This window comes from Stenotrophomonas sp. 05N37 (assembly GCF_056397365.1).
Window position 1 is genome coordinate 111,985 of the sequence record NZ_JBFTNG010000002.1, and the last position, 53,085, is coordinate 165,069.

A 53,085-nucleotide genomic window follows, 5' to 3' on the forward strand; every position below is an offset into this window, starting at 1 on the left:
AAGGTCAACGGCAAGATCTCGCCGATCACCCAGACCCCGCTGACGCCGCAGCAGAGCCGCGACATGGTGCTCAACGTGATGACGCCGGCGCAGCGCGAAGAGTTCGAAAAGACCCACGAGTGCAACTTCGCGATCGGTCTGTCCGGCGTTGGTCGTTTCCGCGTGAGCTGCTTCTACCAGCGCAACCAGGTCGGCATGGTGCTGCGCCGGATCGAGACGCGCATCCCCACCGTGGAAGAGCTGAACCTGCCGCCGATCATCAAGACGCTGGCGATGACCAAGCGCGGCATCATCCTGTTCGTGGGTGCCACCGGCACCGGTAAATCCACCTCGCTGGCGGCGATGATCGGCTACCGCAACCACAACTCGACCGGGCACATCATCACCATCGAAGACCCGATCGAATTCGTGCACAAGCACGAGGGCTGCATCATCACCCAGCGTGAAGTGGGCATCGACACCGACAGCTGGGAGGCGGCGCTGAAGAACACCCTGCGCCAGGCGCCGGACGTGATCATGATCGGCGAAGTGCGCACCCGCGAAGGCATGGACCACGCCATCGCATTTGCCGAAACCGGCCACCTGGTGCTGTGCACGCTGCACGCCAACAACGCCAACCAGGCGATGGACCGCATCATCAACTTCTTCCCCGAAGACCGTCGCAACCAGTTGTTGATGGATCTGTCGCTCAACCTCAAGGGCGTGGTCGCCCAGCAGCTGGTGCCCTCGCCGGACGGCAAGTCGCGCAAGGTCGCCATGGAGATCATGCTCGGCACGCCGCTGGTGCAGGATTACATCCGCGACGGCGAAATCCACAAGCTCAAGGAAGTGATGAAGGAGTCGGTGCAGCTGGGCATGCGCACCTTCGACCAGAGCCTGTTCGAGCTGTACCAGGCCGGTGAGATCAGTTACGAAGACGCGCTGCGCTACGCCGACTCGCAGAACGAAGTGCGCCTGCGCATCAAGCTGTCCCAGGGCGGCGATGCACGCACCCTGTCGCAGGGCCTGGACGGGGTGGAAATCTCCGAGATCCGCTGAGGCCTCCACCGCGCCACGCGGCCACCGGCAGCCCCACGATCCTGCCCGTGGCCGGCGCATGCCACCCCGCTGGCGCACCGGATTCTTCTTTGGCATAGTCGCGCCGCGCCCCGATCGCGGGCGCGGTACCGGCCGCCGCCGGGCCACACCCTTCCAGGCAAGACCGCATATGGACATGCACAACCCCTACAAGCCGCCGGGCCAGGCGCTGCCCTCGTCGGGCCAGCCGATGTCCGCGCCCCTGCCGCCGGACCAGCGTGCCGCGCTGCTGCAGGCGACCGACAAGCCGATGTACTTCGCGCCCTCCACGTTCAAGCTTGCCGCGATGTCGCTGGTGACGTTCGGCCTTTACACCATGTACTGGTTCTGGCGGAACTGGCAGGCCATCCAGCGCGAAACGGGCGAATCCCTGTGGCCGTGGGCACGTGCACTGTTCTGCCCGCTGTGGTGCTTTTCCTGCTTTGCCCAGCTTGCCGACCTGGTACGCGGCCGCCGTCGTGAACTGGCCTTTCCAGTGGCGCTGCTGGGCATCGTGTTCCTCGTCCTCACCCTGGCCGGCCGGCTCGACAACGCCGCCTCCCTGCTTGCCTTCCTGAGCTTCGTCCCCTTGTTGCCGGTCAACGCGCTGCTGCGCCAGTACCATCGCGACGAACGCATCGACAGCACGCGACTGGACCGCCTGACGATCTGGCACGTCCTGATCCTCCTGGCAGGGGGCGGGTTGTTGCTGATGCTCCTGCTGGTGATCATCCTGGGCGAGGTGACGATCAACCTGCCTGAGGGCACGCTGAGCTGAATTGATGATCAGGGTTCATGACCGAGTGCGCCTGGACGCCTCCAATCCCGGCTAGGGCGGTCTGTATGGTGGCAGTCCATCCACCGCGCGCCTGCTGGGCGCAGGAGAGCTCCCATGCAATCACGAGAACTTGGCAACAGCGGCCTGCGCGTTTCCGCGCTCGGCCTGGGGTGCATGGGCCTGAGCTTCGGCTATGGCCCGGCCACCGAAACCCGCACGGCCACCGCGCTGCTGCACGCGGCAGTGGAGCAGGGCGTCACCTTCTTCGACACCGCCGAGGCCTATGGCCCGTTCCGCAATGAGGAACTGCTTGGCCAGGCGCTGGCGCCGTACCGCAACCAGTTGGTGATCGCCACCAAGTTCGGGTTCAAGGACGGGCATTCGGATGCCGGCCTGGACAGCCGCCCCGAACGCATCCGCGCGGTGGCGGAGGCCAGCCTGCAGCGGCTGAAGACCGACCGCATCGATCTGTTCTACCAGCACCGGGTGGACCCGAACGTGCCGATGGAAGACGTCGCCGGCACCGTCCGGGACCTGATTGCCGAGGGCAAGGTGAAGCACTTCGGTTTGTCCGAAGCCGGCGTGGACAACATCCGTCGCGCACATGCGGTGCAGCCGGTGGCGGCGCTGCAGAGCGAATATTCGCTGTGGTGGCGCGAGCCGGAGCAGGACGTACTGCCGGTGCTGGAGGAGCTGGGCATCGGCTTTGTGCCGTTCAGTCCGCTCGGCAAAGGCTTCCTGACCGGCGCGATCAACGTCGATACGCAGTTCGCCGCCGACGACTTCCGCAACAGCGTGCCACGCTTTGCCGCCGAGGCGCGCCAGGCCAACCAGGCCCTGGTCGAGCGCATCAGCGCGATCGCCACCGCCAAGGGCGCCACGCCGGCACAGGTTGCCCTGGCCTGGCTGCTGTCGCGCAAGCCGTGGATCGTGCCGATTCCCGGCACCACCAAGCTGCATCGACTGCAGGAGAACCTGGGCGCGGTGTCGCTGCAGCTCGATGCAGACGACCTGCAGCAGATCGGCGATGCGCTGGACAGCATCGCCATCGTCGGCGACCGCTATAACGCCGCGCGACAGAAGCTGGTGGCGCGCTGAGGCACGGCGCGCCCGCACCAACGTATCGACTTCCAGCGGACCGCCGGAAAGTTCAATCGACCCGCATTCAACAATGAGTTCGGCGTCGGTTTTCCGAGCGGTGCATTTCCCTAAGGTGTTCTGGCGGACTCGACCGCTGACGGGAGATGGATATGAATCGAATTGTTGCGGTGTTCTTGTTGTCCCCCCTGTGCTTGGCCACGACGTCATGTGACTCGCCCTCGACAGTAAGTACCAAGGCGGGATGTACGCTCAAAGCTGGCGGAGGCGGAGAGTGCAGTGTAAGTCTTGAGGCAAAGTGGGAGGGCGGGGAGCGGAAGGGCGGCGTGTTGGACGCGCTACTTGCTCGAAGCGCGCTTGCCCCGGATGCCAAGAGCTACGTTCTGGATATCAGCGGCTCCACCATTCCTTATCCGGCGACGGGGACGATGAACGTCGTGCTGAGCAATGGGGGCAATGGTCAGGTGGTTTCCTCGCGTTTGTTCGCCTGGACCCGTTCCGGCAACAGCATCCATGCACGGGATCCAGATCAGATCAATGAATGGGCCTATGCCAATGGCGCAGGGGCCGATTCCGTGCGCTACGAGATCATTCCTTTCCGATCGAACTTCGGATCGGGTACCCAGACTATTGCGGGCATTTCGTCCTACGAAGGGCGTGAGCTCAACCGGTTCTCCGTTGTCTTTGACGGAACGCCGGATTGCCCGGGGTATCCCACCGATACCGAGTGCAGGGAGTGAAACACACCAGGAGGCGCGCACGCGCGGGTCAGTGCGTCCTCCACGTCGCTCGAATTGCCGGCCGTACCTGCCAAGTATGCTTCGGCGCGCGCGGCATGATGCTCGTGGTTGCGTTGTCACTCGCGGGCTGTCGATCCTACTTTCCGGCCGAGGTGACGCGGCAGGTCTCCGAAGCAGGTGCGATAGGTCTTTCCTACGGCGGTACCCGGCGCGTGTCGTATCTCATCACCACGCAATTCATTCCTGGACGATCCCTCCCGTCCCGGGCGTCGCAGCAACGCGTCCAATGCGGAGAGGACGTACCCCGGATCCACGTGCGTTGGCGCGATCCGCGTATCGAGCCGGATCAGGCCGAAGCGCTTTGCCGTCGGATCGCAGCAGCGGCGAGCTTTGTGGCTGGCTACAGCCAGGGGCGCAACGTCAGCACGATCCACGTGGATATCGTCGGCGTAGGCGAGAAGCGGGATGCACGCTGGCTGAGCGTTGCCGCGCCGGGAAGGCTGTCCATGCGCCTGGCAGTGCGCTGGTTGGCCGACGAGGAGCATCGTGCTACCGAGGCCGTTTCCCAGGTGGCCCATGAATTGACCCACGTCGATGCGTATTTCCTCATGCCGGGTCATACCCGTGATACGGAGGAGCTGGCGTATCTTGCCGGCGCTTGCGCGCAGTGGCGTGTCGTTGGCGTATTGGCCACGCGGGATCTGATCGCCGGCCCCCTGCAGGGGGTGGAGGACGTCTTTCGGCGATCCTCCCAGGTCGCGCATCGGATCTGGAGCCTGCTGCATCATTTCGTTGCGGCAGCGCCACTGACCGGCAGTTCGCCACAGGCGGCGCAGTTCTCGGCGCTGTGTGAACGTCGTCTTCGGGCAGGATTCGCAGCGCTGCGCGAGCACTGAGCGATCACGGCAGCGGCGCGTCCGCGCCGCTGCCGCGGGGGCCGGTCAGCCCCGGATGAAGGCCAGCAAGTCGGCATTGATCACCTCGGCATGCGTGGTGCACATGCCATGCGGGTAGCCCTTGTAGACCTTCAATGTGCCGTGTTTCAGCAGTTTGATCGACAGTTCAGCGGAGTCGGCGATCGGCACGATCTGGTCGTCGTCGCCGTGCAGCACCAGCACCGGCACGTCGATTTTCTTCAGGTCCTCGGTGAAGTCGGTTTCCGAGAACGCCTTGATGCAGTCGTAGTGCGCGTTGATCGCGCCGGCCATGCCCTGCCGCCACCAGTTGTCGACCACGCCCTGCTGGACCGGCGCGCCGGCGCGGTTGAAGCCGTAGAAGGGAATCGGCACCTCGCGGTAGAAGTTGGCGCGGCCGGCCGCCAGTTGCTGGCGGAACCCATCGAAGACCTCCTTCGGCGTACCGCCCGGGTTGGCCGCGCTCTTGATCATGATAGGCGGCACCGCCCCGACCAGCACCGCCTTGGCCACGCGGCCGGGTTTGGCCTGGGCCACGTAATGGGCCACCTCGCCACCGCCGGTGGAGTGGCCGATATGGATCGCATCGCGCAGGTCCAGGTGGTCGGCCAACGCATTGACGTCGGCCACGTAGGTGTCCATGTCATGGCCCCCGCTGGTCTGCGAGGAACGGCCGTGGCCGCGGCGGTCGTGGGCGATCACGCGGTACCCCTGCAGCAGGAAGAACTGCAGCTGGGTGTCCCAGTCGTCGGCGCTGAGCGGCCAGCCATGGTGGAACACGATCGGCTGGCCGTTGCCCCAGTCCTTGTAGAAGATCTCGGTCTTGTCGGGGGTGGTGAGGTAGGGCATGTCGTGGACTCCGGGCGAGGGAAGGGAGGCGCGGGACGGGGTGCCGTTTCATGCTGCGCAGCAGCGCGTTCAGCCGGCATGAAAGGCAGATGTCGATTCCGCGCCTGTCACGGCGTCATAGGTGCAGGACCGGCCATTCCGGCGGGTCGTCCAGCGAGGCAGCCAGCATGAGCGATACCCCGACAGTGAAGGGCCCGGCGTCCTATTTCCCCTCCATCGAGAAGACCTACGGCCAGCCGGTCGGGCACTGGTTGGCACTGCTGGTGGCCCAGGGCGGCGCCCGGCACATGGAACTGGTGGCCTTCCTCAAGACCGAGCACGGGCTGGGCCACGGCCATGCCAATGCGCTGGTGGCACATCATCTGGCCGCTGCACGCGTGGGCTGAGTCGGGAGACAGGCCGTGCCGGGCGTGAAGCCCTGCGGCGATGGCATGCTGTGCGCCCTTGCCGCCGACAGGAGTCGACCCGCGATGTCGCGCCTCAACGAACTACGGGTGGATTCCAGTCCCGCGGTCAGCCGCCACGGGCGCGAGCCGGCGGGCCTGGCGTTCCGGGCCGACGCGTACCACGTCGCCGCGCTCTTCATGGCGGCCCTGGACCGCGATTACGTCCTCGATGGGGCAAGCCTGCTCACCCTGCAGTGCGGTCCGGCCGGCGACGAGCCGCGCTATGAGCGCTTCCCCGGTGCCAGCGTGGTCCGCGTGGACCCCTTCGATGTCGCCGCGCACGCCCGCGCCGATCCCGCCCAGCGTGAGCGCACCGTGCTGGCGCTGATCGAACAGCACGGCTTGGCCTTGATCGACCGCGTGGGGGCCGATCCGCAGCCGTGGCGGGCGGCGGCGGCCCGCGTCCGCGCCCAGGGCTTTCAGCTGGAGTCCGAGATGACGGGGCTGGGCCGGGCGCTGCCCGGCCGCGCCGGCCGGATCCGCGTTTATCGCTGCCTGGGGGCGGGCTTCGGCGAGCGCTGGGAGGCGCGCGTGCTCGACCGCAGCGGGACCGTGATCGCCTGCCACCCGATGCGCGCGCCCGCCGCGCTGGACCAGCGCGACTGGTTCAAGCGCTCGGCCTGGGAAGCGGGGGGCGTTCGTGGTGCGCCAGCGGCTGGGGCAGCGCGTGTTCTCGCTCGCGTTGCCGACTGACGAGGCGCCCGCGCACTGCTGGTCGGCCCTCTGAATCGATTTCACCTGCAACTGTCACGCTGATCGTGTCTAATACCGCTCCCCACGTACAGCCCCCACCCCCATGTCCCTTGATTCCCATGGCCCCGCGCCGTGCGACGACGCTGACGGCCACCTGGTCACCGCCGGTCCGCTGACCCCGCCGCCGGACAGTGCCGGTACCGTCGCCGACGACAAGGCCCTGCGCCATTCGGTCGCCGAGGACGTGCAAGGCATGATCCTGGCCACGCTGGTGGCCTCGCTGGGGCTGGCCATCTTCGCCAAGGGCGGGCTGATGATCGGCGGCATGGCCGGGCTGGCCTTCCTGGCGCACTACGCGTTCGGCTGGAATTTCGGGCTGGTGTTCGTGCTGGTCAACCTGCCGTTCTACTGGGTGGCGGTGCGCCGGATGGGCTGGGAATTCACCCTGAAGACCTTCGCGGCGGTCACCGCCTGCGGCGTGCTCACCGACCTGCTGCCACGCTGGGCCGACTTTGCCCACATCGCGCCGCTGTACTCGGCGCTGGTGGGCGGCGCGCTGGCCGGGCTGGGCATCCTGTTCTACATCCGCCACCGCGCCAGCCTGGGGGGCATCGGCATCCTGGCGGTGTACCTGCAGCGCACCCGCGGCTGGAGTGCCGGCAAGGTGCAGATGTCCTTCGATACCCTGCTGATGTGCGTGGCGTTCTTCGTGTTGTCCCCGTCGCAGGTGATGTACTCGGCGATCGGTGCGGTGGTGCTCAGCCTGGTGCTGATGTTCAACCACCGCCCGGGGCGCTACATGGGCGTCTGACCGGCCGGTTACCGGCCCGGGATGGCGCCCAGCGTCTGCAGGCGCGCATACACCGGGCAGTCCGGGCTGTGCGCGCCGGGCAGGTAACCCAGGCTCATCAGGAACTCGCCGGTGATCTCGCCGCCGGTGAAGCGGAACGTCTTCTTGAACAGTTTCACCCAGGCCGCCTTGTGCTGTGGGTGGTGTGCATCCAGCCACGCCGCGAAACTGCCATGGCTGGCCCGCAACTGCTGGATCACCTGCGCGTTGTGGACCGCCGCGTGCACCTTGAGCCGGTTGCGGATGATCCGCGCGTCGCCCAGCAGGCGTTCGATGTCGCGTTCGCCGTAGGCGGCGACCGCATCCACATCGAAGCCCGAGTAGGCCGCGCGGAAGCCCTCGCGCTTCTTCAGGATGGTTTCCCAGCTGAGCCCGGCCTGGTTGATCTCCAGCAGCAGTCGCTCGAACATTACGCGCTCCTCGCGCTGTGGAAAGCCGTATTCGTGCTCGTGGTAATGGCCGTGGACCGGATGGCCGGGGGCGATGAGGCAGTAACCACTCATGGGCGGGGTTCCTTGGGGACCGATTCGTTGAGGCTCTGTTGCGGGCCACCGTCGAGCGAGAGGCGGCCCCAGCGCGGCGGGCTCACCTCCAGCACGCCGTCCCGCACGCTCTGGTTGGCGCGCGCTGCGGTGTGCTTGCCCTGGACCGGGAACTCCACCTTGCCGGCATCGCTCCACGTCGCTCCCTGGCGTGCATGCACCTTGCAGCGCGGGCCCAGGTAGCTCTGCAGCTCGCACAGCAGCATCTCGTCGACGCCATCGGCGTCGAGGTCGCGGCGCAGTGCCGCGCACGCCGTGTCCAACCGCAGGCACCTGCCCACGTCCACCTGCCGCGCCAGCAGCGCGCGCCACCAGTCCGGATCGGGCGCGGGCGTGCCCTTGGCGAGCGTGATGTGCTGCTGCAACACCACCGGGTCGGTGATGGTGAGCCGCTGTTTGTAATCCTGGTCCCAGAAATAGCGCGACTGCTTGGCCAACGCGGCCGCGATGATGCTGCGGGCACGGGCGTCCTGGCTGAAGGCGGGGTCGTGCTGGAGCGCCTCCAACGCACGTGCGCCACGTCGGCCGAGGCCGAAGCGCAGGGTTTCCGCATCCATCACGTCGATGGCCGGCGCGCCTGCCTGGAGGCGTGCGACCTGGCTGTTCACGCTCAGCCGGATCGGGTCGAGCAGCGGTGAATTGGCCAGCAGGGCCACGCCCAGCACGCACAGGCACATCCAGCGGTTGACCGGCTCGATGCGCTGCAGCCAGTGGTCACGTGGGCGCAGCACGGCCAGCGCATAGCCCACTGCGTACCCGGTCACCAGCAGCGCCACCAGCAGGGCCCAGGTGCGGTCCAGCGTCCAGCCGTACTGGCCGATGCGCAGGCCCATCGCGTACAGCGCCAGGCCTGCGTAGACCGGCAGCGCGAGCAGGCTGGCACCGATGAAACGACGCAGCCAGGCCGGGTAGGGCGGGCTCGCGTTGTCGTGTTGGTAGACCGCGTTGACGAACACCACCAGCAGCAGCGACAGCGTCAGCAGCAGGCCGGCGGCCGAGCGGGTCCGCCACAGCGGCTCCAGGCCGGTGAACGGCAGGCTCAGTACGAAGGTCACCGCAATCAACGCCAGCAGCGGCAGCAAGCCGCGCCCGACCGCGAACACTACCGACCGGATCATCTGGATGGCGCGGTGCTGGGTGCGCCCGATCAGCACGCCGAAGCCCATCAGGCTGCCGGTGGCCAACGCGATGAATGCGTCCTCGCGGAACAGGGAGCGGAAGAAGTGGATCTCCACCAGCACGAACAGCTCCGCCCACAGCCACAGCAGCAGCCAGGTCAGGCAGGTGAAGGCCACGGCCAATGCCAGGGTCAGCCCGTTCTGCCACGCCCGTTCGAACAGGGCCGCGTACGGGGCGTGCCAGTGCCCTTCCTGCAGGCGGAACTGCCACCACGGCAGGCTGACGAACGCGGCGATGGCCATGCTGATCGAGAACGGCATCAACAGCCCGTCGTGGTCCAGGCCCGGCGCGTCGCCGCCGACGTTCCAGCCGATCCAGCTGGCCAGGCCCAGCACCAGTACCGAGGCCAGCGCGGCATGCAGCCACAGGCGGCGATCGCGCAGTTCCACCAGGGTCAGCGCGATGGCGGTGGGCACGGTCAGCACCCAGCTGTACCAGCGCACCCGGTTGCCGATATCGTCGAACGGCCAGCTGCCCGTCGCCGTGTCCGCGGCATACAGCATCAGGCCCTGCAGCAGGGCGATCAGCACGATCGCACTGCGCGTGGTGGTGGGGAGTGCCGGACTGGCATGCATGTGGGCGGATCCTTCCGGGAAAGCACGCATGCTAGCCGAGCGCTCACGCCCGTGTCCCGGGCGCAGCGGTTAGAATGGGACCCATGTCCGAGCTTTCCACCTCTCTCGCCCATCACCTGCTGGTCGCGTTGCCGTCGCTGACCGATCCGACGTTCGCGCGCAGCGTGGCGCTGATCTGCCAGCACGACGACAACGGTGCGATGGGCGTGCTGGTCAACCAGCCGTCCGAATACACGCTGGGTGACGTCCTCGCGCAGATGGAGATCGTCACCGACGACCCCGCGCTGCGCGGCCAGGTGGTGCTCAACGGCGGTCCGGTGCACCCCGAGCGCGGCTTTGTCATCCATGACGACGCGCGCGACTGGGATTCCAGCCTCGCGGTGGGCGAAGGCGTGTACCTGACCACCTCGCGCGACATCCTCGAGGCGATGGCCCGTGGCGAAGGCCCGCGCAATGCGCTGGTCACCCTGGGCTGTGCCGGTTGGAGCGAGGGCCAGCTGGAAAACGAGCTGGCCGAAAACAGCTGGCTGGCCGTGCCGGCCGATGCCGACCTGCTGTTCAGTACCCCGCTGGACCAGCGCTGGCAGGGGGCCGCGTCGCGGATCGGCGTGGACCTGTTCCGCCTCACCGACTACAGCGGCCATGTCTGAACCGGCCGCGCCAGCGCCCGCCGCAGGCACGCCCGCGACCATCCGCCGCGATGGCACGGTGCTCGGTTTCGATGTCGGTTCGCGCCGGATCGGCGTGGCGATCGGCAGTTCGTTCGGCACCCACGCACGCGCCATCGCCGTGGTGGACGTGCATGGCAACGGGCCGGACTGGCTCGCGGTCGAGCGCCTCATCAAAGAGTGGCGGCCCGACGGCCTGGTGGTCGGCGATCCGCTCACCCTGGATGGCCAGGACCAGCCCAACCGCAAGCGCGCGCAGGGGTTCGCCCGCCAGCTGCGGGAACGCTTCAAACTGCCGGTGGTGCTGGTCGACGAGCGTTCCAGCTCGGTCGAGGCGGCGCGCCGGTTCGCCGTCGAGCGCGCCGAAGGCCGCAAGCGTCGCCGCGATGCCGCCACCCTCGATGCCGTGGCCGCCGCGGTGATCATCGAGCGCTGGCTGTCCTGTCCCGACGACGCCACCCCCGTTTCCTGACTCCCCAGACCCTGCCCATGACCGCCTCGCAACTCGATTCCGATGGACGCCTGCGCCACCTGCTGACCCTGGAAGGCCTGCCCCGTGACACCCTGTTGCAGTTGCTGGATCGCGCCGGCCAGATCCGCGATGCGGCGGTCGGGCGGGTCGGCAACAAACGCCACGTGCTGGGGGGCTCGGCGGTCTGCACGCTGTTCTTTGAACCGTCCACGCGCACCCGCAGTTCGTTCCAGCTGGCTGCCCAGCGGCTTGGGGCGGACGTGCTCAACTTCGATGCGTCGACCTCGTCCACGCGCAAGGGCGAGACCGCCTGCGACACGCTGAAAAACCTGGAAGCGATGGGCGTACGCGGCTTCGTCGTGCGCCATCCCGATGACGGCGCCGTGGCCCAGCTGGCTGCCGCCGCAGGCGAGGGCACCGCGTTGATCAACGCCGGCGACGGCCGCAGCGCACACCCCACCCAGGGCCTGCTGGACATGCTCACCCTGCGCCAGGCCAAGGGCAGTGATTTCTCGAAGATGAAGGTGCTGATCGTCGGCGACGTGAAGCACTCGCGGGTGGCGCGCACCGACCTGCACGCCCTGCGCACGCTGGGCGTCGGCGAGATCCGCGTCTGCGGCCCGCAGTCGCTGCTGCCCGACGATGACACCCTCAAGGGCTGCATCGTCGGCCAGGACTTCGACGCCCTGCTGGAGGGCGCCGATGCGCTGATGATGCTGCGCCTGCAGCGCGAGCGCATGGAAGAAGGCCTGGTGCCCTCGATCGAGCAGTACCACGCGCAGTACGGCCTGGACGCCGCGCGCCTCAAGCGCGCCGGCACCGATGCCGCCGTGCTGCACCCGGGCCCGATCAACCGCGGCGTGGAAGTCACCGACGAAGTGGCCGACGGCCCGCAGTCGTGGGTCCTGCGCCAGGTCGCCAACGGCGTGGCCGTGCGCATGGCGGTGCTGGAAACGTTGCTGGGCTGACGCCCGCCAGCCGGCGTCGCGGCCGCCCGCGGTGTGCTGGGCAACGGCCGGCTCCCCGTGCAGTCGGGTCGCGTGGAGCCGGCCAACCGCCGGCACGACCCGTCCATCGGCCCGCCGCACCCCACGCAGGGGGAGTCTGCGATCTGTGCGCACCTGCCCGACGCGACCGGATGACCCGGAATGCCGTCAGCGCGCCGCCGCAGCGACGCGTGGGTCCTGGCCGCGTGGTCGTGGCTACCCGATTGCCATAACGCGCCGTGGCATCCTGCCCACCGATTCCACCCAGGTACGCTGAACGTCGTGAAGCGCCGTGCAACCCGACAGGGTGGCCGCCGCGCCCGGGTCCTCGCACCCGCGCCGCTGAGTGCGGCAGACCAGCGTCAGGACGTCGGCCGGCCCAGGCAGCGCGCAACGGCCGACGCGCAGTCGAGCGGCGCGCATGGCGCATCGTCGAGGTCTGCTCCGTCAGCTGGCACTACCGACGCTGCTCCTGCTGCAACTGCTCGATATACGCCAGCTCCTGCTTGGCCGTGGGGCTGTCCGGGTCGAGCTTCTGCGAGGCGATATAAGACGCGCGCGCGTTCTCCAGCTCGCCCAGTTCGATGTGCGCGAAGCCCACGCCGCGCAGGGCCAGGGCTTCCATGTGGCGATTCTCGGGCTGGCTGCGGGCCAGCATCAGGGCGCGGTCGTAACTGGCCTTGGAACCCTGCCAGTCCTTGCGACGGGTGAGTGCCGCGCCTTTTTCGCACAGCGGCTCCACGTCGTAGGGCGCCACGGCGATGGCCTTGTCCAGCCAGCGCAGCGCCGCGTCGATGTCGCCGCGCTCGATCTCGATGTAGCCCAGGTGGGTGTAGGCGTTGGCGCAGGCCATGTCCAGCCATTCGGTGGGCGTGCCGCGGCCAGGGCCGTCCATGTACAGCGCGTACTGGCGGTGGCTCTGGAAGCTCAATGCCTTGCGCCCGGGCACCTGCTGCTGCGCGTCGCAGTAGCGCACCGCCTCGGTCAACACGGGAATGGCCGCCTCATGGTTGCCGGCCAGGCTGGCCTGGATGGCCTGCTTCACCGCGGCACGGTGCTGGGTGCCCAGCGCCGGCTCCCCGGCGGGCGACTGCAACGGCGTCGTGGTCAGGTAGCTCGCGCCGGGCCCCTCCTGCGCGAACCCGACACCCGGAACGGCCAACGCGGCCCACAGCAACAACGATCGAATACGCATCCTCGGCCTCCATGCAAAGCAGATGTGAGGGCCGACGATAGCGTGTTCGCGCGCGTTGCGTCAGTGCCGGCGCTGCGCCCACAGCCACGTCCACATCGTGGCATCGGCATAGGTCGCGTCCCAGGCGTTGTGGTTGCCGTCCGGGTACTCGGTGTAACGCACATCGGGCGCGCCCGCCTGTTGGAACGCTGCCTGCAGCCTGCGGTCGTCCGCCGGTGGCACCACGTCGTCGCGCGCGCCATGGAAGATCCAGATCGGGGTCTGGGTCAGGCGGGCGGCGATGGCGGCGTACGGGTCGCTTTCATGCGCCACCTCCTCCACGAACAGCGTGGGGCGCACCGCGCGTGGCGCCAGCACGGCGCCGCAGACCGGCACGATGGCGGCAAACCGCTGCGGGGACTCCAGCGCGATGTTCCAACTGCCATAGCCGCCCATCGACATGCCGGTCAGGTACTGGCGTTGCGGATCGGCGCCGAACTCGGCCAACGTCGCATCCAGGGCGGCCAGCGCGGCACGGTTGTTGTCGCCCGACCACTCCTCATCGCCTGGCACCTGTGGCAGCACCACCAGTGCCGGGAAGGCATCCGCATGGCGGCGCAGGTAGGGGCCGAGGCCAGCCTCGGTCTGGGCCCGGTTGTCGTTGCCGCGCTCGCCGGAGCCGTGCAGGAACAGCACCACCGGCAGGGCGCTGGACGCCGCACGCGCGCCGCGAGGGATGAACACCTGGTAATAGCGGGTGCGCCCGTCGAGCTTGACCGCCCGGGCCTCGAAATGGCCGACGTCGCCCCGCGGCGGCGCGCAGCCGGCCACGCTCAGCATCGCCAACACCAACGCCCATGACAGCCACCGCGCGCGTCGTCGTGCCATTGCCCATCCTCGACTGGAATCGTTTTCAGTCTAGGCCGCCTGCCAGCGCCGGGCATCTTGCAGTGCGTCAGTGCGGGCGCGGTGCCGAGGCCAGGATCGCCATCTGCTCGATCGCCTCGGGATGGCCCTCGGCAGCGGCCGCCTGCACCTGGGCCAGGCTGGGGTGGACCACCAGCAGCAGCGGGTTCTCGCACTGCGGGCAGTCGAACTGCGCCTCGTCTTCGTGCAGCTCCATGGGCATCTGCCGCGCCGTGCCCTGCCATTCGCACGCATCGCAGGTGTGGCGACGGTCGCGCCAGCCGGGGAGGAAATAGTTGTCGAGGGTCAGCGCCATGTCGAGGTCGTCCGTCAGTGCAGCAGGATCAGGGTGGCCAGGCCGAGGAAGCTGAAGAACCCCATCACGTCGGTGACGGCGGTGACCACCACGGTGCCGGCCACGGCCGGGTCCACGTTCATGCGCTTGAGCAGCAGCGGCAGTAGCACGCCGGCCAGGGCGGCGGCGCAGAAGTTGATGATCAACGCCAGGGTGATCACCAGCGACAGCAGGAAACTGTGGAACCACAGGTAGGCGATGATGCCGACCACGGTGCCGATCAACGTGCCGTTGATCAGCGCCACCCGCGACTCCTTCCACAGCAGGATGCGGGCGTTGCTCTGGCCGACCTGGCCCAGCGCGATGCCGCGCACCATCAGGGTCAGCACCTGCACCGCGGCGTTGCCGCCGACGCCGGCCACGATCGGCATCAGCACCGCCAGCGCGACCACCTTCTGCAGGGTCATCTCGAACTGGCCGATCACCGTGGCCGCCAGGAACGCGGTGCACAGGTTGATGCCCAGCCAGACCACGCGGCCGCGCACGGCGCGCTTGATCGGCGAGAACAGGTCTTCTTCCTCGTCCAGGCCGGCCGCGCCGAGGGCCTGGTGCTCGGCCTGCGAGCGGATGATGTCGACCACGTCATCGATGGTGATGCGGCCGAGCAGGATGTTGTTGTCGTCCACCACCGGGGCGGAGACCCAGTCATGGTCGGAGAACTGGCGGGCCACTTCGTCGGCGCTCTCGCCGACGTCGATCGCCGGCTGCTCGTCGTCGATCAGCCGGTTGATCGGCGTGTTGTCCTCGTGGGTCACCAGCGCGGCCAGCGACAGCCGGCCCAGGTACTGGTGGCGACGGCTGACCACGAACAGGTGGTCGGTGTGGTCGGGCAGCTCGCCACGCAGGCGCAGGTAGCGCAGCACCACGTCCACGTTGACGTCGGCGCGCACCGTCACCACGTCCGGGTTCATCAGGCGGCCGGCGCTGTCCTCGGGATAGGACAGCACCTGCTCGAGCCGCTCGCGGTTCTCGCGATCCATCGACTTGAGCACTTCATCGATGACCGTGTCCGGCAGGTCTTCGACCAGGTCGGCAAGGTCATCGATGTCCAGGTCTTCGACCGCGGCGATGATTTCGTCCGGGTCCATGTCGGCCAGCAGGCTTTCGCGCACTTCCTCGCCGACGTGGACCAGCACCTCGCCGTCGTCTTCCGGGTCGACCAGGCCCCACACCACCTCGCGCTTGCCCGGCGGCAGCGATTCCAGCAGGTTGCCGATCTCGGCCGGCGCCAGCGTATTGACCAGGCGGCGCACCGGACCCAGGCGCCCGCTGTCCAGTGCATCGGACAACAGCCGCAGCTGGCGTGCCGTCTTGTCGTGGCGTACGGCTTCGGCCATGGGCAGCTCCTGCGGAAAAGAAAAGGCCGCTATCCCGGGCAGGATGCGGCATGCGGGGTGGTCAGCGCGTCATTATCGCGTGCTTGTGTGTCAATCGGGTAGCGGCGCACGCCGCAGCGCGGCGCGTGTGGACCCATGCATTGGATGAGCGGTAGTGCCGGCCGCTGGCCGGCGCTTGCGCCGGTCGATCCGAACGTTGATGCGGTTGCCGGACAACGACCGGCGCTACCGGTCGATGCCGGCCTTTTCGATCCAGCGTTCGATCCCGCGGCGGTCGCGCGCCTGCAGCAGCTTCGGCGCCATCGCCCGCAACACGGACAGGTCGCTGTCGCGGATCGCACGCCGCACTTCCAGCAACGTGCCCGGGTGCAGGCTGAACTCGGTCAAGCCCAGGGCCAGCAACAGGCGGGTCATCAGCGGGTCGCCCGCGATCTCCCCGCACACCGCCACCGGGATGTCGTAGGCCTGGCCGGTGCGCAGGATATGCGCCAGCAGCCGGACCACCGCCGGATGCAGCGGCGAGTACAGTTCGCCGACCGCCTCGTTGTTGCGGTCCGCGGCCAGCAGGTACTGCACGAGGTCGTTGGTGCCGATCGACAGGAAGTCGACCAGGTCGATGAAGCTCTCCAGCGCGATCGCCGCGGCCGGCACTTCGATCATCGCGCCGAACGGAATGTGTTCGGCCACCTCGTAGCCTTCGGCGCGCAGCAGCGCGGCCTGCTTGTGCAGGCGCCGGCGCACCGCGAGGATCTCCTCGCGGGTGCTGACCATCGGGATCAGGATGCGCAGCTTGCCGTACGCCGAGGCGCGCAGGATCGCGCGCAGCTGCGTGTCGGCGACCTTCGGCCGCGCCAGTGACAGGCGCACGCCGCGCAGGCCCAGCGCCGGGTTCTCTTCGTTGCTCAGGGTCAGCCCGGTGCGGTCGGCCTTGTCCGCGCCCAGGTCCAGGGTGCGGATGGTGACCGGCCGCCCGCTCATGCCGAGGGCGGCATCGCGGTAGGTCTCGAACTGCTCCTGCTCGTAGGGCAGTTCGTTGCGCTGCAGGAACAGGAATTCGGTGCGGTACAGGCCCAGACCATGCGCGCCCAGCGCGTGCGCCTGGGTGACGTCCTCGCTGGATTCGGCGTTGGCCAGCAAGGCGATGTCGACGTTGTCGCGGGTGCGCGTCGGCTTGGTCCGCAGGCGGCCCAGTTCACGCTGCTCGCGCGCGTGCTCGCGCAACCGCACGCGGTAGCCGCGCAGGTCCGGTGCCTGCGGGTTGATGGTGACCGTGCCGTCGCTGCCATCGATGATCAGCACGTCGCCATCGGCGACCTTCTGCAGCACGTTGGGCACGTTGACGATCAGCGGCAGGTGCAGGCTGCGCGCCAGGATCGCGCTGTGCGAGAGCGCACTGCCACCGGCGGTGACGATGCCGACGACGCCGTGGGCCTGCAGCTGGGCCAGCTCGGAGGGGGCGATGTTGTCGCAGACCAGGATCTCCCCGGCCATGCCTTTCACGTCCGGCGGGCGCTTCTGCAGGAAGGCATGGATGCGCCCGATCACATGGTCCAGGTCGTCCATGCGGCTCTTCAGGTAGGCATCGTCCATGCCGTCGAAGACCTTGGCCAGGCGGTCGCGCTGCACGCGCAGCGCATAGCCGGCGCTGTACGGGCCGCTGCGGATCAGCTCGTCCAGCCCGAACAGCAGCTCGGGGTCGTCCAGCAGCAGCGCATGCAGGTCGAGGAACTCACCGACTTCCTGGTTCAGGGCGCCGTGCAGGCGCTGGCGCAGGTCGTGCATCTCCGCACGCGCGGCATCCACCGCGACGTGCAGGCGCGCCAGTTCGGCGTCGATTTTGGCCGGCGGGATACGTTGTTCGGCCACTTCCAGCGCGTGCGGCAGGCGCACCCGGGCCCGGCCCAGGGCATTGCCGCGCGAGGCGCCGTGGCCGGCCAGCAGCAGGGCACCGGACGCCGTCCGTGCCGGTGTGCCGGAACCCGGTCGCGACGGCGGCGCCGGCATGCTCAGCTGTCCTCGTCGAAACGCCGCTCGAACAGCGCGACCACCGCCTCCATCGCGGCGGCTTCGTCTTCGCCGTCGATGCGCACGGTGACCGGGGTGCCCTGGCCGGCGGCCAGCAGCATCACGCCCATGATGCTCTTGGCGTTGATCTCGCGGCCCTTGGCGGCCATGGTCACGTTGCAGCGGAACGGGGCCAGCTCCTGCACCAGCTTTGCAGTGGCGCGGGCATGCAGCCCCAGGCGGTTGGATACGGTGAGTTCACGTTCAAGCATCGTCGACAATCGCTCCATTGCGAGTGCCTGCCGCAGCAGTGGCAGGTAGTTGATCCAGTCCCTGTTCCGGATAATTCATCACCCGCAACAACATCGGCAGGCTCAGCGCCGAAACCCGGCGAACCGGGGTGCCCAGACGAGCCAGTTGCCCGGCCAGATTGCTGGGGCTGGCGCCGTACAGGTCGGTCAGGATCAGCACGCCCTGGCCACTGTCCACCCGGCGCAAGGCGGCCGAGGCGAGCGGTAGCAGGACGTCCAGGTCTGCGTCGAACGGTACTTCGAAAGCGTCGGTCTTCAGCGGCAGGTGCCGCAGCAGCCGGGTCGCCACCTCCAGCAGGGAGGTGCCAACGCCAGGATGAGTTACGAGGAGAATGCCACAGGTCATCTTCGAACGTTAACAGGTCAACATGAATTGGGGGTAGGGGGAGCCGCAGGGTCTGGCCCGGGAGCCCCCGACCGTTACCCGGGTGGCGGCCGGAGGACGCCGGCGACCGCCGTGCGATCAGTCCTGTTCGCGATGGAAGGTGGCCACCTCGGCCCAGCCCTGGTCGCGGGCATGCCGGGCCATGCGCTCGGCCATGTAAACCGAGCGGTGCTTGCCGCCGGTGCAGCCGAAGGCCACGGTCACGTAGCTGCGGGTGTCATTGCCCAGCCGCGGCAGCCAGGTGTCCAGGAAGTCGACCAGCTGGGCGGCATAGCGCTGGACGTCCGGCTGCGCATCCAGGTGCTCGCGCACGCCGGCGTCGCGGCCGGTCATCGAGCGCAGCGCCGGGTCCCAATGCGGGTTGGGCAGCACCCGCACGTCGAACACGAAGTCGGCCTCGGCCGGCACGCCACGCTTGTAAGCGAAGGATTCGAACAGCAGCGACAGCTTGTTGCCATGGGTGAGGGCGAACTCGGTCACCACCTTGCGGCGCAACTGGTGCACGTTGAGGCTGGTCGTGTCGATCACCGCATCGGCGGCGCGGCGCAGCGGCGCGGTCAGTTCGCGCTCGCGCGCGATGGCTTCCGGCAGCGACAGGCCCAGCTGGCTCAACGGGTGCCGGCGGCGGGTGTCGGCGTAGCGCTTGAGCAGGGTCTCGTCGGTGGCATCGAAGAACAGCAACTGCGCGTCCAGGCCGGCGGCCTGGGCTTCTTCGCGCCAGTGCGAGAGTTGGCTCAGGTCGCTCTGCCCGCGCACGTCGATGCCCACCGCCAGCCGTCGCGGGGCATCGGCATCGTGGCCGGCCAGCAGGCTGCGGACGAAGTCCGGCAGCAGGTTGATCGGCAGGTTGTCCGAGCAGTAGTAGTCGAGGTCTTCCAGGGTCTTCAGCGCGACCGTCTTGCCCGACCCGGACAGGCCGCTGACGATGATCAGGGTCGCGGCGGCTGGGGCGGAGGCGGGGGCGGGGGTACTCATGGCGTTCGTCGTTCCAACAGGTTGCTGTGGCGGGCGATGAACATCGCCGCGGGGTCGATACCCTTGGTACGCAGAATGTGCAGCCGGGTGGCCGCCTCGGTGAGTACCGACAGGTTGCGGCCGGGCATGACCGGCAGGGTGATCAGCGGCACGTCCAGGTCCAGCACGTGGCGGGTGCCGGAATCGCCGGTCAGGCGCTCGTAGCCGTGCGGGGTGGGTTCGGTCATGGGCTTGGTCAGGTGCACGATCAGGCGAAGGTACTTGTTCTTCTTTACCGCCGTATCACCGAACATCTCGCGCACGTTGAGCACGCCCAGCCCGCGCACTTCCAGCAGGTCCTGCAGCAGTTCCGGACAGGTGCCGTCGAGCACGTCCGGGGCGATCTGGGTGAATTCGGGGGCGTCGTCAGCCACCAGCCGGTGGCCGCGGCTGAGCAGCTCCAGCGCCAGCTCGCTTTTGCCCGACCCCGCCTCGCCGGTGATCAGCACCCCGATCGAGTAGATCTCCATGAACACGCCATGCAGGATCACCCGCGGTGCCAGGGTGCGGGCCAGGTGGTAGGAAAGGTGGTTGAGCAGTTCGTGGCCACGCTTGGGCGAGATCCACAGCGGGGTCTGCGATTCGTCGGCGGCCGCGCGCAGGTCTTCCGGGCAGGGCTGGTTGCGGGTGATCACCAGCGCCAGCGGGTGCGACTGCATGATCCGTTCGATGGTTTCCCAGCGCTGCCGCGAATCCAGCGAATCCAGCCAGGACAGTTCCTCGGTGCCCAGGATCTGCACCTTGTTGGGGTAGATCGCGTTGAGGTAGCCGGCCAGCGACGGGCGCCGCGACACGGTGTTGCCCGCTTCCAGTTCGCGGCGTTCGCCCTGCTGCCCGGCGATCCAGCGCAGGGCCAGGCGGTCGCGTTGCTGTTCGAACAGCTCACGCGCGGTGATGCTGGTATTCATGCGGCGCTCGCCGGCGGGGGGAATTCGATGACCCGACGCAGTGCCTCGCCGTCGCGCGCTTCGCGCAGCGCCTGGCGGATGGCCGGCTCGGAAAACAGCTCGGCCAGCTCGGACAGCAGCATCAGGTGTTGATGGGTGTAGTGGGCGGGAACGGCAATGGCGAACACCAGGTCCACCGGTTCGTCGCCGCCGAACGCGATCGGCGCTTCCAGCCGCAGCAGGGCGCCGCGGGGGCGCTCGAGCAACGGGGCGCGGCCGTGCGGGATGGCGATGCCATGCCCGATCGCGGTACTGCCCAGCAGTTCGCGCTGGCACAGGTTCTGGTAGATCTGCTCGGCGTTGGCTTCGCGGCAGGCCAGCAGCCGGGCGGCGGCGAGCAGGACGCTGTCGCGATCGGCGGCCGGCAACACTTGCGTGCGCACGGCCGCCAGAAGATCAGTCAAGGGCATGTCGGGGGAAGAGCGAGGACGTCAGTCGTCATTGTCGCCCACCGGCAGCGGTGCGTGCTGCTGTTTTTTCTCCTTGTGCTTGATGACAAGGCGGTCGAGCTTGTCGGCCAGGATGTCGATGGCGGCATACATGGTCTGGCCGCCGGCCTCGGCATGCAGGGTCTGGCCGGGGACATTGGCGCTGGCGTCGACGTGGTGCTCGTTCTTGCGCAGGCCAAGGGTCACGCGCACCTCGCAGTGCTGGTCGAAGTGCTTGCCCAGGCGCTGCAACTTGGTCTCCACATACTCCTGCAGGGCCGGGGTCACTTCTACATCCTTACCAAACGTCTCGATGCGCATCGGGTTTCTCCTTTGTTCGGATTTGCCAATGAACCTTCCCGCCTGGCGCGGTGAAGCGTCAGACGATTCTTACCCTTTCGTGCGAGGCGGAAATGTTCATGGCCTCACGATACTTCGCCACGGTGCGGCGCGCCACCGGTATTCCCGAGGTTTTGAGCAGGTCAGCCAGCTTGGCGTCAGAAAGCGGTTTGCGCGGGTTCTCATCATCGATCAGGCGGCGGATCATGGCCTGGATGGCCGTGCTGGACGCTTCCCCGCCGCTGTCGGTGTCGATGCCCGAGGCGAAGAACGCGCGCAGCGCCAGGGTGCCGCGCGGGGTGCGCACGTACTTGCGGGCGATGGCGCGGGAAATGGTCGATTCGTGCAGGCCCAGTTCGCCGGCGACCTCGCGCAGGGTCAGCGGGCGCAGTGCCTGTTCGCCGAACTCCAGGAACGCGGCCTGCTGCTGCAGCAGGCTGCGCATGACCCGCAGCAGGGTCTCCCCGCGCGCCTCCAGCCCCTTGAGCAGCCAGCGTGCTTCCTGCAGGTGGGCGCGCAGGTAGCCGGCGTCGGCATCGCCGCAGCGGCGGATCATCTGTTCGTAGCCGCGGTGGATCACCACCTTGGGGCCGGCGTGGGCGGCCAGGGCGGCGCGCCAGACCCCGTTCTGGCGCCAGACCACGCAGTCGGGCACCACATAGCTGTCGTGGGCCAGTTCGCCGATCTGGGTGCCGGGGCGCGGGTCGAGCGAACGCAGCAACTGGACGGCGGTGTCCACCTCGGCCAGCGGTTCGCGCAGTTCATGGGCCAGACCGGCGACGCCGCTGCGCGGCAGCCGCTCCAGCGGGCCGTCGGCGATGCGCCTGGCCAGGGCCAGGCCGGGGGTCTCCGGGGCGAGCACGTCCAGCTGCAGCTGCAGGCATTCGCCCAGGCTGCGCGCGCCCACCCCGATCGGGTCGAAGCGCTGGATCTGGTGCAGCACCGTGAGGATCTCGGCTTCATCGGCGTGAATGGCCGGCAGCAGGGTTTCGGCGATCGTCGACAGCGGCTCGCGCAGGTAGCCGTCGTCTTCGAACGCGTCGATCAGGGCTGCGCCGATGCTGCGGTCGCGGACGGACAGGTGCGACAGGTGCAGTTGCCACAGCAGGTGGTCGGCCAGGCTTTCGGTCTCGGCCACGCGCTCGGCGGCGCTGCCGTTGTCGTCATCGTCGAACGACCCGCCGCTGTTGCCGCTGCTCCAGTCGCCCTCGCCGGGCGCCCAGTCATCGCTGGCCGTGGCCTGGTGCTCGCCGTCGGTGTGGGTATCGGTGGGGGTGGCCGGGCGATCGTCGTCGCCGGGCGCCACCTCCAGGCCGGGCTCGGCGTTTTCCGCCCAGTCCAGCAGGGGGTTGGTTTCCACCGCCTCGGCGATTTCCAGCTCGAGTTCGGCGCTGGACATCTGCAACAGCTTGATCGCCTGACGCAGCTGCGGCGTCATGACCAGTTGTTGCCCCAGCGATGTCTGCAGCCGTGCTTTCATGCCTGTGCCGAACGAAGGGAAGGCGTTGCGACGGCCGCCGGTCAGAGCTTGAAGGTGTCTCCAAGGTAGACGCGACGGACATCGGCATTGTCCAGGATCGCGTCCGGTGACCCCTGCGCCAGTACGCTGCCTTCGTTGAGGATATACGCGCGGTCGCAGATTCCCAAGGTTTCGCGCACATTGTGGTCGGTGATCAGCACGCCGATGCCACGCTGCTTGAGGTGGGTGACGATGCGCTGGATCTCCCCGACCGAGATCGGATCGACGCCGGCGAAGGGTTCGTCGAGCAGGATCAGGCGCGGGCGCGCGGCCAGCGCGCGGGCGATCTCGCAGCGGCGGCGCTCGCCACCGGACAGGCTGGCGCCCAACTGGTCGGCCACGTGGCCGAGCTGCAGTTCATCCAGCAGCGAATTCAGCTCTTTCTCCCGCCCGGCCTTGTCCAGGTCCTCGCGCAGCTCCAGTACCAGGCGCAGGTTGTCGGCCACGGTCAGCTTGCGGAACACCGACGGCTCCTGCGGGAGGTAGCCCACGCCCTGCTTGGCGCGGGTGTACATCGGGTCGGCGGTGATGTCCTTGCCGTCCAGCACGATGCTGCCGGCGTCGGCCTCGACCAGCCCGACGATCATGTAGAAGCAGGTGGTCTTGCCCGCACCGTTGGGGCCGAGCAGGCCCACCACTTCACCGGCTTCGAGGGTCAGGCCGAAATCCTTGACCACTTCGCGCTGCTTGTAGCGCTTGCGCAGGCCTTTGGCGACGAGCATTACTTCTTGCTCCCGGCGGTGGGGACGGTGGTCTTGGTGGCCGGCGTGGCCGCCGCCGGCGCGGCGGTCTTGTTCTTGGGCGGAATCACGGTGCGCACGCGGGTGCCGTCGCCACCGCTGTTCATTTCGCCGGTGCGGGTGTTGTAGGTCATCTTCTGGCCGGCATTGGTGCCGCGTGCGCTCTTGACGTGGTAATTGCCGGTCATGGTCAGCACTTCGGACTTGATGTCGTAGTCGATGCGGTCGGCGCTGGCATCCATCCAGGTGCCGTCATCGAGCTGCTGCTTGAGCTTGGCCTGTTTGCCGGTGAACACCGCGCGCACCGCCTCGCCGTCCTTCATGTAGATCTCCGCGTCCGAGGAGCGCAGGTCCAGGGTGCCCTGGGTGACGATCACGCCCTGGGAGAGCACGGTCTTGCCATCGCCAACCAGGGTGCCCGACTGGGCGCCGGCGTCGATGGCCATGTCTTCGTTGCGGTCGGTGGACTTCGCGCTGACGGCGAAGGCGGGGACCAGAAGGCTGATCGCACAGGCGGCTGCAAATAGGATCTTCATGGAGTTGGTTTGTCCTGCCAGTGTTGGGGGCGTGGCCGTGGTCGGCCGGGCATCGTCGGGGTCGTGGCCAGGCGGGGGCGCGGCCGGTGAATCGGGTGGTGCTGTGCCGCCGGCGCCGGTCCTGAGGACGTCGCCCGGGCGGCACCGGCTCAGCGTTGGGGCGTGTAGCGGCCCTTGGACTGGCTCAGGAACTGGTAGGTCTTGCTCTTGGAATCCAGCTCGAAGCCGACCCCGGACTGGGTCATGCCCGGGCGGGTCATGGTGACCAGGGCATCGGTTTTGGCACGGTTTTCCTTGGGAAACACGTCCAGGTGGTCGGTGCGGAAGGTGGTGGGCGGCACGCTGGCGACCTTGGGGCTGTCGCCGCTGACATTGCCGCTGAGCTTGAGCTGGTCGCCCTTGGCGCTCACCCAGCCCTTCTCGCTGCGCAGTTCCCAATGGTTGCCTTCGTTGTCGGGCAGCAGGAACAGCGGGGTGGCGATGCTCATGGTCTCATCGCTGCGCGAGCGCTCCAGCAGCGGCGCCTGCAGGGTGGTGGACTCCTTGCCCTGGTCGTCCAGCGCCACGATCTGGAAGTCGTGCAGCACGTAATCCTTGGTGCCGTCGTCGACCACCTCGGCCGCTGGTTTGTCGCGGTGGCGCAGCAGCGACCAGCCGCTCAGCAGCGCGGCGACCAGCAGCAGCCCGCCCAGGGCGGTGCGCCAGCTCATGCGCCGAACCTCGCCAGGACTGCATCCAGCTGGCCCTGGGCGGCCAGCAGCACGTCGCACAGCTCGCGCGCGGCACCGCGGCCGCCGTCGGCACGGGTCTGCCAGTGCACGCGCTCGGCGATCCAGGGGTGGGCATTGGCCGGGGCCACGGCCAGGCCGACCGCGCACAGCGGGGCCAGGTCGGGCAGGTCGTCGCCCATGAACGCCACCTGGTCCAGGCCGATCCCGTGGGTCTCGCACAGCGCGCGCACGCTGGCCAGCTTGTCGCCGACCGCGATCTGGGTGTCGATGCCCAGGTCCGCGCCGCGCTTCTGCGCCGAGAGGCTGTTGCGCGCGGTGATCAGCACCGGGTGGATGCCGTGCTGTTGCAGCAGTTTCAGGCCAAGTCCGTCCTGCACGTAATACGCCTTGCTCTCGTTGCCCTCACGGTCGTAGTAGAGCCGACCGTCGGTGAGCGTGCCGTCCACGTCGAAGCAGGCCAGCCGGATGCGGCCGGCGATGGCATGCAGGTGGGACGGGAAACCGGGCAGCGGGGAGTAGGGCATCGGCAGGGGGATCTGGCTGAATGGCGGAAGGGAACTGTGGTTTAAACCACCCGCGCCCGCAACAGGTCATGAATGTTGAGCGCGCCGACCAGCCGGCCGGCCGCGTCGACCACCATCAGGCCGGTGATCTTGTGGGTTTCCATCAGCCGGGCGGCTTCGGCGGCGAGCTGGTCGGCGCCGATGGTGCGCGGGTTGCGGGTCATCACCTCGGCGATCTTCGCGCTGCGCACGTCCAGTTCGGTATCCAGGGCGCGGCGCAGGTCGCCGTCGGTGAACAGGCCGATCAGGCGCTGGTCGGCGTCGACCACGGCGGTCATGCCCAGCCGCTTGCGGCTCATTTCCACCAGCGCCTCGCTCAGGCTGGCGTCGGCGCCGACCTGCGGCAGCTCCTCGCCGCTGTGCATCACATCGGTGATGTGCAGCAGCAGGCGCCGGCCCAGGCTGCCGGCCGGGTGCGAGCGGGCGAAGTCGTCGGCGGTGAAGCCGCGCGCGTCCAGCAGGGCCACCGCCAGCGCATCGCCCATCGCCAGCGAGGCGGTGGTGCTGGAGGTGGGGGCCAGCGCCAGCGGGCAGGCCTCGGCCGGCACGCTGACGTCCAGATGCACGTCGGCGGCCAGGGCCAGGCTGGACTGCGGGCGGCCGGTCATGGCGATCAGCCGGTTGCCCTGGCGCTTGAGCACCGGCAGCAGCATCAGCAGTTCGTCCGACTCGCCGGAATAGGACAGCGCCAGCACCACGTCGTCCTCGGTGATCATGCCCAGGTCGCCGTGGCCGGCTTCACCGGGATGCACGTAGAAGGCCGGGGTACCGGTGGAGGCCAGGGTGGCGGCGATCTTGCGCGCCACGTGGCCGGACTTGCCCATCCCGGTGGCGACCACCCGGCCCTTGCCCTGCAGCACCAGCTGGCAGGCCTGGCTGAAGGCATCGCCGAGGCGGTCGGCCACCGCGGCCAGGGCGTCGGCCTCGATCTGGAACACGCGGCGGCCGCTGGCGACCAGTGCCGCAGCGTCGGCCGGATGAGGGAGCAGGGGCGATACAGCCATGCGGGCGCCACGCGGAAGAGTAGAATGAGCGCTCATTTTATTAGGAAAGCCCGTTGGACGCCGAGACCATCCGCAATCTGATCGAAACCGGCCTGCCTGGCGCCCGCGCGGACGTGCAGGGCGACGACGGCGTGCACTTCGAGGCCACCGTGGTCTGCGACGCCTTTGCCGGCAAGCTGCCGCTGGCGCGCCACCGCATGGTCTATGCCACCCTCGGCGATCTGATGGGCGGGGCGATCCACGCGCTGGCGCTGAAGACCGTGACCACCGCCGAAGGCGCCGGTTGATTCCGGACGCCCCCTCGCGCGTTATTCAGCCGACCCACGGTCGGTTCTGCTCAGCCGACCAACGGTCGGCTCTACCTGCCGACCCACGGTCGGCTCTACCTGACCCCAAGTAGACTCCATGGCCAAGATCGTAGTGACCGGCGGCAAGCCGCTGCACGGTGAAGTGAACATTTCCGGCGCCAAGAACGCCGTCCTCCCCATCCTGTGCGCCACCCTGCTGGCCGACGCACCGGTGGAAATCACCAACGTGCCGCACCTGCACGACGTGGTCACCACCGTGAAGCTGCTGGGCGAACTGGGGGCCAAGGTCACCATCGACCAGGGCACGCTGTCGCGTGGCAGCGCGATCGTGGTCGATCCGCGCCCGGTCAACCAGCACGTGGCCCCGTATGAGCTGGTGCGCACCATGCGCGCCTCGATCCTGGTGCTGGGCCCGCTGCTGGCCCGCTTCGGCGCCGCGGAAGTGTCGCTGCCCGGCGGCTGCGCGATCGGCTCGCGTCCGGTGGACCAGCACATCAAGGGCCTGCAGGCCCTGGGTGCCGAGATCACCGTGGAGAACGGCTTCATCAAGGCGCAGGCCAAGCGCCTGAAGGGCGCCCATTTCACGTTCGACATGGTCAGCGTCACCGGCACCGAGAACGTGCTGATGGCCGCCGTGCTGGCCGAAGGCACCACCGTGCTGGACAACGCGGCGATGGAGCCGGAAGTCACCGACCTGGCGCACTGCCTGATCGCACTCGGCGCCAAGATCGAAGGCCTGGGCACCGCCCGCCTGGTCATCGAAGGCGTGGAGAAGCTGTCCGGCGGCCGTCATGAAGTGCTGCCCGACCGCATCGAAACCGGCACCTTCCTGGTGGCCGCGGCGATGACCGGCGGCAAGGTCACCGTCAACCGCGCCCGCCCCAACACCATGGACGCGGTGCTGTCCAAGCTGGTGGAAGCCGGCGCGAAGATCGAGACCACCGACGACAGCATCACCCTGGACATGGAAGGCAAGCGCCCGCGCGCGGTCAACCTGACCACCGCGCCGTACCCGGCCTTCCCGACCGACATGCAGGCCCAGTTCATGGCGCTCAACTGCGTGGCCGACGGCGTGGGCGTGATCAACGAAACGATCTTCGAAAACCGTTTCATGCACGTCAATGAACTGCTGCGCCTCGGCGCTGACATCCAGGTGGAAGGCCATACCGCGATCGTGCGCGGCAGCGAGCACCTGAGCGGTGCGCCGGTGATGGCCACCGACCTGCGCGCGTCGGCCTCGCTGATCCTGGCCGGCCTGATGGCCGAGGGTGACACCACCATCGACCGCATCTACCACCTGGACCGCGGCTACGAGAACATCGAAGAGAAGTTGTCCTCGCTCGGCGCCAGCATCCGGCGCGTGGCCGCATGATCCTGCGCGGGACGTTCACCCGCCGCCGCAAGGCGCTGCTGGTGCTGGTGCTGGTGGTGCTGGCGTGGCTGGGCTATGCCTGGTACGCCGACATCGCCATCACCCAGGGCATCGAGCAGCAGGACATGGACTGGAACGCGGACGGCACGGTCAGCCGCAACGAAGTGCTGCAGGCGTTCTATGCAGTGGGCATCAAGAGCACCCAGGAAGGCAACCGGCACTGCCGCACCTTCTACTGGCGCAGCAGCGGCGAGCAGATCCGCGTGGACTGCAAGACGGTGTTTGGCGAGGACGCCAGCAAGGAATGAAAAACGCCCGCGCAAGCGGGCGTTTTTCATCGGGCGGGCAGCCGACCCAGGGTCGGCGCCATGCCGTCAATTCATCCCTTTGATCGTCAGATCCAGCGCATCCTTGCCGCTCTCACGCTGCAGCAGGCGGGCCGGCACCGGGAACTCCTTGACGATCCAGGCGATCAGTTCCTTGTTGCCATCGGTGCGCGAGACCTTGGTGGCGTCGTAGGACTTGCCGGCCACGTTGATCTTTTCCTGGCCGACCACCTTGTAGGTCATCGGCTTGATCCGGCCCTCGTCGACCATGCGGTAGGTGAGCGGCTTGCCGGCGGCCAGGTCGCGGGCGATCGCCAGGTTGATCAGCAGTGCGTCCATGTCGCCGGTCTTCAGCGCGACCGGGCCGCGGCGGTCCGGCTTCACATCGCCGGTCCAGGTGGCCTGGTTGCTGCTCCAGTTGTAGGTGGCATCCACGTTGCGCTTCTTCACCAGCAGCACCGAGCGATCGTTGCTGCTCAGCGGGCGCAGGCGCCCGTTGCTTTCGTCGAAGACCGTGCTCTGGCTGAGGTCGGCCAGCTGGTTCTTCACCTTCAGGCTGTAACGCCACTTGTTGGCGCCTTCGCTGGTGAGGGTCATCGTGCCGTTGGCCTGCATGCCCATGTAGCTGGCCAGGTAATCGGCCTTGAACGGCTCCAGGGCCATGGCCGGCAGGCTCACCAGGGCCAGTGCGCCGGCGGCGATCCAGGTCAGCGGGCGGTTGATCAGGTTCATGCTCAGACTCCTTGGTATTCGATCAGGCGCAGATCAATCCGATCTTCGCCATCTTCGCGTTGCAGGATGCGCACCGGCGTGGGGACACCGTTGGCGATCCAGAGGATGGTTTCGTCATTGCCGCCGTTGGTCCGATGGACCCGCAGCGCGTTGTAGGACAGGTCGCCGACCTGCACGTTCTCGGTATCCGCGGCGGCCTGGTAGTCGTGCTGGCGCACGCGGCCCACGTCCACGTAGCGGTAATGCATCTGCCCACCGGGGCGGGCGTCGCGCATGATCGCCAGGTTGATCAGCAGCGCGCTCTGGTCGCCCGGCTGCAGCGCGATCGGCTGGGTGCGCTCTTTCTTCAGGTCGCCCAGCCACTGCGCCGTGCCGGCCTGCCAGTTGTAGGTGCCGCTGACCTTCTTGCCCAGGAACAGGCCCTTGCGCACGGTGGCCTGGCTGATCGGCACGTAGGTGTCGCCGCGCTTCTCGAACACGGTGCTCTGTTCCAGGTTCAGCCCGAGCACGCTGGCGAAGCCGCGCCGGCCGACCACCTGCATGTCCACCCGCCACTGCGCGCCGCCGGTGTGGGTGACCCGCATGGTGGCATCGCCGGCGTCCTTGCCCTTGTACAGGGCCTGGTAGGTCGCGGTGAACGGTTCCAGCGCGGGCGCTTCCCAGCTGATCGCCGGCACGGCCGGCAGCGGCGGCGTTGCCGCTGGCGCCGGCGGTTCCTGCGCCTGTGCGATCGCCACGGTGCACAGCAGGGATGCGAGCAGCAGCACTGGCTTGGACGAAGTGATCTTCATGCGGACGGGAAAAGGGGGGAGGGGAGAGGATGCCAGCGCGAGGATCAGCGGCGCGTGTGCGCGCGGCTCACCCGTTCAGCTTGCCGGCGCAATCTAGGCGCAACGGGATAAACAGGGGGTGACCGTCCACCTCCAGCTGTCCCTCGCGTTCAGCCACGCGGCCGGCCACCAGCCATTGCAGGCTCGCGATCAACAGCGGGTGTTCGACCGCCAGCACGCGCTGGGCAAGGGTTTCCGGGCTGTCTCCGGGCTCCACCGGTACCCGCGCCTGGGCCAGCACCGTGCCGGCATCCAGTTCGGGCACCACGAAATGCACGCTCGCGCCATGCTCGGCATCGCCGGCCTCCAGCGCCCGTGCGTGGGTGTGCAGGCCCTTGTACAGCGGTAGCAGCGAGGGGTGGATGTTGACCAGGCGGCCCGCGAAGCGCGCCACGAACGCCGGGCCAAGGATGCGCATGTAGCCGGCGCAGACCACCCAGTCGGGGCGGAAGCCGGCCAGCGCATCGCCCAGCGCCGCATCGAAGCTGTCACGGTCGGCGAACGCTTTGGGCGAGCGGGCCCAGCGGCGCTCGCTCGCCACGTGGTGCAGCGCCGGGGCGTCGGGTTTGTCGGACAGCACCGCGACCACCTCGGCGTCGAGCCGGCCGGCTTCGATCGCGGCCAGGATCGCCTGCAGGTTGCTGCCGCGCCCGGAGGCCAGCACCGCGATGCGGCTGCGCGTGCTCATCGGCCAGCCTCGAGGCGGGCCAGCGGCCACACCAGCACGCTGCCAACGGTGGCCAGCAGCATGTCCGCGTGCGCATCCCACATGTCGCCCTGCTGGCCGTTGTAGGCCTCAGCGGCTTCCGGCGAAAGCAGCAGTGCGATGCCCCATTCCAGCCATTCGTAAACCAGGCTCGTACACATCACCGCCATGACGGCCAACGCGAAGGCCTGGCCGGTGCGCAGGGCCGGCCACGCATGCCGGGTCAGCTGAGTGAGCGCCGGGGTGAAGCAGACGCCGTACAGCAGGTGGATCAGCCGATCGAAGTGGTTGCGTTCCCAGCCGAAGGTTGCGTTCGGCGACCAGTGCACGGCCGCCTGCAGCCACGCGTCGTACGGCACATTGGAATACAGCCAACGCGCAGCGATGCAGTGGATGGCGATGAATCCGCAGATGGCGGCGAACGCGCCGCTGCCTAGCGGCCAGCGGCGGTCCACCCACCACAGTGCCACCAGGCCGATCACGGTAAGGGTGCTGTGCAGCCCTTGTTCGAGCGGCCACATCGGCTGGACCCAGGTGAGCGCGAACACCCCGAGTACGCCGGCGAACGCGGCCCGCTTGGGCGGTGCCATGCGCCGCGCACGCGCCAAGCCGGACACGGGCAAGGTGCTGCCGCCACTCATGCTGCGACCGTACCGTCGGCGGCACTGAAGCTGGCCACCACCTCCGGGCGCAGCAGCACGATCAGGGTGAACACGCCCAGCACCGTGCCCAGCGGCATCAACATGCACGCCAGCGCCGCCACCACCAGGCACAGCGTATGCCGGCGCTGGCGGGCCAGGCAGCGGCCGGCATAGGCCATGAAGCCGGCCAGGGTCAGCCCGCACAGGATCAGGATCGAGCCGATCGCGATGAAGATCCAGCCGAACAGCCGGGTCTCATCAGGCGACGCCGCCCCGCCATTGCTTTCAAGGGGCATCGCGCCACTCAGCGCAGCGATGCCGATGCCCACATGGATCAACGGAAACAGCGAGAACAGCGCGGTCAGGCCGGCCAGGACGTAGTGGAAGATCGACAGCAATCGCAGGTGCGACGTGTCTTCCAGCGACAGTGGAGAGGTCGGCAGCACGGGCGTGGTCATGGCCGGTTACGTCCGAACAGGGCCTTTACGGCCGGCCGAGTCAGCAGGATCAGCGTGGGCACACCGAGGGCGATGGCCGGGAAGGTCACGCATGACACGCCTGCAGCGACCATGCATGCGGCGTAGCCACGGCGGCGGGCCAGGCAGATGCCCGCGATCAAACATACGACCGCCATGCCCGCCGGAATCGCCGCAGACAGATAGGGGAGCGCATCAGCCCACGGTGCCGGTGGCCGCGCTTGCGCCGACATGTCCGCGAACATGTCGTTGACGATCCACCAGCTCGGGATCGTCCACAGCAACAGCAGCACGGCCATGATGACGTGCAGCCTCGGCAGCCAGCGCAGGAGAAGCTCGTCTGTGTGGCTCAGGCCGTGGGCATTCGGCGCAACGGGAATCGATGCATCCATGCGCAACTCCTTCAGTGGAATGTCAGCCGATCCGCACGCGCTCGGCGCCGTCGGCCGGGGTGACCTTACCGATGGTCCACTGGGCGAGGCCTTGGGCCTCGACGGCGGCGGTCACGCTGGCCACCTGGTCGGCGGCCACGATCAGCACGAAGCCGATGCCGCAGTTGAAGGTGCGCCACATCTCGCTGTCGGCGACCGCGCCTTCCTTCTGCAGCCACTGGAACACCGGCGGCAGGGTCCAGGCGTCGGCCTTGATGTCCAGGCCCAGGCCCTCGGGCACCACGCGGATGATGTTCTCGGTGAGGCCGCCGCCGGTGATGTGGGCCATGCCGTGGATGGCCGGGCCGTGGCTCTTCAGCAGGGCCAGGATCGGCTTGACGTACAGGCGGGTCGGCGCCATCAGCGCATCGACCAGCTTGACCCCGCCGTCCAGCTCCAGGTCGGCCGGCTGGCCGGCGCGGTCATAGATGCGGCGCACCAGCGAATAGCCGTTGGAGTGCGGGCCGGAGGAGGCGATGCCGATCAGCACGTCGCCGGCAGCCACGCTGGCGCCGTCCTTCAGTTCGCTCTTCTCGACACCGGCCACGGTGAAGCCGGCCAGGTCGTACTCGCCCGGGGCGTACATGTCCGGCATTTCCGCGGTCTCGCCGCCGATCAGCGCGCAGCCGGCCTCGGTGCAGCCGTTGGCGATGCCGCCCACGACCGCCGCGGCGGTGTCGATGTCCAGCTTGCCGGTGGCGAAGTAGTCCAGGAAGAACAGCGGCTCGGCGCCCTGCACCAGCACGTCGTTCACGCACATGGCGACCAGGTCGATGCCGATCGTGTCGTGCCGGCCCAGCTGTTGTGCCAGCTTCAGCTTGGTGCCCACGCCGTCCGTCCCCGACACCAGCACCGGCTCGCGGTACTTGTTGGACAGGTCGAACAGCGCGCCGAAGCCACCCAGCCCCCCCATGACCTCCGGGCGGAAGCTGCGCTTGACCAGCGGCTTGATGCGCTCGACCAGTTCGTTGCCCGCGTCGATGTCGACGCCGGCGTCGCGGTAGGTCAGGGGGGAGGGGTTGGACGGGGAATTGGTCACGGGCGTCGGCGCTGCGCTGGGGTGAAAGCGCGATTTTAACAGGCCACGTTGGCGCGCAGGCCCTATTCGGGCAACAATTCCCCCCGGATACGCTCAATGGAAGTCCTGATGCGCCGCAGCCTCTTTTTGATGATGCTCCTCACGCTATGCCTGCCGGTGGCCACGATGGCCCAGAGCGGACTGCGAACCGAAGGCGACGTGGCCACGGCCAGCGGTGCTTATGAAGCCGAAGTCCCGGTCAACAGCCAGGCCGACGGCGACCGCAATGGCGCCCTGGCACGTGCGCTCGGCGTGGTGCTGGGCAAGTTGTCCGGCGACCGCAGCGTGATGGGCCGCCCCGGGGTGGGCCAGGCGCTGCGTGGGGCCAAGGATTACGTGGCCAGCTACGACTACCGCCAGGACCAGAGCACCTCGGCCAGCGGTGCACCCAGCTTCCGCACCATGCTGGTGGCGCGCTTCCGCGAGGACGACGTGGATGGCCTGATCGCCGCGCTGGGCCTGCCGTTGTGGCCGCAGCCGCGGCCCAAGCCGGTGGTCTGGCTGGCCATCGACGATGGCTCCGGCCCGCGCCTGGTCAGCGTGCAGCAGGCCAATGCGGCCCGTCCGCTGCTGAACCGTGCGGTCGAGCGTGGCTACAAGTTGGGCCTGCCCGGCGGCAGCGCGGCCGAACAGGCCCTGGTCGGGGCGATCTGGCGCCAGGACACCGCCGCGGTCGCCCGCGCCTCCTCGCGCTACGCCCCGCCGATGCAGCTGGTGGGCAAGCTGTACCGCGCCAACGGCGGCTGGGTGGCCGACTGGGTGTTCGTGGACGGCGGCAAGGAACTGAACAAGTGGACCACCAAGGACAGCGACGCCCGCCGTGCCATGGCCGGCGGCGCCGATGGTGCCGCCGATGCGCTGGTGCGCCGCTATGCCAAGCCCGGCGTGGCCACCGGCGCGGCCGGCAGCTACACCATCGTGGTGGTGGGGCTGGACAGCGCCGAGGACTACCTGCGCCTGGCCGCCGGCCTGCGTGAGAACCCGGTGGTGCGCAACATCACCCCGCTGCGCGCCTCCGGCAACCGCCTGGAGCTGTCGCTGGACATGACCACCGGCCTGGCCGGCCTGAATCGCATGCTCGGCGACAACGGCGTGATCGCGCCGCTGGCCCCGCTGCCGGTGCCGGTCGATGCCAATGACCCGCCCGGCACCCCGCCGCCCCCGGCCAGCAACGAGTACCGCCTGCGATGATCCTGACACCCGAAGCAGAGATCGCGCAGTTCCTGCGCCGCCTCAAATACGTGTTGGCGGCGCTGGCGGTGGGCTGGGTGATCTGGCTGCTCGGCCCGATCCTCACCCCGTTCGTGCTGGCCCTGGCGCTGGCCTGGCTGGGCGACCCGCTGGTCGACCGGATCGAGGCCACCGGCCGTTCGCGCAATACCGGCGTAGTGCTGGTGTTCGTGGCGATGGTGCTGATGCTGACCGCCGCGCTGCTGATCCTGGTGCCGATGATCGAGCGCCAGATCGCCACCCTGATCGCGGCCATCCCGCAGGCCCAGCAGTGGCTGATGCAGACCGGCATCCCCTGGTTCGAGCAGAAGACCGGGCTGGAGATCATGCAGTGGATGGACCCGGACCGGCTGATCGAGTGGGTGCGCAGCCATTGGCAGCAGGCCGGCGGCTTCGCCAAGACCTTCTTCGGCTACGTCTCGCGCTCGGGCTTCACCATGGTGACCTGGGTCGTCAACCTGCTGCTGCTGCCCATCCTGGCGTTCTACTTCCTGCGCGACTGGGACAAGCTGGTGGAGCGGGTGGCCTCGATGATCCCGCGCAACCACATCGGCACCATCACCAAGCTGGCGCGCGAGTCCGATGAAGTGCTCGGCGCGTTCATCCGCGGCCAGTTCCTGGTGATGATCGCGCTGGGCGTGGTGTACGCCGCCGGCCTGTCGCTGGTCGGCCTGAAGCTGGGCCTGTTGATCGGCCTGGTGGCCGGCCTGATCAGCTTCATCCCGTACCTGGGCGCGACCACCGGCATCGTGATGGCGATCGCCGCCGCGCTGGTGCAGGCACAGGGCTTCGACCTGAAGCTGCTGATCCTGGTGGGCGTGGTGTTCACCGTGGGCCAGTTGCTGGAAAGCTACGTGCTGACCCCGCGCATCGTCGGCGACAAGATCGGCCTGCACCCGGTGGCGGTGATCTTCGCGGTGATGGCCGGTGGCCAGCTGTTCGGCTTCCTCGGCATGCTGCTGGCGCTGCCGGTGGCGGCGGTCAGCAACGTGCTGCTGCGCTATGCGCACCAGCGCTATCGCCAGAGCGATCTGTATGCCGGTGAGAAGTCGGCGATCGTGCTCGATGCCTACCTGGACAAGCCGACCATCATCGTGGATACCTCGCCGAAGGCGCCCGACCCGCAGTGAGCGTCGTTCCGCAGCTGCCGCTCGCCCTGCGCTACCCGCAGGACGAGCGGCTCGAGACCTTCATCGGTGCACCCGACGGTGCGCTGGCGCAGCTGCGTGCGATCGCGGTGGGAGCCGCGCATGACTGGGTGTACCTGGAAGGCGCGGCCGGCACCGGCAAGACCCACCAGGCGCTGGCGATGTGTTCGCTGGCCGAGCAGGCCGGGCGGCAGCCGACCTACCTGCCGTTGAAAGCGGTGGTGGGGCGCACCCGCGCCGCACTGGAGTCGCTGGAGGGGCGTGATCTGGTCGCGCTGGACGGGTTGGATGCCGTCGCCGGGCAGCGCGAGGACGAAGTGGCGCTGTTCGATTTCCACAACCGCGCGCGTAGTGCCGGTATCACCCTGCTGTACACCGCGCAGCATGCGCCGGACCAGCTGGGCCTGGTGCTGCCGGACCTGCGCTCGCGTCTGCAGCAGTGCGTGCGCCTGCACCTGCAGCCGCTGGACGACGAAGGCCGCGCAGCCGTGCTGCGCGAACGCGCGCTGCGCCGCGGGCTGGCGATCGACGAAGCGGCGATCGAATGGTTGCTCACCCGCACCGGCCGTGAACTGGGCAGCCTGGTGAGCCTACTGGACTGGCTGGACCGCGAATCGATGGCCGCGCAGCGGCGCATTACCGTGCCCTTTCTGCGCCAGGTGCTGGAAGACGGCCCACACCGCCTGTAGAGCCGACCGTTGGTCGGCAGCTCTTCTGGTCTTTTCAAGGCAGCCGACCAACGGTCGGCTCTACGAGCGCCGGTTGGTTGGCTGCTGTTCTGCGCCAGGTGCTGGAAGACGGCCCACACCGCCTGTAGAGCCGACCGTTGGTCGGCAGCTCTTCTGGCCTTTTCAAGGCAGCCGACCAACGGTCGGCTCTACGAGCGCTGGTTGGTCGGCTGCTGTTCTGCGCCAGGTCCTGAAAGACAGCCCACACCGCCTGTAGAGCCGACCGTTGGTCGGCTGCTTTTCTGGCCTTTTAACGGCAGCCGACCAACGGTCGGCTCTACGAGCGCCGGTTGGTCGGCTGCTGTTCTGCGCCAGGTCCTTGAAGACGGCCCACACCGCCTGTAGAGCCGACCGTTGGTCGGCTGCTCTTCTGGCCTTTTCAAGGCAGCCGACCAACGGTCGGCTCTACGAGCGTCGGTTGGTTGGCTGCTGTTCTGCGCCAGGTCCTGGAAGACGGCCSACACCGCCTGTAGAGCCGACCGTTGGTCGGCTGCTCTTCTGGCCTTTTCAAGGCAGCCGACCAACGTCGGCTCTACGAGCGTCGGTTGGTTGGCTGCTGTTTGCCTGGCCTTTTCAGGGCAGCCGACCAACGGTCGGCTCTACGGGTGATCAGGCGTGGCGCCCGCTCTGGTACCCGTGCCGTCAGCGCAGCTGCGCATCCAGCTGCGCCAACCGCTCCGGGGTGCCGACGTCGGTCCATTGGCCGCGATGGTGCTGGCCGCTCACGCGTCCCTGTGCCATCGCGTGCCGCAACAACGGCGCCAGGCCGAACTGCGGCGGCTGCATCGCCGCACCGGCGGTGTCGCCGATCACCGTGCGCCAGCCGTCGAGGATGCCCGCCCGGTATACGCCGATACCGGCATAGGTCAGGCGCGTTGCCTCGCCCACGTCGTCGACCCGGCCATCGGCATGCAGGATGAAATCCCCGCGCGGGTGCTGGGCGGGATTGTCGACCAGCAACAGGTGGGCGTCGCCGGCCGGCGAGGCGGGCAGCGAGCCGAAATCCACGTCGGTCCACACATCGCCATTGACCACCAGGAACGGCGCATCGCCGAGCACCGGCAGTGCATTGAGGATGCCGCCGCCGGTTTCCAGCGGTTCGGCGCCCTCGGCGAGCAGGTGCAGGCGCAGGCCCCAGCGGCTGCCGTCGCCCAGTGCTGGTGCGAACTGATCGCCCAGCCACGCGGTGTTGATCACCACGTCCTCGATGCCGGCGGCGGCCAGGCGCTCCAGGTGCCACACGATCAGCGGCTTGCCACCGGCCACCAGCAGTGGCTTGGGCGTGTGCAGGGTCAGCGGGCGCATGCGCTCGCCCTTGCCTGCCGAGAAGATCAACGCCTTCATGGGCGCGCCGGGATCGGGCCGGCCAACTGCGCCAGCGCCGGCTTGATGCGCCGCTGCAGCAGGTCGTCCAGCGCGGCCAGTTCGGGGTGGCGCGGCAGCACTTCGTCCAGGTAGGCGATGAAGCGCGGCGCATCCTCGAAGTAGTGGCCCTTGCCGTCGCGATCGCGCAGACGCACGAACAGGCCGAGGATCTTCAGGTGGCGCTGCACGCCCATCCAGTCGGCATCGCGCAGGAACTGCGGCCACGGCCGCACCGGCAGGCCGGCGGCCAATGCCAGGGCGTGGTAACGCGCCAGCCAGGCGTCCACTTTCTCCAGCGGCCAGCTCAGGAAGGCATCCTTGAACAGGCTGACCGGGTCGTAGGCGATCGGGCCGCGCACCAGGTCCTGGAAATCCAGCACCGCCGGGCCGCCGTCGACCGGCATCAGGTTGCGCGGCATGAAGTCGCGGTGGGTGAGCACCTGCGGCTGGTTCAGGGCGTTGTCCATCAAGCGGCGATGCGCCAGCTGCAACTGTTCCAGCTCGCCGCAGTCCAGCTGCAGGCCGAGGTGGCGCTGCAGGAACCATTCGTCGAACAGGCCGGCATCGCGTTGCAGCAGCGCCTCGCCGAAACTGCCCATGCCCTCGGGCACGGGAATCTGCTGCAGGCGGATCAGCTGCGCGAAGGCGGCGTCGAACCACGCATCGGCGTTGTCGGCATCGATGTGCCGGGCCAGCGTGGGGCCACCCAGGTCTTCCAGCAGCAGGAAGCCCTGCTCGACATCGCGTTCCAGCACGCGCGGCACGCGCACGCCGTTGGGCTCGAGCAGGTCATGCATGCGCAGCCACGGGCGCACATCTTCCAGCCCGGGCGGGGAGTCCATCACGATGTGGCTGCCGGCCGCGCTGGTGGTACGCCAGTAGCTGCGGAAACCGGCGTCGACCGAGGCGCGGTCCAGCGCCAGGTGCGGGTCGCCGAGCGCGGTGCTGGCCCACTGTCGGCGAAGCTCGGCGCGCAGGGGATCGGAAGCGGGATCGTTCATGGACGGGTACGTCGAAGCGGCACCGTGCAGGCGCCAGGGAAGGGGGAGGAGGCGGAGATGATCAGCGTTTGCCGCTGACCAGTCGCAACAGGGCCAGGATCGCCACGGCACCGAGTACCGCGCCGAGGAAACCGGCCGGTTCGCCGGCGGCATACCAGCCCATGTACTGGCCGAACCAACCGGCCAGCAGGGCGCCGACGATGCCCAGGCCGATGGTCAGCAGGCAGCCCATGCGGTTGTTGCCGGGCATGAAGAAGCGCCCGAGCAGGCCGACCACGAAGCCGACCAGGATGATGTAGAGCCAGCTGGTGCTGCCGAACAATCCGTTCATGCCATCTGCGCCTTCGGAGGGTGGACGCAGCCTAGCAAGGCCAGGCTGCGTCCGTCACGACGTGTGCGATCAGCAGCAGCCGTGGCCGCCGTGGCGGGTGCCGCTGTCGGCGGCGACCGGCGAACCGCTGGTTTCGCCACGCAGGCTGGCCGCGTAGTGCTCGCTGATCACCTTGGACACGCAGGCAGTGACTTTCTTGCCCATCGGGATGTGCAGGAATTCGTTCGGGCCGTGCGCGTTGGAATGCGGGCCGAGCACGCCGGTGATCATGAACTGCGCGCCCGGGAACTTCTCGCCGAGCATGCCCATGAACGGGATCGAGCCGCCTTCGCCCATGTACATCGCCGGCTTGCCGAAGAAGGTCTGGCTGGCGTCGTCGATCGCCTGGGTCAGCCACGGCGCCATCGCCGGCGCGTTCCAGCCGCTGGACGCCTTTTCCAGGTCCAGCTTCACTTCCGCGCCGTTGGGCGGATCGCGCAGCAGGGCTTCCTTGAGCAGCTCGCCGCAGGCCTTGCCGTCGGCGGTCGGCGGCAGGCGCAGCGACAGCTTCACTGCGGTATGCGGGCGCAGCACGTTGCCGGCGGAGGCCAGCGGCGGCATGCCGTCCACGCCGGTCACCGACAGCGCCGGGCGCCAGGTGCGGTTGAGCACCAGTTCGGCCAGGTCATCGTTCATCGGGCGCAGGCCGTCGACCATCGGGAATTTCTCGAAGATGGCGGTGTCCACCACCTCGGCAGCACGCTTGGCCTGCTCCTGGCGCTCGGCCGGGATCTCCACGTGCATGCCGTCGATCAGGATGCGGCCGGTGTTCTCGTCCTCGATCCGCGACAGCAGCTGGCGCAGCAGGCGGAAGCTGGACGGGATCACGCCGGAGGCATCGCCGGAGTGCACGCCTTCGTTGAGCACCTTGACCGAGAAGTTGCCGCCGGTCAGGCCGCGCAGCGAGGTGGTGCACCACAGCTGGTCGTAGTTGGCGCAGCCCGAATCCAGGCACACCACCAGCGACGGCTTGCCGATGCGGTCGGCCAGGTGGTCCACGTAGGCCGGCAGGTCGTAGCTGCCCGATTCTTCGCAGGCTTCGATCAGCACCACGCAGCGTGCATGCGGCAGGCCCTGTTCCTGCAGCGCCAGCACGGCGGCCAGCGAGCCGAACATGGCGTACCCATCATCGGCGCCGCCACGGCCGTACAGCTTGTCGCCGCGCAGCACCGGCAGCCACGGACCGAGATCGGCATCCCAGCCGGTCATTTCCGGCTGCTTGTCCAGGTGGCCGTAGAGCAGGATGGTGTCGTCGCCGGTCTCGGCGCCAGACGCCGGAATTTCCAGCAGCAGCAGCGGCGTGCGGCCTTCCAGGCGCACCACCTCCACGGTCAGGCCGGGCAGGTTCTGGGCCCGGGCCCAGGTTTCCATCAGGGTGACGGCCTGTTCCATGTAACCGTTGGCGACCCAATCTGCGTCGAACATCGGCGATTTGTTGGGAATGCGGATGTAATCGACCAATTGCGGGACGATCTCGCTGTCCCACTTTTCATTGACGAATTGGCCGAGTTTGGCGCTGTCCATCTGAAACTCCGGATGCATTGGCTAGTCCTCACATTCTACGCCGCTGGCAGGGGTAGGGATTTCCCTACACCACGTCAGGTATTTGGCTGGCTGTGTGAAGGGGCTGTGGACGATAGGCTGTGTGTATGTGGCGAGGGAGGCTGGGGCCTCCGACGGGATAGCCGGCAGGACCCGGTTCCGAGCCACAAGGAGTTGCAAGGTGGGGTCTTGGTTTTCGTGGAAGGCGCTTGCGCTGGGACTGCTGTTGATCGGGGCTGCTCAGGCGGCCAACCGCATCGACATCAATACGGCTGATGCGTCGACGCTGCAGCAGGGATTGACGAACGTGGGGCCGCACAAGGCTGAAGCGATCGTTGCGTACCGGCGACAACACGGACCTTTCCTCCGGGTCGAGGACCTGGCACGGGTGAAGGGGATAGGGACGAGAACGGTCGAACGGAATCGACAACGGATGACGACGGGGGTCATGGAGAGCCCCGCCGCGGAACCGCCCAGGAGGGCGTTGCCGGCAGCCGTACCAAGACGCTGACCAACAGGACAGGTCGGAGACAGGCAGGAGCCCGTCATCGCCGGTCGCGCAGGATGCGCGGCGGCACCGGCACACGCAGGGAGGCGGTACGCAGGGATGCGGCGCGGAAGGATCGGCGCGGAACCACCAGGACGGTGGCGCCCAGGCTCGGGAAGGGCTGTCATGGCGGAGCGATATTCGGCCGAGTGCAGGGAGCATGGCCGGCACCCAAACTGGGCAGGATGCACAGGGGGAAGGCGGGAAGCCGACAAGGATGTGATGATTGCCCGGTACTGCGCAGGGATGCGTGGCCGGGCAATTTCTTTATGGGCGTCTGCCTGCGCGCGCCAACACCTGTTTCATGCAGTGCGTTGGTGTAGCGTCGTCGCATTACTGCATGGAATGAACCACATGGCACCACGCCGCGCATTGCTCACCCTGGCCCTGGCCACCTTGTTCGCCACCGGCGCCTGCGCTGCGACGGCCGCGACCCCGCCCGCCAGCAGTGCCACCGATACGGCCGTTGCCGCGCCGCGCGGTCCCACCGATCTCAAGCCCGGTGAATTCCTGTGGCATCCGGAAATCTCGCCGGCTGGCCCGATCGTGCTGGTGGTCAGCCTGGATGAGCAGCGCGCCTATGTGTATCGCAACGGCATCGCCATCGGCCTGAGCACGATCAGCTCGGGCAAGACCGGCCACGAAACCCCGACCGGCGTGTTCACCATTCTGCAGAAGGACAAGGACCACAAGTCCAACCTCTACAACAGCGCGCCGATGCCCTACATGCAGCGGCTTACCTGGGATGGCATCGCCCTGCACGGGGGCAATCTGCCGGGGCACCCGGCCTCGCACGGGTGCGTGCGGCTGCCGCAGGCGTTCGCGCAGAAGCTGTTCAGTGCGACCCAACGCGGGGATACGGTGGTGGTGGCCGATGCCAAGAGCGCGCCGATGACGCTGGCCTATCCGGCGGTACTGGCGCCGGTCAACAGCACCGGCAAGCCGCTGCTGGAGACCACCGATGCGCCCGACCACTACTGGAACGACGCGGCTGCGCCGAGCGGGCAGGTCGGCATCCTGGTGAGCCTGCACGACCAGCGCCTGTACGTGCTGCGCGACGGCGTGCTGATCGGTGAATCGCGGCTGCAGGCCAAGGCATTGCCGGCCTTCGAAGGCACCACGCTGTTCGTGATGCAGCAGGGCTATTCGGACGTGCCCAGCCCGCTGGACGCGCACCAGCGCCTGCACAAGTGGACCGCCTATCCGCTGCTGGGGCAGAGCGCGGGCAACGCCAGTCCCGACCTGCTGGCCACCCCCAGCCTGCCGATGGCGCTGCCGCCGGCCTTTGCCGAGCAGCTGTACCAGGCGCTGGTGCCGGGTACCACGTTGCTGGTGACGAGCCTGCCGGCGGTTCGCCCGGTGGCCGATGAACAGAACCTGCAACCGGTGTTGGAATCGGACGCCGGCGGGTCCACCTTGTAGGGATTGGTCCTGCCGGTACGCCGTCGATGCCTGTGTCCCCGATCTCCCGAGTTGCCCTGTGTGCGTTGGCGTTGGCCGCGTCGGCGGGCGCCGCGCAGGCGGCCCATGCCGCCTCGGCGGCCGCGCCTGCGGCGCTGCCGGCGGCGCAGATGGCCGACATGCTCGCGCGCGCCGCCCCCGGTGCCGACCGCAAGGTGTTGCAGTTGGCGGCCAAGGCGATGACCTGCGCGCTGCGGCGGCCGGAGCTGGGCGTCGACCCGACCCGGCTGAGCGTGATCGATTACTCGCGCCCGTCCACCGAACAGCGCATGTGGGTGTTCGACCTGGCCCGGCAGAAGCTGCTGTTCGAGGAGTGGGTGGCGCATGGCCGCAACAGCGGCGGCAACCAGACCGAACACTTCTCCAACCGCGATGGCAGTTTCATGTCCAGCCTGGGCGCGTTCACCGCCAGGGAAACCTACATGGGCGGCAACGGGTATTCGCTGCGCCTGGAAGGCCTGGAACCCGGGTTCAACGACCATGCCCGCGATCGCGCCATCGTGATCCACGGCGCGCCCTACGTGAACCCGACGATGGCCCGGCTGCAGGGCCGGCTGGGGCGCAGCCTGGGCTGCCCTGCGGTGCGCCTGACGGTGGCCAGGCCGCTCATCGACAGCCTGCGTGGCGGTGCGCTGGTATTTGCCTACTACCCCGACAAAGAGTGGCTGGCGCGTTCGCAGCTGCTCGGCGCGGACTGCGCCGCCAGCCCCGGCTGAGCGCGTACTGAGGCACACTGGCGGCATGTCGACTGATGCCATCCTGGGCGCGGCCACGCGCGTCATTCCGAGTGTCGAGTACCGCCGCGAGCGCTGGCGCAACGGGCTGGGCTGGACCCGCGAAATCCTGCGGGTGCCCGACACCGATGCCTGGCAGGTGCGGCTGTCGATCGCCGAGATCGAGCAGGACGCGGCGTTTTCCAGCTTCCCGGGGGTCGAGCGCGAACTGGTGCTGCTGCGTGGCGAAGGGCTGCGTCTGCGGTTTGCCGATGGCGCCGTGCACACACTGCTGCCACCGCACGACCGGCTGCGCTTTGCCGGCGAGGCGCAGGTCGGCGGCGAGCTGGTCGACGGCCTGACCCACGATTTCAACCTGATGTGGCGACGCGACCTGGTCGACGCCGAACTGCTGCACCGACCGTTGGTGGGCAGCATGTTCTTTTTCACCGAGCCGACGACGGCGTGGGCGATCCACCTGCTGGCTGGCCAGGCCGAATTCGAGGGTGACGCCGGCTTGCCGCCGTTGGAGGCGGGTGACACCGCTTGGTTGGCCGCCGGCGCGCGCACGCGATTCGCGTTGCGCGGCGGTGGCGAACTGCTCGCGATCCGGCTGAGCCCCCGGTAGCGTCGCCTCCCGATCGACTGCCGGTAGCCTGCACCTTGTTCGGTGGGGGCATGCCCGCTGTCGAAGGTTGCCCCGGTGCAGGGCAATGCGTTCGCCGTTGCCCTCAGTACACGTCGCGACGGTAGCGACCTGCCACGATCAACGCTTCCTTGCCGTCGCGTCCCAGTGCCTGCTCGATCACCGCATCCACCGCCGGGGCCATGCCCTGCAGGCTGCCGCAGACCAGGAGCGTGGCGCCTTGGCGCGACCATTCCCACAGGGTGTCGAGGTGGGCCTGCAGACGATCCTGCACGTAGCGGTGTTCGCCGCCGTCGCGGCTGAACACCGTATCCAGGCGCTCGATCCAGCCGGCCTGGTGCCAGGCGGTCAGCTCGTCGCCGAAGTAGAAATCGTGGGCGGCGGTGCGTTCCCCGAACAGCAGCCAGTTGCGTCGTGCGCCGGCCGCGATGCGTGCACGCAGGTGCGCGCGTAGTCCGGCGATGCCGGTACCGTTGCCGATCAGGATCAGCGGGGCGTCGTGGGCCGGCGCGTGGAAGTTGGGGTTGCTGCGGAAGCGCAGGTCGATCTGCCCACCCAGGGCGGCGTGGTCGCACAGCCACCCGCTGCCCAGCCCCGGGGTGCCGTCCGGACGCAGCTGGCGGCGCAGCAGCAATTGCACCTGGCCCTCGTCGGGCATGCTGGCGATGGAGTATTCGCGATGCGGCAACGGACGCAATGCAGCCACCAGGCCGACGGTGTCGGCGGCCCGCATTTCTTGGGCGGTGGGCAGGTGCGCGCGTGACAGATGCGCGTGCAAGGTGTCGCCGTCGATCACCTGCGCGCCGTCCAGCGCGGCGTCGGCCAGCCAGGCATCGACGGCACTCGGCGCATGCCGCGGGCCGATCTCGACCACGTCACCGGCCTGCCATGACGGCACGATGCCGTCGGCGGGGACCAGCGCCACCTGCCAGGTGGGCGCACCCGGGCTGCCGGCATTGACCAGCGCGCGGCTGTGCAGCCGCCACGGCAGGTAGTCGGCCGGGGTCCAGTCGGGCAGGTCGGTGGCGTCGCCGCCGAGCTGGCCCAGCAGTTGCTGCCAGTGGCGCAGTGCGGCCGGGTCGGCGTTGTCCACCTCGACCGTATCGAACAGCGGGTGCGCGCCCCGCTGGCGCAGCCAGGTATCGAGCTGGTGGCCGAACGCGCAGAAATGGCCGTAGCTGCGGTCGCCCAGCGCCAGCACGCCGTATTGCACGTGGGGCAACGCCAGGGGCTGCGCCATCGCGCCGCGCAGGAACGGCAGCGCGTGGTCGGGGGCGTCGCCTTCGCCGGTGGTGCTGGCGATCAACAACACCTGCGAGGCCTGCTGCAGCGTCGCGGCATCGACCTGGTGCAGGCCGCGGATGCGCACCGGCATGCCGGCCGCGCGCAGGGCCTCGGCGCTGCGGTCGCACAGGTGCCGCGCAAAGCCGGTCTGGCTGGCCCAGACCAGCAGCAATGGGGCCTGGCCATCGCTGCCGCGACGGTCATCGCGTGCTCGCCCGCGCCACCAGATCAGCGCGCATAGCCCGGCATACGCCAACACGCTGCCGAGCGCGATGCGCCAGTGCGAGGCCAGCGGCGCGCCCTGCCACCAGCGCTCCTGCAGGTGCAGGCGCAGTAGCAGCCCGGCCAGTACCGCCAGCAGGGCGATCACCAGCAGGTTGCCGAGGGTGGCGCGCGAGGGGCGGGTCATGCGGGCGACGCCGATGCGGTATCGAGCAGGTGCTCGAAGGCCGGGCTCATGTGTTCGGTGATGCCGTCCGCGCCGCGGCTGACGAAGCGCGCCGCCAGCCCGTGCGTCCGGGCGAAGGCCAGGCCCTGCTCCAGGCCCATCACGGTCAGCGCGGTGGCCCAGCCGTCCGCCTGCATGGCGTGCCGCGCGACCACGCTGACCGCGGCGGCGGCATGGTCCACCGGGGCGCCGGTGCGCGGGTCCACGGTGTGGCTGAAGTGTGCGCCGTCCTGGTCGAAGTGGTGCCAGCGGTCACCGGAGGTGGCCACGGCCAGATCCTCCAGGGCCAGCACGCGCGGGGGATGGTCGGCCAAGGCGCTTTCTTCGGGGCCGGCTTCAACCAGCACCCGCCAGGGCTGGCCATCGGGCTTGCGGCCGTAGCCGTGCAGTTCGCCGCCCACTTCCACCAGCGCGGCATGCACGCCCTGCGCGCGCAGCCACTGGCTGGTCTGGTCGACGCCGAAGCCCTTGGCGATCGCCGACAGGTCCAGCGCGACCGCGCCGGGTTGCTGCAGGTTGCCGTCCTGCCAGTGCAGGCGTTGCCAGCCGCAGCGGGCGCGGGTGGCGGCCAGCGCGGCGGGGGTGGGAATGCGTTGGGCATGCGCATGCGCGCCGAAGCCCCACAGTGCGACCAACGGGCCGACGGTGGGATCGAAGGCGCCACCGCTGCGGGCGGCGATGTCCAGCGCGGCGTCCAGCACCTGCGCGAACAGCGGCGGGACCGGCTGCATGCTGCCGGCCTCGGCGCGATTGAAGCGGGAGATATCGCTACCGGCTTCCCAGGTGCTCATCTGCGCCACGATGGCGTCGAGCCGGGCCTGGATGCCCGCGTGCAGCGGATGCAGGTCGCGCGTACGCGCGACCACCAGTTTTACCTGCCAGGTGGTGCCCATGGTGTGGCCACCGAGGCTGGCGATGTCGAGATCTGCGTTGTTCATGGGGTGGGCATAGGGGCCGGGTCGACCCGATTGCCGGCATCTCGGGGGTAAAAAGCCCCCTTCGCGTGGAAGGGGGCCGGTCAACGGCGTAGCGTTGTTGCGGGACTGCGCGGCAACCGCGGTGGGCGGTTACTGCGGCAGCACTTCCAGCGTGGCAACGTAGTTCAGGCGACGCTTCTTGGCCTGCTTGAGCGAGGCCTTCTTGTCTTCGCTGCTGGTTTCCAGCCAGTACATGCCGGCCTCCGGCCAGGTGATGCTGAACTCGCCCTTCTTGTCGCTGGTCACCTTGATCTCGTCCTGCGCGTTGCGGTAGCGGGTGCCGCCCCGGGTGATTTCGAATTCCAGGCCGGCGCGCGGCTTGCCATCGACCAGCACGCGGAAGCGGGCCGGTTCACCGGCGACCAGGTCGTTGGGATGGCCCAGGGCGATCATCTCGATGCCCTGCTTGGTCGGCTTGAGCGCGGTGGCGTTCGGGGTCCCGTTGGTGACGAAGGTTTCGATGCGGTTGACCGACTGCGCGACCTCCAGCTTCTTGGCCTTCTTCGGCACTTCGTTGGCGAAGGTGGCCGGGGTGCCGCGCCAGCGCTTGGGCGCGCCATTTTCTTCCCAGGTGGCCGACAGGCCGGTGCTGACCGACGCCAGGCGGTAGGTGCCCTGCTGGGTCAGCTCCACGTCGAACACGCTGCGAAACTTGCCGGTGGAGGCGTTCTGCGGCTGCACGATGGTGCCATCGGGTGCGGTGATGACCAGGCTGTCCAGGCGCAGCGGCACGTGGTTGAAGTAGAACAGGTCGTTGGACACGGCCGCATCCACGGTGATCCACGGCTTTTCACCGGCGATCACGGTCTGCGAGGGCTGCAACCAGGCCTTGTGGGCCAGGGCGGAGAACGGAAGTGCGGCGGCCAGGGCGGCGGCTAGGACGAGCGAGCGCTTCATCAACAACTCCATGTAAGGGACAACGTCAGTGGACAGGGGGGCCGAGTGGCCGATGCTACCCGCCGCGGAGGGCGGGCGGTGGATCAGGGTTTGGCGGTCAGGGTAACCAGGCCCAGTTCGGTACTGCCCTGGGCCTTGCCGTTCTGGATGCTGGTGGCCGGCCAGGTGAAGGGAATTTTGAGCAGTTCACGCCCACCGACCTCGCGCACCGCTTCCACCACCAGCGTGTAATTGCCGGGCGCCAGTGCCTTCAGCGCGGGCTGCCTGTCGTTGAACGACAGCGCCTGCTTGCCGGCCGGGCGGGTGGGACCGGTGACGCCATCCACCGGCACGTCCAGGGTGCGGCCGCTCTTGCGCCACCACTGGCGCAGGTCGGGCAGCCACTTGGTGCCATGGCCTTCGCTGTTGCCGGTCTGCTGGTACCAGACCGACAGGTTGGCGGCGACCTTCTGGTCGGCCCCTTCCAGCCACACCGCCACGTACGGGCGATGGTATTCGGCAACGGTGAGCTTGGGCACTTCGACGTTGATGTCGAGGGTAGCAGCGTAGGACGGGGAGGTGGCCAGCAGGCCGCTCAGGGCGATGGTCAGGGTAACGCGCATGGTGCGGCTCCGTGGAGGACGAACGGTGGAAGTACGAATCAGTGGATCAGGATCAGCGCGATCAGCAGCGGCACCATCAGGCCCAGGCCGACCAGCGGCCAGGTCATGCGGCGCTGGCGGGCATGCAGGTGCAGCAGGAACAGGCCGGTGATGCAGAACACCAGGCAGGCGACGGCGAAGATGTCCAGGAACCAGCCCCAGGCCGGGCCGGCATTGCGGCCTTTGTGCAGGTCGTTGAAATACGACACCCAGCCGCGCGTGGTGGCCTCGTATTCGACGGCGCCGGTGTCGCGATCGATGCTCAACCAGGCATCGCCACCGGGGCTGGGCATGGACAGGTAGACCTCGCCGTCGGACCACTCGGCGGGGCGGCGGCCGATGGAAATCACCAATTGGTCGTCGAGCCAGCGGCTGGCGGAACGCGGCAGGGGCGCCTGGCCGTCGGTACGCTCGCCGAGCGAGGCCAGCACGGGCGCGGGCAGCGTGAGCTGCCGGTTGACGACCTGGGGCGTGGCTTCGATCCTGCTGGCGTGATTGAGGGTGATGCCGGTCGCGGCAAACAGGAGCATGCCGATCAGGCAGACGGCCGAGCTGATCCAGTGCCACTGGTGCAGGGTGCGCAGCCAGAAGCCGCGACTTTGTTGCTGCTGCACGCTGGAAAGGGGAGTGGCCACGGTCGCGACATTGAGATCTGAATGGCGAATTACACCATTGATGAGAATGGTTCGCAATTTCTGGCGAACGACGGTGCCGTGGACCCATGCCCGCCGTCTCCCGACGGTGGGACGGTGCGCGCGGGGAAGCAGGGGCCGTGTCGTTTTTTTCTTGAGGGCTGCCGAGCATGGCTCGGCACTACCGCTCATCCGCGCAGCGCCCGCGGCGCGGCCCCGCCGCGGGCGGCGGTGCAATCGGCCGCATGCGTCCGATCCATCGCGAACGACGGTGCCGTGGACCCATGCCCGCCGTCTCCCGACAGCGGGACGGTGCGCGCGGGGAAGCAGGGGGCCGTGCCGTTTTTTTCTTGAGGGCTGCTGAGCATGGCTCGGCACTACCGGTCATCCGCGCAGCGCCCGGTAGAGCCGAGCCATGCTCGGCTGCTCTTGCTCTTGCTCTTTTTGTTGCTCTTGTTGTTGCTCTTGCTCTTGCTCTTGCTCTTGCTCTTGCTCTTGCTGGTGTTGGTGCTGTCGCTGCAAGGCCCGCGGCGCGGCCCCGCCGCGGGCGGCGGTGCAATCGGCCGCATGCGTCCGACCCATTGCGAACGACGGTGCCGTGGACCCATGCCCGCCGTCTCCCGCCAGCGGGACGGTGCGCGCGGGGAAGCCGAGGGCCGTGCCGTTTTTTTCTTGAGGGCTGCCGAGCATGGCTCGGCACTACCGGTGATCCGCGCAGCGGTTGAACGCCTGCTCCGGGGCGCGGCCCAGCCGGTCATGCGCGCAGCGGTTGAACGCCCGCTCCGATGCGCGGCGCAGCCAGTCACCCGCGCAGCGGTTGAACGCTCGCTCTGCGGCGCGGCCCAGCCGGTCATGCGCGCAGCGGTTGAACGCCCGCTCTGCGGCGCGGACCAGCCGGTCATGCGCGCAGCGGGTGAACGTCCGCTCGGCGGCGCGGCCCAGTCGGCCGTGCGCGCAGCCCTGGTAGAGCCGAGCCACGCTCGGCTGCTCTTGCTCTTGCTCTTGCTCTCAATGCGGCGTCCCACCGCCCCGGCCGGCATTCCGCCGGCCGTCGGCGGTGGCCGTCGCCCTCAGAACGTCGCGTTCACCGAGATCCAGTAACTCCGGCGCTGGTCCTTGGTCGCGTAATCGTCCACGCAGTTGTAGTCGCTGTCGCTGATCAACACGCACGACTGTGACACGAAGTCCTTGTCGAACAGGTTGTTGACCCGCGCATTGACGGTCAGCCATGGGGTGATGTCCCAGCTGCCGCCGAGGTGGAAGATCGTGTAGTCCTCGTAGTAGCGGGTCTGCGAGCTGCTGACGCCGCCGACGTTGCTGACCAGGGTGTCGCGGTAGCGGTCGTAGCGGCCTTCGCCAATCAGCGACAGGCTGACCGCGTCGCTGACCTGCCAATTCAGGCTGGCATTGGCCATGTGCCTGGCCGGGTTGCCGGTGATCGGCAGGCCCTTGCCGGAGCCGCTGGTCTGTTCGCTCCTGGTCCAGGTGTAGTTGCCGCGCAGCTGCAGGGTGTCCAGCAGGTCGACCTGGGCGGCCGCTTCCACGCCACGGGTTTCGGCCTTGTCGATGTTCACGCTCTGGCCGAAGGTGCTGTAGCCCAGCTCGGCCCAGCCTGGCCCGATGTCCACGCAGTAGCTGCCATCGTTGGGGGCCACTTCGCAGTTGGCGAAGGTGCCGCCGCTGGCGATCTTGTCATCGAACCTGTTGAGGAAGCCGGTGACGTTGAAGCCCCAGCGATCGCCTTCGTAGTACGCGGCGATTTCGTAGTTGGTGCTGGTTTCCGGCGTGAGGTTGGGCGAGCCGACCAGCGGCGTGACGCCCTGGCCACCGAAGCCGACGATGCCGGGGAACAGCTGGTCCGGACGCGGGGTCTTGTAACCGGTGCTGACGCCGCCCTTGACGGTCCAGGCAGCGTTGGCGTTCCACACCAGATAGGCGCGCGGGCTGACGTGGCTGCCGAAGATGTTGTGGTCGTCGTAGCGCACGCCGACGGTGGCGGTCAGGCTGTCGGTCAGTGACCAGTTGTCCTCGGCGAACAGCGCCCACATGCGGTGCTGCTGCTTCACGTTGTTCTTGTAGCCGGCGCCATCCATGCCGAACACGCCGTCGATCATGTCGGTGTCGTTGTACTGGCCGCCGACGGTGAGCTTGTGCGCGCCGAAGGTCAGGTCGAGCATCGTGTCCAGCACGTTGCCCTTGAGTTCCATGGTGCGCAGCGGACGCGGCAGGAAGGCCTGCAGGCGCGCCAGCTCGGCGGCGTTGAGTGCGCCCAGCCCGTTGCGTGCGCCGGCCGCGCAGTTGGCGGCGGCGCCGGTGCGACGGCAGACGTCGTTCCACAGGTCCTGCAGCTCGGCGCGTTCGTCCAGCGTCAGTGGCAGCGAGCGGCCGAGGTTGTTGCTGGTGATGTGGGTGAGCGTGGTCTGCCAGGTGCCGAATCCATAGCGGCCCTGGTGGGTCAGCGCCAACTGGTCGCGCTCGTAGCGCTGGTAGGCGGTGTAGCCCACGCGCGGCTGCACCACGCGGCGGGTGATGTTGCCCGGGCCGTTGGGATTGCGGACCGTCGCATTGCCCACGCGCCACAGGCTGGCCAGGCTGTCCAACGTGCCGGTCTGGCCTTCGCTGTTGTCGTACTTCTGCCGCGACGCGTCGTAGTCCAGCCACAGTTCGTGGTCGTCGTTGACCATGAAGTTCAGGCGCATGCCTGCGTTCCAGTTGGTGTTGGCCACCGCCTTGCCGCCGGCGCCGAAGCCGATCTCGCGCGACCACAGGGTGCCGTCCGGCAACGGCAGGTCATCCCACGCCGGATTGGATGCCTTGGCGTCGTAATAGCTGCCGCGCACCGACACGCCGAGGCGGTCCTTGAGCAGCGGGCCGCTCAGGTAGACATCGGTGCTGCGCGCGTCACCGAACTGGTCGTCCTGCTGCACCGTGAAGCCCTGCGTGACCGCGCCGCGCCACTCGGCCTGGTTGCGCCGGGTGATGATGTTGATCACCCCGCCCATGGCGTCCGAGCCGTACAGGGTGGACATCGGGCCGCGCACCACTTCGATCCGTTCGATCGCATCCAGCGGCGGCATGTACGAGAACTGGCCACCGCCGAAGTTGTTGGGGTAGAGGTTGCCGGCGTTGCTCTGGCGGCGCCCGTCGATCAGCACCAGGGTGTAGTCCGAGGGCATGCCACGCATGGAAATGGTGGCACGCCCGTTCTTGTCGGTCGGCTCCATGCCCACGTCGATGCCTTCCACGTCGCGCAGCGCATCCACCAGGCTGGTGTACGGGCGCTTGCTCAGTTCCTCGCGGCTGATCACGCTGATGCTGGCCGGTGCATCGGCGATCTTCTGCTCGAAGCCGGCGGCGGTGACCACCACCTTGTCCAGCGTGGTCGGCGCGGCGGCGGCGCCGTTGGCGAAGGCGGGTGCACTGAGCGCACCGAGCAGGGCGATGCTCAGCGAGCACCGGGAAAGGGGCGTGCGACGACGCTGGCGCTGGGCCATGGCAATAACCTCGAAGGAAAGCGAACGGACGCATGCAGGCACGGCCGGCAGGCCGTGACACGCGCAACAGATCAGGAGAGCGCCCGCGGGGCGGGCAGGCAGGCGGTGGGCGGCATCGACGAGGCGATGCCGGCGATCAGCCCTGCGGCGGCGCCTGGCCGCGTTGGACGCGCAACCCGGGGGCGGCAGGCAACGGCGTGGCCGGTGCCGAATCGATGGCGGGCGATACCCGCGGTGGCAGCGCCACCTGCATGGCCATCAACGCATCCAGCGACGCGAGGGGGTGCGGCTGCGGTGGCAGCGGGGCAGTGGCGGCACGGGTACCGGCCATGCGCCGCGGCTTGGCCGGACTTTCTTCCTGCACCGCGGTGTCGCCACCGCCGGCCGGGCGTTCTTCCGCCGGCAGGTGCAGCACCCGCGCGGCGCCGCCGGGCAGGGTCCGCTCCAGCACCGGCAGGCCGGTGAACAGCATCGACAGCAGTGCCAGCCAGGCCAGTACGCTCGCCAACGCCGGACGCTGCCCGCGCATGGCGGGGGCAAAGCTGCGGTGGCGGTGCGGGTGGCGCATGGACGTCCCTGTGAGCGGCCAACCTGCGGGCGGATGGCAATGCGGCGCGATTGTAATGAGATACGCCTACAGACGCAAATGGGAATGATTTGCAATTGTGCCGGCGCAGCCGTGGCGTCACCCGACGGGCTGGCTCAGACCTCGCTCCAGCGCCGCAACAGGTTGTGGTAAACGCCGGTCAGCTGCAGGACCGCGGCGCCGTCCGCGCCGCTGGAGCGCAGGGTTTCGATGGCGCTATCCATGTCCAGCAGCATGCGTCGCGCGCTGTCGTCGCGGACCATGCTCTGCACCCAGAAGAACGAGGCCAGGCGCGCACCGCGGGTGACCGGGGCGACCCGGTGCAGGCTGCTGGAG

At 68.5% G+C, this 53,085-nt stretch carries 61 protein-coding genes (2 of these 61 cut by a window edge); 21 read left to right on the forward strand and 40 right to left on the reverse strand.

Annotation, left to right across the window (positions count from 1 at the left end; all coding sequences use genetic code 11):
• From AC1DGC_RS07100 to AC1DGC_RS07120, 5 genes are all read left to right on the forward strand, one after another.
• Positions 1-1,038, forward strand: partial view of a PilT/PilU family type 4a pilus ATPase gene (locus AC1DGC_RS07100; protein WP_228886758.1) — the 3' portion only. It extends 99 nt beyond the left edge of the window; 1,038 of the gene's 1,137 nt are visible here — the last part of the coding sequence; the start codon falls outside the window, past its left edge; it ends in the stop codon at positions 1,036-1,038.
• 58 nt (positions 1,039-1,096) lie between these two features.
• The gene (locus AC1DGC_RS07105; protein WP_478047521.1) at positions 1,097-1,834 is read left to right on the forward strand and encodes a hypothetical protein; all 738 of its coding nucleotides are present in this window, start codon (positions 1,097-1,099) and stop codon (positions 1,832-1,834) included.
• A gap of 114 nt (positions 1,835-1,948) precedes the next feature.
• Positions 1,949-2,932 (forward strand): aldo/keto reductase, encoded by a 984-nt coding sequence (locus AC1DGC_RS07110; protein ID WP_394163909.1) that lies wholly within the window; start codon positions 1,949-1,951, stop codon positions 2,930-2,932.
• A 326-nt stretch (positions 2,933-3,258) separates the two neighbouring features.
• The gene (locus AC1DGC_RS07115) at positions 3,259-3,672 is read left to right on the forward strand and encodes a hypothetical protein (RefSeq protein ID WP_478047522.1); all 414 of its coding nucleotides are present in this window, start codon (positions 3,259-3,261) and stop codon (positions 3,670-3,672) included.
• 95 nt (positions 3,673-3,767) lie between these two features.
• On the forward strand, positions 3,768-4,568 hold the full coding sequence (locus AC1DGC_RS07120; protein ID WP_478047523.1) for a hypothetical protein: 801 nt from the start codon (positions 3,768-3,770) through the stop codon (positions 4,566-4,568).
• Positions 4,569-4,613: 45 nt separating this feature from the next.
• Here AC1DGC_RS07120 and AC1DGC_RS07125 read toward each other — a convergent pair whose 3' ends face one another.
• Entirely contained in the window at positions 4,614-5,435 is an 822-nt protein-coding gene (locus AC1DGC_RS07125; RefSeq protein WP_259203626.1) for an alpha/beta fold hydrolase, read from the reverse strand.
• A 167-nt stretch (positions 5,436-5,602) separates the two neighbouring features.
• Between AC1DGC_RS07125 and AC1DGC_RS07130 the strand changes: the two genes are divergently transcribed.
• From AC1DGC_RS07130 to AC1DGC_RS07140, 3 genes are all read left to right on the forward strand, one after another.
• Positions 5,603-5,821, forward strand: coding sequence for a DUF4287 domain-containing protein (locus AC1DGC_RS07130; protein ID WP_394163908.1), 219 nt, complete (start codon positions 5,603-5,605; stop codon positions 5,819-5,821).
• A gap of 84 nt (positions 5,822-5,905) precedes the next feature.
• Complete coding sequence (locus AC1DGC_RS07135; protein ID WP_478047524.1) at positions 5,906-6,574, forward strand: hypothetical protein; 669 nt, start codon at positions 5,906-5,908, stop codon at positions 6,572-6,574.
• Positions 6,575-6,677: 103 nt separating this feature from the next.
• A complete protein-coding gene (locus tag AC1DGC_RS07140; protein ID WP_259203633.1) occupies positions 6,678-7,385 on the forward strand; it encodes a YitT family protein in 708 nt (235 codons plus the stop codon).
• A gap of 8 nt (positions 7,386-7,393) precedes the next feature.
• On the opposite strand, the gene AC1DGC_RS07145 is transcribed toward AC1DGC_RS07140, so the two are convergent.
• Positions 7,394-7,927 (reverse strand): DNA-3-methyladenine glycosylase I, encoded by a 534-nt coding sequence (locus AC1DGC_RS07145; RefSeq protein ID WP_478047525.1) that lies wholly within the window; start codon positions 7,925-7,927, stop codon positions 7,394-7,396.
• Entirely contained in the window at positions 7,924-9,720 is a 1,797-nt protein-coding gene (locus AC1DGC_RS07150; RefSeq protein ID WP_478047526.1) for a DUF4153 domain-containing protein, read from the reverse strand. The genes AC1DGC_RS07145 and AC1DGC_RS07150 overlap by 4 nt, the downstream gene beginning before the upstream one ends.
• 83 nt (positions 9,721-9,803) lie before the next feature.
• Here AC1DGC_RS07150 and AC1DGC_RS07155 point away from each other — a divergent pair, with 83 nt between their 5' ends.
• The 3 genes from AC1DGC_RS07155 to AC1DGC_RS07165 are packed head-to-tail and all read left to right on the forward strand — an operon-like array spanning position 9,804 to position 11,828.
• A complete protein-coding gene (locus tag AC1DGC_RS07155) occupies positions 9,804-10,370 on the forward strand; it encodes a YqgE/AlgH family protein (RefSeq protein WP_259203640.1) in 567 nt (188 codons plus the stop codon).
• Positions 10,363-10,860, forward strand: a complete 498-nt coding sequence (ruvX, locus tag AC1DGC_RS07160; protein WP_259203642.1) for a Holliday junction resolvase RuvX — start codon at positions 10,363-10,365, stop codon at positions 10,858-10,860. Before AC1DGC_RS07155 ends, ruvX begins: the two co-directional genes overlap by 8 nt.
• Before the next feature lie 17 nt (positions 10,861-10,877).
• Positions 10,878-11,828 carry an aspartate carbamoyltransferase catalytic subunit gene (locus AC1DGC_RS07165; RefSeq protein ID WP_394163902.1) on the forward strand — a complete coding sequence of 317 codons (951 nt, stop codon included), beginning with the start codon at positions 10,878-10,880 and terminating at the stop codon, positions 11,826-11,828.
• Between the two features lie 475 nt (positions 11,829-12,303).
• On the opposite strand, the gene AC1DGC_RS07170 is transcribed toward AC1DGC_RS07165, so the two are convergent.
• The 17 genes from AC1DGC_RS07170 to AC1DGC_RS07250 form a co-directional block, all read right to left on the reverse strand.
• Positions 12,304-13,041 carry a hypothetical protein gene (locus tag AC1DGC_RS07170; protein ID WP_478047527.1) on the reverse strand — a complete coding sequence of 246 codons (738 nt, stop codon included), beginning with the start codon at positions 13,039-13,041 and terminating at the stop codon, positions 12,304-12,306.
• 60 nt (positions 13,042-13,101) lie between these two features.
• Complete coding sequence (locus AC1DGC_RS07175; protein ID WP_478047528.1) at positions 13,102-13,908, reverse strand: carboxylesterase family protein; 807 nt, start codon at positions 13,906-13,908, stop codon at positions 13,102-13,104.
• Positions 13,909-13,975: 67 nt separating this feature from the next.
• Positions 13,976-14,242, reverse strand: a complete 267-nt coding sequence (locus AC1DGC_RS07180; RefSeq protein ID WP_259203650.1) for a hypothetical protein — start codon at positions 14,240-14,242, stop codon at positions 13,976-13,978.
• Positions 14,243-14,256: 14 nt separating this feature from the next.
• A complete protein-coding gene (mgtE, locus tag AC1DGC_RS07185; RefSeq protein WP_259203652.1) occupies positions 14,257-15,618 on the reverse strand; it encodes a magnesium transporter in 1,362 nt (453 codons plus the stop codon).
• 225 nt (positions 15,619-15,843) lie between these two features.
• Complete coding sequence (ptsP, locus tag AC1DGC_RS07190) at positions 15,844-17,622, reverse strand: phosphoenolpyruvate--protein phosphotransferase (RefSeq protein WP_478047529.1); 1,779 nt, start codon at positions 17,620-17,622, stop codon at positions 15,844-15,846.
• A 2-nt stretch (positions 17,623-17,624) separates the two neighbouring features.
• The gene (locus tag AC1DGC_RS07195; protein WP_259203658.1) at positions 17,625-17,894 is read right to left on the reverse strand and encodes an HPr family phosphocarrier protein; all 270 of its coding nucleotides are present in this window, start codon (positions 17,892-17,894) and stop codon (positions 17,625-17,627) included.
• On the reverse strand, positions 17,887-18,279 hold the full coding sequence (locus AC1DGC_RS07200; protein WP_256775714.1) for a PTS sugar transporter subunit IIA: 393 nt from the start codon (positions 18,277-18,279) through the stop codon (positions 17,887-17,889). Before AC1DGC_RS07200 ends, AC1DGC_RS07195 begins: the two co-directional genes overlap by 8 nt.
• 117 nt (positions 18,280-18,396) lie before the next feature.
• A complete protein-coding gene (gene rapZ / locus AC1DGC_RS07205; protein ID WP_394163898.1) occupies positions 18,397-19,293 on the reverse strand; it encodes an RNase adapter RapZ in 897 nt (298 codons plus the stop codon).
• Complete coding sequence (gene hprK, locus AC1DGC_RS07210) at positions 19,290-20,240, reverse strand: HPr(Ser) kinase/phosphatase (RefSeq protein WP_259203663.1); 951 nt, start codon at positions 20,238-20,240, stop codon at positions 19,290-19,292. Before hprK ends, rapZ begins: the two co-directional genes overlap by 4 nt.
• Positions 20,237-20,689 (reverse strand): PTS sugar transporter subunit IIA, encoded by a 453-nt coding sequence (locus AC1DGC_RS07215; RefSeq protein WP_259203665.1) that lies wholly within the window; start codon positions 20,687-20,689, stop codon positions 20,237-20,239. Before AC1DGC_RS07215 ends, hprK begins: the two co-directional genes overlap by 4 nt.
• A 21-nt stretch (positions 20,690-20,710) precedes the next feature.
• A complete protein-coding gene (hpf, locus tag AC1DGC_RS07220; RefSeq protein WP_259203666.1) occupies positions 20,711-21,028 on the reverse strand; it encodes a ribosome hibernation-promoting factor, HPF/YfiA family in 318 nt (105 codons plus the stop codon).
• A 58-nt stretch (positions 21,029-21,086) separates the two neighbouring features.
• Positions 21,087-22,526: an RNA polymerase factor sigma-54 gene (locus tag AC1DGC_RS07225; RefSeq protein WP_478047530.1), complete on the reverse strand. Its 1,440-nt coding sequence runs from the start codon at positions 22,524-22,526 to the stop codon at positions 21,087-21,089.
• A gap of 41 nt (positions 22,527-22,567) precedes the next feature.
• On the reverse strand, positions 22,568-23,287 hold the full coding sequence (gene lptB, locus AC1DGC_RS07230) for an LPS export ABC transporter ATP-binding protein (protein WP_259203671.1): 720 nt from the start codon (positions 23,285-23,287) through the stop codon (positions 22,568-22,570).
• Complete coding sequence (gene lptA, locus AC1DGC_RS07235) at positions 23,287-23,841, reverse strand: lipopolysaccharide transport periplasmic protein LptA (protein WP_259203674.1); 555 nt, start codon at positions 23,839-23,841, stop codon at positions 23,287-23,289. The genes lptB and lptA overlap by 1 nt, the downstream gene beginning before the upstream one ends.
• A 149-nt stretch (positions 23,842-23,990) precedes the next feature.
• On the reverse strand, positions 23,991-24,551 hold the full coding sequence (lptC, locus tag AC1DGC_RS07240; RefSeq protein WP_259203675.1) for an LPS export ABC transporter periplasmic protein LptC: 561 nt from the start codon (positions 24,549-24,551) through the stop codon (positions 23,991-23,993).
• Positions 24,548-25,096 carry a KdsC family phosphatase gene (locus AC1DGC_RS07245; RefSeq protein ID WP_478047531.1) on the reverse strand — a complete coding sequence of 183 codons (549 nt, stop codon included), beginning with the start codon at positions 25,094-25,096 and terminating at the stop codon, positions 24,548-24,550. Before AC1DGC_RS07245 ends, lptC begins: the two co-directional genes overlap by 4 nt.
• Before the next feature lie 41 nt (positions 25,097-25,137).
• The gene (locus tag AC1DGC_RS07250; protein ID WP_259203682.1) at positions 25,138-26,139 is read right to left on the reverse strand and encodes a KpsF/GutQ family sugar-phosphate isomerase; all 1,002 of its coding nucleotides are present in this window, start codon (positions 26,137-26,139) and stop codon (positions 25,138-25,140) included.
• Between the two features lie 53 nt (positions 26,140-26,192).
• Between AC1DGC_RS07250 and AC1DGC_RS07255 the strand changes: the two genes are divergently transcribed.
• The 3 genes from AC1DGC_RS07255 (at position 26,193) to AC1DGC_RS07265 (ending at position 28,127) form a co-directional block, all read left to right on the forward strand.
• Complete coding sequence (locus AC1DGC_RS07255) at positions 26,193-26,426, forward strand: BolA family protein (protein ID WP_259203684.1); 234 nt, start codon at positions 26,193-26,195, stop codon at positions 26,424-26,426.
• A 118-nt stretch (positions 26,427-26,544) separates the two neighbouring features.
• Positions 26,545-27,819, forward strand: coding sequence for a UDP-N-acetylglucosamine 1-carboxyvinyltransferase (gene murA / locus AC1DGC_RS07260; RefSeq protein WP_259203687.1), 1,275 nt, complete (start codon positions 26,545-26,547; stop codon positions 27,817-27,819).
• On the forward strand, positions 27,816-28,127 hold the full coding sequence (locus AC1DGC_RS07265) for an EF-hand domain-containing protein (RefSeq protein ID WP_259203688.1): 312 nt from the start codon (positions 27,816-27,818) through the stop codon (positions 28,125-28,127). Before murA ends, AC1DGC_RS07265 begins: the two co-directional genes overlap by 4 nt.
• 66 nt (positions 28,128-28,193) lie before the next feature.
• Here AC1DGC_RS07265 and AC1DGC_RS07270 read toward each other — a convergent pair whose 3' ends face one another.
• The 7 genes from AC1DGC_RS07270 to purM all read right to left on the reverse strand — a co-directional run bounded on the left by AC1DGC_RS07270 (position 28,194) and on the right by purM (position 32,970).
• Positions 28,194-28,877 carry a DUF3108 domain-containing protein gene (locus tag AC1DGC_RS07270; RefSeq protein ID WP_259203690.1) on the reverse strand — a complete coding sequence of 228 codons (684 nt, stop codon included), beginning with the start codon at positions 28,875-28,877 and terminating at the stop codon, positions 28,194-28,196.
• Between the two features lie 2 nt (positions 28,878-28,879).
• Entirely contained in the window at positions 28,880-29,668 is a 789-nt protein-coding gene (locus AC1DGC_RS07275) for a DUF3108 domain-containing protein (protein WP_259203693.1), read from the reverse strand.
• A 67-nt stretch (positions 29,669-29,735) separates the two neighbouring features.
• Complete coding sequence (gene purN, locus AC1DGC_RS07280) at positions 29,736-30,395, reverse strand: phosphoribosylglycinamide formyltransferase (RefSeq protein WP_394163895.1); 660 nt, start codon at positions 30,393-30,395, stop codon at positions 29,736-29,738.
• On the reverse strand, positions 30,392-31,003 hold the full coding sequence (locus AC1DGC_RS07285) for a DUF2238 domain-containing protein (RefSeq protein WP_478047799.1): 612 nt from the start codon (positions 31,001-31,003) through the stop codon (positions 30,392-30,394). Before AC1DGC_RS07285 ends, purN begins: the two co-directional genes overlap by 4 nt.
• A gap of 47 nt (positions 31,004-31,050) precedes the next feature.
• On the reverse strand, positions 31,051-31,512 hold the full coding sequence (locus AC1DGC_RS07290; RefSeq protein WP_394163894.1) for a hypothetical protein: 462 nt from the start codon (positions 31,510-31,512) through the stop codon (positions 31,051-31,053).
• Complete coding sequence (locus AC1DGC_RS07295) at positions 31,509-31,922, reverse strand: hypothetical protein (protein WP_394163893.1); 414 nt, start codon at positions 31,920-31,922, stop codon at positions 31,509-31,511. Before AC1DGC_RS07295 ends, AC1DGC_RS07290 begins: the two co-directional genes overlap by 4 nt.
• Positions 31,923-31,944: 22 nt before the next feature.
• Entirely contained in the window at positions 31,945-32,970 is a 1,026-nt protein-coding gene (purM, locus tag AC1DGC_RS07300) for a phosphoribosylformylglycinamidine cyclo-ligase (protein ID WP_478047800.1), read from the reverse strand.
• 138 nt (positions 32,971-33,108) lie between these two features.
• Between purM and AC1DGC_RS07305 the strand changes: the two genes are divergently transcribed.
• Genes AC1DGC_RS07305 through hda form a run of 3 tightly spaced genes read left to right on the forward strand, consistent with a single transcriptional unit; the run spans position 33,109 to position 36,106 of the window.
• A complete protein-coding gene (locus tag AC1DGC_RS07305; RefSeq protein WP_259203702.1) occupies positions 33,109-34,230 on the forward strand; it encodes a DUF2066 domain-containing protein in 1,122 nt (373 codons plus the stop codon).
• Entirely contained in the window at positions 34,227-35,399 is a 1,173-nt protein-coding gene (locus AC1DGC_RS07310; protein ID WP_259203705.1) for an AI-2E family transporter, read from the forward strand. Before AC1DGC_RS07305 ends, AC1DGC_RS07310 begins: the two co-directional genes overlap by 4 nt.
• The gene (gene hda / locus AC1DGC_RS07315; RefSeq protein WP_259203707.1) at positions 35,396-36,106 is read left to right on the forward strand and encodes a DnaA regulatory inactivator Hda; all 711 of its coding nucleotides are present in this window, start codon (positions 35,396-35,398) and stop codon (positions 36,104-36,106) included. The genes AC1DGC_RS07310 and hda overlap by 4 nt, the downstream gene beginning before the upstream one ends.
• 681 nt (positions 36,107-36,787) lie before the next feature.
• Here hda and murU read toward each other — a convergent pair.
• The 4 genes from murU to AC1DGC_RS07335 all read right to left on the reverse strand — a co-directional run bounded on the left by murU (position 36,788) and on the right by AC1DGC_RS07335 (position 40,405).
• A complete protein-coding gene (gene murU, locus AC1DGC_RS07320) occupies positions 36,788-37,489 on the reverse strand; it encodes an N-acetylmuramate alpha-1-phosphate uridylyltransferase MurU (RefSeq protein ID WP_449334908.1) in 702 nt (233 codons plus the stop codon).
• Positions 37,486-38,511: an aminoglycoside phosphotransferase family protein gene (locus AC1DGC_RS07325; protein ID WP_449334907.1), complete on the reverse strand. Its 1,026-nt coding sequence runs from the start codon at positions 38,509-38,511 to the stop codon at positions 37,486-37,488. Before AC1DGC_RS07325 ends, murU begins: the two co-directional genes overlap by 4 nt.
• Positions 38,512-38,572: 61 nt before the next feature.
• A complete protein-coding gene (locus AC1DGC_RS07330; protein ID WP_259203711.1) occupies positions 38,573-38,842 on the reverse strand; it encodes a GlsB/YeaQ/YmgE family stress response membrane protein in 270 nt (89 codons plus the stop codon).
• Positions 38,843-38,911: 69 nt separating this feature from the next.
• Positions 38,912-40,405 (reverse strand): M20 family metallopeptidase, encoded by a 1,494-nt coding sequence (locus AC1DGC_RS07335; protein ID WP_259203713.1) that lies wholly within the window; start codon positions 40,403-40,405, stop codon positions 38,912-38,914.
• Positions 40,406-40,604: 199 nt separating this feature from the next.
• On the opposite strand from AC1DGC_RS07335, the gene AC1DGC_RS07340 reads away from it, so the two are divergent.
• From AC1DGC_RS07340 to AC1DGC_RS07355, 4 genes are all read left to right on the forward strand, one after another.
• The gene (locus AC1DGC_RS07340; protein WP_259204878.1) at positions 40,605-40,934 is read left to right on the forward strand and encodes a ComEA family DNA-binding protein; all 330 of its coding nucleotides are present in this window, start codon (positions 40,605-40,607) and stop codon (positions 40,932-40,934) included.
• A gap of 390 nt (positions 40,935-41,324) precedes the next feature.
• Positions 41,325-42,392, forward strand: coding sequence for a L,D-transpeptidase (locus AC1DGC_RS07345; RefSeq protein ID WP_259203715.1), 1,068 nt, complete (start codon positions 41,325-41,327; stop codon positions 42,390-42,392).
• 26 nt (positions 42,393-42,418) lie between these two features.
• Complete coding sequence (locus AC1DGC_RS07350) at positions 42,419-43,147, forward strand: murein L,D-transpeptidase catalytic domain family protein (protein WP_449334905.1); 729 nt, start codon at positions 42,419-42,421, stop codon at positions 43,145-43,147.
• Positions 43,148-43,172: 25 nt separating this feature from the next.
• Positions 43,173-43,772: a HutD/Ves family protein gene (locus AC1DGC_RS07355; RefSeq protein WP_259203716.1), complete on the forward strand. Its 600-nt coding sequence runs from the start codon at positions 43,173-43,175 to the stop codon at positions 43,770-43,772.
• A gap of 103 nt (positions 43,773-43,875) precedes the next feature.
• Here the strand turns inward: AC1DGC_RS07355 and AC1DGC_RS07360 are convergent, their stop codons facing one another.
• The 9 genes from AC1DGC_RS07360 to AC1DGC_RS07400 form a co-directional block, all read right to left on the reverse strand.
• Positions 43,876-45,483, reverse strand: a complete 1,608-nt coding sequence (locus tag AC1DGC_RS07360; RefSeq protein ID WP_478047532.1) for a sulfite reductase subunit alpha — start codon at positions 45,481-45,483, stop codon at positions 43,876-43,878.
• The gene (locus AC1DGC_RS07365; protein WP_478047533.1) at positions 45,480-46,460 is read right to left on the reverse strand and encodes an FAD:protein FMN transferase; all 981 of its coding nucleotides are present in this window, start codon (positions 46,458-46,460) and stop codon (positions 45,480-45,482) included. The genes AC1DGC_RS07360 and AC1DGC_RS07365 overlap by 4 nt, the downstream gene beginning before the upstream one ends.
• A gap of 129 nt (positions 46,461-46,589) precedes the next feature.
• On the reverse strand, positions 46,590-47,396 hold the full coding sequence (locus tag AC1DGC_RS07370) for a DUF4198 domain-containing protein (protein WP_259203719.1): 807 nt from the start codon (positions 47,394-47,396) through the stop codon (positions 46,590-46,592).
• Positions 47,397-47,479: 83 nt separating this feature from the next.
• Positions 47,480-47,998 (reverse strand): DUF2271 domain-containing protein, encoded by a 519-nt coding sequence (locus AC1DGC_RS07375; RefSeq protein ID WP_478047534.1) that lies wholly within the window; start codon positions 47,996-47,998, stop codon positions 47,480-47,482.
• Positions 47,999-48,036: 38 nt separating this feature from the next.
• A complete protein-coding gene (locus AC1DGC_RS07380; protein ID WP_394161804.1) occupies positions 48,037-48,861 on the reverse strand; it encodes a PepSY-associated TM helix domain-containing protein in 825 nt (274 codons plus the stop codon).
• Positions 48,862-49,368: 507 nt separating this feature from the next.
• Positions 49,369-49,647 carry a hypothetical protein gene (locus tag AC1DGC_RS07385; RefSeq protein WP_478047535.1) on the reverse strand — a complete coding sequence of 93 codons (279 nt, stop codon included), beginning with the start codon at positions 49,645-49,647 and terminating at the stop codon, positions 49,369-49,371.
• A 92-nt stretch (positions 49,648-49,739) separates the two neighbouring features.
• Positions 49,740-52,163, reverse strand: a complete 2,424-nt coding sequence (locus AC1DGC_RS07390) for a TonB-dependent receptor domain-containing protein (protein ID WP_478047536.1) — start codon at positions 52,161-52,163, stop codon at positions 49,740-49,742.
• 136 nt (positions 52,164-52,299) lie between these two features.
• The gene (locus AC1DGC_RS07395; RefSeq protein WP_394161800.1) at positions 52,300-52,731 is read right to left on the reverse strand and encodes a hypothetical protein; all 432 of its coding nucleotides are present in this window, start codon (positions 52,729-52,731) and stop codon (positions 52,300-52,302) included.
• A gap of 134 nt (positions 52,732-52,865) precedes the next feature.
• A protein-coding gene (locus AC1DGC_RS07400; RefSeq protein WP_478047537.1) for a Fe2+-dependent dioxygenase crosses the window boundary here: on the reverse strand, positions 52,866-53,085 show its end. It continues 467 nt past the right edge of the window; 220 of the gene's 687 nt are visible here — the last part of the coding sequence; its start codon lies beyond the right edge, outside the window — the gene reads right to left on this strand; its stop codon occupies positions 52,866-52,868.

Excerpts from the sequence above, each read along its gene's own strand:
- AC1DGC_RS07290 (WP_394163894.1), bottom strand. The coding sequence starts at position 31,512 with ATGACCACGCCCGTGCTGCCGACCTCTCCACTGTCGCTGGAAGACACG.
- AC1DGC_RS07170 (WP_478047527.1), bottom strand. The coding sequence starts at position 13,041 with ATGCGTATTCGATCGTTGTTGCTGTGGGCCGCGTTGGCCGTTCCGGGT.
- AC1DGC_RS07270 (WP_259203690.1), bottom strand. The coding sequence starts at position 28,877 with ATGAACCTGATCAACCGCCCGCTGACCTGGATCGCCGCCGGCGCACTG.
- AC1DGC_RS07365 (WP_478047533.1), bottom strand. The coding sequence starts at position 46,460 with ATGAACAACGCAGATCTCGACATCGCCAGCCTCGGTGGCCACACCATG.
- AC1DGC_RS07165 (WP_394163902.1), top strand. The coding sequence starts at position 10,878 with ATGACCGCCTCGCAACTCGATTCCGATGGACGCCTGCGCCACCTGCTG.
- AC1DGC_RS07110 (WP_394163909.1), top strand. The coding sequence starts at position 1,949 with ATGCAATCACGAGAACTTGGCAACAGCGGCCTGCGCGTTTCCGCGCTC.
- hpf (WP_259203666.1), bottom strand. The coding sequence starts at position 21,028 with ATGCGCATCGAGACGTTTGGTAAGGATGTAGAAGTGACCCCGGCCCTG.
- lptA (WP_259203674.1), bottom strand. The coding sequence starts at position 23,841 with ATGAAGATCCTATTTGCAGCCGCCTGTGCGATCAGCCTTCTGGTCCCC.
- AC1DGC_RS07120 (WP_478047523.1), top strand. The coding sequence starts at position 3,768 with ATGATGCTCGTGGTTGCGTTGTCACTCGCGGGCTGTCGATCCTACTTT.
- AC1DGC_RS07175 (WP_478047528.1), bottom strand. The coding sequence starts at position 13,908 with ATGGCACGACGACGCGCGCGGTGGCTGTCATGGGCGTTGGTGTTGGCG.
- AC1DGC_RS07225 (WP_478047530.1), bottom strand. The coding sequence starts at position 22,526 with ATGAAAGCACGGCTGCAGACATCGCTGGGGCAACAACTGGTCATGACG.
- AC1DGC_RS07370 (WP_259203719.1), bottom strand. The coding sequence starts at position 47,396 with ATGAAGCGCTCGCTCGTCCTAGCCGCCGCCCTGGCCGCCGCACTTCCG.
- AC1DGC_RS07200 (WP_256775714.1), bottom strand. The coding sequence starts at position 18,279 with ATGACCTGTGGCATTCTCCTCGTAACTCATCCTGGCGTTGGCACCTCC.
- AC1DGC_RS07245 (WP_478047531.1), bottom strand. The coding sequence starts at position 25,096 with ATGCCCTACTCCCCGCTGCCCGGTTTCCCGTCCCACCTGCATGCCATC.
- AC1DGC_RS07355 (WP_259203716.1), top strand. The coding sequence starts at position 43,173 with ATGTCGACTGATGCCATCCTGGGCGCGGCCACGCGCGTCATTCCGAGT.
- ruvX (WP_259203642.1), top strand. The coding sequence starts at position 10,363 with ATGTCTGAACCGGCCGCGCCAGCGCCCGCCGCAGGCACGCCCGCGACC.
- lptC (WP_259203675.1), bottom strand. The coding sequence starts at position 24,551 with ATGAGCTGGCGCACCGCCCTGGGCGGGCTGCTGCTGGTCGCCGCGCTG.
- AC1DGC_RS07295 (WP_394163893.1), bottom strand. The coding sequence starts at position 31,922 with ATGGATGCATCGATTCCCGTTGCGCCGAATGCCCACGGCCTGAGCCAC.
- AC1DGC_RS07380 (WP_394161804.1), bottom strand. The coding sequence starts at position 48,861 with ATGAGCGGTAGTGCCGAGCCATGCTCGGCAGCCCTCAAGAAAAAAACG.
- rapZ (WP_394163898.1), bottom strand. The coding sequence starts at position 19,293 with ATGAGTACCCCCGCCCCCGCCTCCGCCCCAGCCGCCGCGACCCTGATC.
- AC1DGC_RS07215 (WP_259203665.1), bottom strand. The coding sequence starts at position 20,689 with ATGCCCTTGACTGATCTTCTGGCGGCCGTGCGCACGCAAGTGTTGCCG.
- AC1DGC_RS07180 (WP_259203650.1), bottom strand. The coding sequence starts at position 14,242 with ATGGCGCTGACCCTCGACAACTATTTCCTCCCCGGCTGGCGCGACCGT.
- AC1DGC_RS07360 (WP_478047532.1), bottom strand. The coding sequence starts at position 45,483 with ATGACCCGCCCCTCGCGCGCCACCCTCGGCAACCTGCTGGTGATCGCC.
- lptB (WP_259203671.1), bottom strand. The coding sequence starts at position 23,287 with ATGCTCGTCGCCAAAGGCCTGCGCAAGCGCTACAAGCAGCGCGAAGTG.
- purN (WP_394163895.1), bottom strand. The coding sequence starts at position 30,395 with ATGAGCACGCGCAGCCGCATCGCGGTGCTGGCCTCCGGGCGCGGCAGC.
- murA (WP_259203687.1), top strand. The coding sequence starts at position 26,545 with ATGGCCAAGATCGTAGTGACCGGCGGCAAGCCGCTGCACGGTGAAGTG.
- AC1DGC_RS07155 (WP_259203640.1), top strand. The coding sequence starts at position 9,804 with ATGTCCGAGCTTTCCACCTCTCTCGCCCATCACCTGCTGGTCGCGTTG.
- hprK (WP_259203663.1), bottom strand. The coding sequence starts at position 20,240 with ATGAATACCAGCATCACCGCGCGTGAGCTGTTCGAACAGCAACGCGAC.
- ptsP (WP_478047529.1), bottom strand. The coding sequence starts at position 17,622 with ATGCCGGCGCCGCCGTCGCGACCGGGTTCCGGCACACCGGCACGGACG.
- AC1DGC_RS07390 (WP_478047536.1), bottom strand. The coding sequence starts at position 52,163 with ATGGCCCAGCGCCAGCGTCGTCGCACGCCCCTTTCCCGGTGCTCGCTG.
- AC1DGC_RS07150 (WP_478047526.1), bottom strand. The coding sequence starts at position 9,720 with ATGCATGCCAGTCCGGCACTCCCCACCACCACGCGCAGTGCGATCGTG.
- AC1DGC_RS07285 (WP_478047799.1), bottom strand. The coding sequence starts at position 31,003 with ATGGCACCGCCCAAGCGGGCCGCGTTCGCCGGCGTACTCGGGGTGTTC.
- AC1DGC_RS07395 (WP_394161800.1), bottom strand. The coding sequence starts at position 52,731 with ATGCGCCACCCGCACCGCCACCGCAGCTTTGCCCCCGCCATGCGCGGG.
- AC1DGC_RS07275 (WP_259203693.1), bottom strand. The coding sequence starts at position 29,668 with ATGAAGATCACTTCGTCCAAGCCAGTGCTGCTGCTCGCATCCCTGCTG.
- AC1DGC_RS07265 (WP_259203688.1), top strand. The coding sequence starts at position 27,816 with ATGATCCTGCGCGGGACGTTCACCCGCCGCCGCAAGGCGCTGCTGGTG.
- AC1DGC_RS07195 (WP_259203658.1), bottom strand. The coding sequence starts at position 17,894 with ATGCTTGAACGTGAACTCACCGTATCCAACCGCCTGGGGCTGCATGCC.
- AC1DGC_RS07140 (WP_259203633.1), top strand. The coding sequence starts at position 6,678 with ATGTCCCTTGATTCCCATGGCCCCGCGCCGTGCGACGACGCTGACGGC.
- AC1DGC_RS07105 (WP_478047521.1), top strand. The coding sequence starts at position 1,097 with ATGCCACCCCGCTGGCGCACCGGATTCTTCTTTGGCATAGTCGCGCCG.
- AC1DGC_RS07335 (WP_259203713.1), bottom strand. The coding sequence starts at position 40,405 with ATGGACAGCGCCAAACTCGGCCAATTCGTCAATGAAAAGTGGGACAGC.
- AC1DGC_RS07330 (WP_259203711.1), bottom strand. The coding sequence starts at position 38,842 with ATGAACGGATTGTTCGGCAGCACCAGCTGGCTCTACATCATCCTGGTC.
- murU (WP_449334908.1), bottom strand. The coding sequence starts at position 37,489 with ATGAAGGCGTTGATCTTCTCGGCAGGCAAGGGCGAGCGCATGCGCCCG.
- AC1DGC_RS07375 (WP_478047534.1), bottom strand. The coding sequence starts at position 47,998 with ATGCGCGTTACCCTGACCATCGCCCTGAGCGGCCTGCTGGCCACCTCC.
- AC1DGC_RS07135 (WP_478047524.1), top strand. The coding sequence starts at position 5,906 with ATGTCGCGCCTCAACGAACTACGGGTGGATTCCAGTCCCGCGGTCAGC.
- AC1DGC_RS07325 (WP_449334907.1), bottom strand. The coding sequence starts at position 38,511 with ATGAACGATCCCGCTTCCGATCCCCTGCGCGCCGAGCTTCGCCGACAG.
- AC1DGC_RS07350 (WP_449334905.1), top strand. The coding sequence starts at position 42,419 with ATGCCTGTGTCCCCGATCTCCCGAGTTGCCCTGTGTGCGTTGGCGTTG.
- AC1DGC_RS07305 (WP_259203702.1), top strand. The coding sequence starts at position 33,109 with ATGCGCCGCAGCCTCTTTTTGATGATGCTCCTCACGCTATGCCTGCCG.
- AC1DGC_RS07130 (WP_394163908.1), top strand. The coding sequence starts at position 5,603 with ATGAGCGATACCCCGACAGTGAAGGGCCCGGCGTCCTATTTCCCCTCC.
- AC1DGC_RS07250 (WP_259203682.1), bottom strand. The coding sequence starts at position 26,139 with ATGGCTGTATCGCCCCTGCTCCCTCATCCGGCCGACGCTGCGGCACTG.
- AC1DGC_RS07345 (WP_259203715.1), top strand. The coding sequence starts at position 41,325 with ATGGCACCACGCCGCGCATTGCTCACCCTGGCCCTGGCCACCTTGTTC.
- mgtE (WP_259203652.1), bottom strand. The coding sequence starts at position 15,618 with ATGGCCGAAGCCGTACGCCACGACAAGACGGCACGCCAGCTGCGGCTG.
- AC1DGC_RS07145 (WP_478047525.1), bottom strand. The coding sequence starts at position 7,927 with ATGAGTGGTTACTGCCTCATCGCCCCCGGCCATCCGGTCCACGGCCAT.
- AC1DGC_RS07310 (WP_259203705.1), top strand. The coding sequence starts at position 34,227 with ATGATCCTGACACCCGAAGCAGAGATCGCGCAGTTCCTGCGCCGCCTC.
- AC1DGC_RS07125 (WP_259203626.1), bottom strand. The coding sequence starts at position 5,435 with ATGCCCTACCTCACCACCCCCGACAAGACCGAGATCTTCTACAAGGAC.